This is a genomic window from Streptomyces sp. WG7 (assembly GCF_049975785.1).
GTDB lineage: Bacteria > Actinomycetota > Actinomycetes > Streptomycetales > Streptomycetaceae > Streptomyces.
Genome location: NZ_JBNGGE010000010.1, coordinates 171,723 through 212,450, shown reverse-complemented (window position 1 = coordinate 212,450; position 40,728 = coordinate 171,723). Strand labels below are relative to the sequence as shown.

The 40,728-nt window shown below is 72.1% G+C and carries 27 protein-coding genes (1 of these 27 cut by a window edge); 7 read left to right on the top strand and 20 right to left on the bottom strand.

All coding sequences use genetic code 11. The features are described 5' to 3' along the window. Positions 1-540: 540 nt before the first annotated feature. Complete coding sequence (locus tag ACP4J0_RS14000) at positions 541-1,695, top strand: WD40/YVTN/BNR-like repeat-containing protein (RefSeq protein ID WP_426598987.1); 1,155 nt, start codon at positions 541-543, stop codon at positions 1,693-1,695. A gap of 306 nt (positions 1,696-2,001) precedes the next feature. On the opposite strand, the gene aztD is transcribed toward ACP4J0_RS14000, so the two are convergent. The 4 genes from aztD to aztB all read right to left on the bottom strand — a co-directional run bounded on the left by aztD (position 2,002) and on the right by aztB (position 6,385). After that, positions 2,002-3,210 carry a zinc metallochaperone AztD gene (aztD, locus tag ACP4J0_RS13995; protein ID WP_426598986.1) on the bottom strand — a complete coding sequence of 403 codons (1,209 nt, stop codon included), beginning with the start codon at positions 3,208-3,210 and terminating at the stop codon, positions 2,002-2,004. An 86-nt stretch (positions 3,211-3,296) separates the two neighbouring features. Continuing rightward, entirely contained in the window at positions 3,297-4,274 is a 978-nt protein-coding gene (gene aztC, locus ACP4J0_RS13990) for a zinc ABC transporter substrate-binding protein AztC (RefSeq protein WP_426598985.1), read from the bottom strand. After that, the gene (locus ACP4J0_RS13985) at positions 4,271-5,509 is read right to left on the bottom strand and encodes a hypothetical protein (protein ID WP_426598984.1); all 1,239 of its coding nucleotides are present in this window, start codon (positions 5,507-5,509) and stop codon (positions 4,271-4,273) included. Before ACP4J0_RS13985 ends, aztC begins: the two co-directional genes overlap by 4 nt. Positions 5,510-5,530: 21 nt before the next feature. After that, complete coding sequence (aztB, locus tag ACP4J0_RS13980; RefSeq protein ID WP_426598983.1) at positions 5,531-6,385, bottom strand: zinc ABC transporter permease AztB; 855 nt, start codon at positions 6,383-6,385, stop codon at positions 5,531-5,533. 16 nt (positions 6,386-6,401) lie between these two features. Between aztB and aztA the strand changes: the two genes are divergently transcribed. The 4 genes from aztA (at position 6,402) to ACP4J0_RS13960 (ending at position 9,239) form a co-directional block, all read left to right on the top strand. Further along, positions 6,402-7,145 carry a zinc ABC transporter ATP-binding protein AztA gene (aztA, locus tag ACP4J0_RS13975; RefSeq protein ID WP_426598982.1) on the top strand — a complete coding sequence of 248 codons (744 nt, stop codon included), beginning with the start codon at positions 6,402-6,404 and terminating at the stop codon, positions 7,143-7,145. Positions 7,146-7,392: 247 nt separating this feature from the next. After that, positions 7,393-7,563: a 50S ribosomal protein L32 gene (gene rpmF / locus ACP4J0_RS13970; RefSeq protein ID WP_426598981.1), complete on the top strand. Its 171-nt coding sequence runs from the start codon at positions 7,393-7,395 to the stop codon at positions 7,561-7,563. A gap of 4 nt (positions 7,564-7,567) precedes the next feature. Beyond that, entirely contained in the window at positions 7,568-8,737 is a 1,170-nt protein-coding gene (locus ACP4J0_RS13965; RefSeq protein WP_426598980.1) for a GTP-binding protein, read from the top strand. A 70-nt stretch (positions 8,738-8,807) separates the two neighbouring features. Beyond that, entirely contained in the window at positions 8,808-9,239 is a 432-nt protein-coding gene (locus tag ACP4J0_RS13960; protein WP_426598979.1) for a Fur family transcriptional regulator, read from the top strand. Positions 9,240-9,434: 195 nt separating this feature from the next. On the opposite strand, the gene vanX is transcribed toward ACP4J0_RS13960, so the two are convergent. From vanX to ACP4J0_RS13945, 3 genes are read right to left on the bottom strand one after another with little or no spacing between them, the layout of a single operon-like run. Next, on the bottom strand, positions 9,435-10,121 hold the full coding sequence (gene vanX / locus ACP4J0_RS13955) for a D-Ala-D-Ala dipeptidase VanX (RefSeq protein WP_426598978.1): 687 nt from the start codon (positions 10,119-10,121) through the stop codon (positions 9,435-9,437). Further along, positions 10,118-11,170, bottom strand: coding sequence for a D-alanine--(R)-lactate ligase (gene vanA, locus ACP4J0_RS13950; RefSeq protein ID WP_426598977.1), 1,053 nt, complete (start codon positions 11,168-11,170; stop codon positions 10,118-10,120). The genes vanX and vanA overlap by 4 nt, the downstream gene beginning before the upstream one ends. Next, positions 11,163-12,140 carry a D-isomer specific 2-hydroxyacid dehydrogenase family protein gene (locus ACP4J0_RS13945; protein WP_426598976.1) on the bottom strand — a complete coding sequence of 326 codons (978 nt, stop codon included), beginning with the start codon at positions 12,138-12,140 and terminating at the stop codon, positions 11,163-11,165. The genes vanA and ACP4J0_RS13945 overlap by 8 nt, the downstream gene beginning before the upstream one ends. 106 nt (positions 12,141-12,246) lie before the next feature. Here ACP4J0_RS13945 and ACP4J0_RS13940 point away from each other — a divergent pair, with 106 nt between their 5' ends. Then, on the top strand, positions 12,247-13,590 hold the full coding sequence (locus ACP4J0_RS13940) for a UDP-N-acetylmuramoyl-tripeptide--D-alanyl-D-alanine ligase (protein WP_426598975.1): 1,344 nt from the start codon (positions 12,247-12,249) through the stop codon (positions 13,588-13,590). Positions 13,591-13,596: 6 nt separating this feature from the next. Here the strand turns inward: ACP4J0_RS13940 and ACP4J0_RS13935 are convergent, their stop codons facing one another. The 9 genes from ACP4J0_RS13935 to ACP4J0_RS13895 all read right to left on the bottom strand — a co-directional run bounded on the left by ACP4J0_RS13935 (position 13,597) and on the right by ACP4J0_RS13895 (position 25,415). Next, positions 13,597-14,787, bottom strand: a complete 1,191-nt coding sequence (locus tag ACP4J0_RS13935; protein ID WP_426598974.1) for a lipid II:glycine glycyltransferase FemX — start codon at positions 14,785-14,787, stop codon at positions 13,597-13,599. A gap of 116 nt (positions 14,788-14,903) precedes the next feature. Next, complete coding sequence (locus ACP4J0_RS13930) at positions 14,904-15,893, bottom strand: endonuclease/exonuclease/phosphatase family protein (RefSeq protein ID WP_426598993.1); 990 nt, start codon at positions 15,891-15,893, stop codon at positions 14,904-14,906. A 115-nt stretch (positions 15,894-16,008) separates the two neighbouring features. Then, the gene (locus tag ACP4J0_RS13925; protein ID WP_426598973.1) at positions 16,009-17,145 is read right to left on the bottom strand and encodes a sensor histidine kinase; all 1,137 of its coding nucleotides are present in this window, start codon (positions 17,143-17,145) and stop codon (positions 16,009-16,011) included. Next, positions 17,138-17,833 (bottom strand): response regulator transcription factor, encoded by a 696-nt coding sequence (locus tag ACP4J0_RS13920; RefSeq protein WP_426598972.1) that lies wholly within the window; start codon positions 17,831-17,833, stop codon positions 17,138-17,140. The genes ACP4J0_RS13925 and ACP4J0_RS13920 overlap by 8 nt, the downstream gene beginning before the upstream one ends. A gap of 197 nt (positions 17,834-18,030) precedes the next feature. Then, positions 18,031-19,794 (bottom strand): ABC transporter ATP-binding protein, encoded by a 1,764-nt coding sequence (locus tag ACP4J0_RS13915; protein ID WP_426598971.1) that lies wholly within the window; start codon positions 19,792-19,794, stop codon positions 18,031-18,033. Continuing rightward, positions 19,791-21,626, bottom strand: a complete 1,836-nt coding sequence (locus ACP4J0_RS13910) for an ABC transporter ATP-binding protein (protein WP_426598970.1) — start codon at positions 21,624-21,626, stop codon at positions 19,791-19,793. Before ACP4J0_RS13910 ends, ACP4J0_RS13915 begins: the two co-directional genes overlap by 4 nt. A 485-nt stretch (positions 21,627-22,111) precedes the next feature. Beyond that, positions 22,112-23,491 (bottom strand): salicylate synthase, encoded by a 1,380-nt coding sequence (locus ACP4J0_RS13905; RefSeq protein ID WP_426598969.1) that lies wholly within the window; start codon positions 23,489-23,491, stop codon positions 22,112-22,114. 384 nt (positions 23,492-23,875) lie between these two features. Then, positions 23,876-24,607 (bottom strand): class I SAM-dependent methyltransferase, encoded by a 732-nt coding sequence (locus ACP4J0_RS13900; RefSeq protein ID WP_426598968.1) that lies wholly within the window; start codon positions 24,605-24,607, stop codon positions 23,876-23,878. 22 nt (positions 24,608-24,629) lie between these two features. Continuing rightward, positions 24,630-25,415 (bottom strand): thioesterase II family protein, encoded by a 786-nt coding sequence (locus tag ACP4J0_RS13895; protein WP_426598967.1) that lies wholly within the window; start codon positions 25,413-25,415, stop codon positions 24,630-24,632. 194 nt (positions 25,416-25,609) lie between these two features. Between ACP4J0_RS13895 and ACP4J0_RS13890 the strand changes: the two genes are divergently transcribed. Continuing rightward, positions 25,610-26,836, top strand: a complete 1,227-nt coding sequence (locus ACP4J0_RS13890) for a cytochrome P450 (RefSeq protein ID WP_426598966.1) — start codon at positions 25,610-25,612, stop codon at positions 26,834-26,836. On the opposite strand, the gene ACP4J0_RS13885 is transcribed toward ACP4J0_RS13890, so the two are convergent. The 4 genes in view from ACP4J0_RS13885 to ACP4J0_RS13870 are tightly spaced (each overlapping or abutting the next) and all read right to left on the bottom strand, a layout consistent with a single transcriptional unit that may run on beyond the window. Then, on the bottom strand, positions 26,826-28,841 hold the full coding sequence (locus ACP4J0_RS13885; RefSeq protein WP_426598965.1) for a Gfo/Idh/MocA family oxidoreductase: 2,016 nt from the start codon (positions 28,839-28,841) through the stop codon (positions 26,826-26,828). The genes ACP4J0_RS13890 and ACP4J0_RS13885 overlap by 11 nt on opposite strands. After that, positions 28,838-29,977, bottom strand: a complete 1,140-nt coding sequence (locus ACP4J0_RS13880; protein ID WP_426598964.1) for a saccharopine dehydrogenase NADP-binding domain-containing protein — start codon at positions 29,975-29,977, stop codon at positions 28,838-28,840. The genes ACP4J0_RS13885 and ACP4J0_RS13880 overlap by 4 nt, the downstream gene beginning before the upstream one ends. Next, a complete protein-coding gene (locus tag ACP4J0_RS13875; RefSeq protein ID WP_426598963.1) occupies positions 29,974-35,445 on the bottom strand; it encodes an amino acid adenylation domain-containing protein in 5,472 nt (1,823 codons plus the stop codon). The genes ACP4J0_RS13880 and ACP4J0_RS13875 overlap by 4 nt, the downstream gene beginning before the upstream one ends. Continuing rightward, positions 35,442-40,728 carry the 3' portion of an amino acid adenylation domain-containing protein gene (locus ACP4J0_RS13870; protein ID WP_426598962.1) on the bottom strand. It continues 1,376 nt past the right edge of the window, so 5,287 of the gene's 6,663 nt are visible here — the last part of the coding sequence; its start codon lies off the right edge, out of view — the gene reads right to left on this strand; its stop codon occupies positions 35,442-35,444. The genes ACP4J0_RS13875 and ACP4J0_RS13870 overlap by 4 nt, the downstream gene beginning before the upstream one ends.

Below are 40,728 nucleotides of genomic sequence, written 5' to 3'. Positions count from 1 at the left end.
GGGCGGGTCCGGGGGGGCCCCGCGGGGGGGGGGTTTGGTGGCGCCCGCGGGGGGGGGGGTTGGGGTGGGCCGGGGGGGCGGGGGGGGGTGGCCGGGCCCCCCGGCCACCCGGCCACCCGGCCGAGCGCGGCGGGCAGCGGATGGCGCGGGGCGGCGGGGCGGCGGGGCGGCGGGACGCAGTCGGACGCCTGCGCCAGGTTCGGCGAGGCGCAGGGCGGTCAACCGGGTGCGCGGGCCGGCGCGTTCGGCGGGACCGCGCCCCGTCGCCTGATCACGACCATCCGACGGCCCTCCCCCTCCGGGCCTCCCTCCCGGCCCGGCACACCGCCGACCGTCGTCGCCGCCTTCCGCGCGCCCCGCTCCCGGCGGCGACCGGGGGCACGCCTTCGGCACGCTGCCGGCCGGAGCCGGCTCCGACTCCGACGGCGTCCCGGCGCGGGCGCTGCCCGGCGAGGGCCGAGCGGCTTGCGCGGGGACCTCTCTCCGGATCCGACACCACGTCCTGACCTGCGGCGACACCCTTTCCAGAGGTGACTGTCAGTGCCGGGGTGCAGACTGGCCCGTGTCCGAGACAAAGGCGTCGACGACGACGCCGCGGAGGTGATCGGCATGACCGAGGTACTGCTCGCCGTGGGCACCCGCAAGGGCCTGTTCATCGGGCGCCGGCGGGGTGGCACCTGGGAGTTCGACGAAAGTCCCTACTTCAACGCACAGGCCGTCTACTCGGTCGCCCTCGACACCCGCCGCGACACCCCGCGGCTGCTGGCCGGCGGCGACAGCGCGCACTGGGGCCCGTCGGTGTTCCACTCCGACGACCTGGGCCGCACCTGGACCGAACCGGCGCAGCCGGCCGTCAAGTTCCCCAAGGAGACCGGCGCTTCGCTGGAGCGGGTGTGGCAGCTGCACCCGGCCGCCGCGGAGCCGGACGTGGTCTACGCGGGCACCGAACCGGCCGCGCTGTACCGCTCGGAGGACCGCGGCGAGAGCTTCGAGCTGGTCCGCTCCCTGTGGGAGCACCCCACGCGGTCCCAGTGGGTACCGGGAGGCGGCGGCGAGGGGCTGCACACCGTGCTCACCGACAAGCGGGACCCGCGGTCGGTGACGGTCGCCGTCTCGGCCGCCGGTGTGTTCCGCACGGCCGACGGCGGTGCGAGCTGGGCGCCGTCCAACTCCGGCGTCTCCGCGGTCTTCCTGCCGGACCCGGACCCGGAGTTCGGCCAGTGCGTGCACAAGGTCGCACGGGACGCCGCGGCACCGGACCGGCTGTATCTGCAGAACCACTGGGGTGTGTACCGCAGCGACGACGCGGGCGGGCACTGGACGGACATCGGTGAGGGCCTGCCGTCCACGTTCGGCTTCGCGATGGCCGCCCATCCGCACCGCGGCGACACGGCGTACGTCTTCCCGATCAACGCCGACGCGGACCGGGTCCCGGCGGACCGCCGCTGCCGGGTGTTCCGCACGGCGGACGCGGGGCGGAGCTGGGAGCCGCTCACGGCGGGACTGCCCCAGGAGGACCACTACGGCACGGTGCTGCGCGACGCGCTGTGCACCGACGAGGCGGAGCAGGCGGGCGTGTACTTCGGCAACCGCAACGGCGAGGTGTTCGCGTCGGCCGACGACGGGGACAGCTGGCGGCAGCTGGCCGCGCACCTGCCGGACGTGCTGTGCGTGCGGGCCGCGGTCGTCGGATGAGCCCGCCCGGGGCCGCGCCCTCGGCCACCGCTCGACCGGCGCCACCCGTACGGCACCGGGGTCACCCGCGGAGCCACGGCCCTGCGTGAAGCCGTCGAAGCGGGCGGGCGGAGGCGCGGGGGGACGGCTTCGGCCCGGCTTGATGCCCGCCGCCGCGCCGCAGGCTGCCGGCGAAGCCGGTCCGGCACCCGGACACCCCGTTCCCGGTCGCGGCGGCCGCTGCGTGCGGTCCGGCCGTGAAAGAGGTACGTGGCGTACGCTCCGCCCCCGCCGCCCTTCCGGTCGCGGTGGGGGCAGAGCGCGCGGTCAGTGTCCCGCGACGACTCCCGACAGCTCGTTGGTGCTCTCCGGCAGGGTGACGGAGGTGACCTTCTTGCCGGTCTCCAGGTCGATGGCGTGCAGGGCCTTCTTGCCGGGATCGGACACGTAGGCGGTGTGGTCACGGACGAACAGGGTGGGCCGGGCCTGCTGCCAGTCCAGCGGCTCCTGCCACTCGCCCACCGCGGGGATCTTCTTCGCGATCTCCCCGCTGTTCTGGTCGATCACGTGGATGGCGCCGTCGGTGCCGAGGACGAGAGCCTCGCCCTGCGGGCCACGGGCCAGCGAACGGAACGAGTAGCTGGTGCCCAGGTCGACCAGGCGCAGCTTCTTCTTCTCGGTGTCGATGAGGGAGACGCGGGTGGGCCGCTCCAGCTCGGCCTCGGGGTCGGTCTTGTAGTCGCCCAGGAGGACCGGGGAGGCGTCGCTGCCGGCCTGGTTGCCGATGCGGCCGTAGTCGTCGGGGGCGTCGATCTTGGTGAAGTCGCCGTCCTTGTAGATCAGGACACCGTCCTCGCAGCCGAGGGCGACGGCCTCGTTCCGGGCGGCCGCCTCACCGTGGACGCCGGGGCACTTCTCGTTCCGCGCGATCTCCTTGTTGTTCTTGTCCAGCACCAGCGCGCCGGTCCGCTTCTCCTCGGTGCCCAGGGTGCTGAGGAGCTCGCCGTTGGCCAGTTCGATGGCGACGCCGTGGTGTGCCTCGGCGGATGTGTAGGTGCGTCCTTCCGGCTTCTCGCCACCGCTCAGGTCCGCGGGGTCGAAGACGTTGACCTCTCCGGTGCCGTCGGTGAAGAGCACGGTCCTGCCCGCATGACGTACGACGTGGCCGGGCTTGGCCCCCTTGTACTCGATGTCGGTGAGGGCCTGCTCGGCGGCGTCCAGCACGCGGAAGCCGGTGTCGGTGGAGACGATGACGTGGGCGTCGTCCCCGGCCGGGTTGACTCGGTTGAAGCCGGGCAGCTCGATCGTCCTGGTGAGCTTGAGGCTCTCGCCGTCCAGGATGTACAGGCCGCCGTCGAAGGTGGCGACCAGCGGGTTCTTGACCGCGGCGGCGGGCGTGGCGCTCGCGGTGCTCGCGGTGCCCTCGGCCTTCGCGTCGGAAGCGGAGTCCTCTCCTCCGCAGGCTGTCAGCACAGTGGCCACCGCGAGGGCGAGTGCCGTCCCGGTGAGGGCTCTGTCGCGTATCGACTTGTTCATCGGTGCGTTCCTTTCCGTGCCGCGCGGTGGCGGCAGTGGCGTGTGACGGTTTCGGCCCGTCTGCCGGTGCTTCGGGGTTCGGGGGGTCAGTCGCCGGTCAGGCCGTCGGTCATGGCGGTGGTGTTGGCGCGCATCATCCGCAGGTAGGTGTCGGCGCCCTCGCCCTCGGCGGTCAGCGACTCCGAGTAGAGCTTGACGACCTGGACCCGGCCGTCCAGTTCCGTGCGCAGGACCTCGGCGAGCCGTGTCGGCTGGGAGGAGTCGGCGAACACGGTGCGTACGCCGGCCTCTTCCATCGCCTCGGTGAGCGAGCGCAGGTCGGCGGAGCTGGGCGAGGCCAGTGTGGTGCCGCTGGGGATGACCGCGCCGATCACGCGGAAGCCGAAGCGGTCGGCGAGGTAGCCGAAGACGTGGTGATTGGTCACCAGGGCGCGCCGGTCCTCGGGGATGCGGTCGAAGGACTTCTCCATCCAGGTGGTGAGGTCCGCGAGTTCCTCGCCGTAGCGGTCGGCATGGGCGCGTATCGCGCCGTCGTCCACACCGTCGACGTGCTCGATCACCTGCCGGGCTATCAGGTCGGTGGCCTTGCGCACCCGGTCGGGATCGGTCCAGAAGTGCGGGTCGGGTTGCCCTTCCCCCTCCTCCGGGCCACCGTCGTCGGCCGTACGGAAGCCGAGCGGGTCGACCGCGTCGCCGACCTCGAAGGTGGCGACGCCGGACTCGCGGGCGGCGTCCACGTGCCGCAGGACGTTCTCCTCCAGCCCCAGGCCGTTGTAGACCACGAGGTCGGCGCGCTCCAGTTCGGCGGCCTGGGCCGCCGACAGGCCGAAGGAGTGCGGGTCGGCGTTGGGCTTCATCAGGACGGTGACGTCGGCTTCGTCGCCGACGATCTCCCTGGTGATGTCGCCGAGGATGTTGGTGGTGACCACGATGCGGGGCTGGTCCCCGGTGGTGGTGCAGGCGGCGGCGGCCGCCGCCGTGACCAGGGCGAGCAGGCCCGCGATCAGACTGCGCAGACGCGCCACGCCCACGCGCACGCGCCGCCTTGTCGCACTCCGGCTCATCGTCCGGTCTCCGCCATGAGGACCGGCTCGATGTCCAGGTCGAAGGAGCGCGCGATGCGCAGGCCGTCGTTGTAGTCGATCTCGAACACCTTCTTGCCCTCGGGGTCGTTGACGTAGGCGCGGCTGCGGTCGACTTCGATCACGGGGGCGGTGCCGTCGGCGCCGGCCCGCCGCACTTCTTTGGTCAGGAGCGGCTCGGTCCGCGCGATCTGCTTCCCGGTGGCGATGTCGTAGCCGTGCAGCGAGCCGTCGGTCTCCAGGACGAGCAGCGGGGAGCCCTCTCCGGCGGTGTTGGCGGCCACGACGGGCCCGGTGTCCACCCGGGTCCAGGTCCGCTCGGTGACGTCCAGGACCCATACGGCGTCGTCCCCGGCCGGTGCGGTGAGGGTGTCGCTGCCGGGTCGCTGCCGGAAGGAGGTGGCTCGCTCCTCCGCCGGCACGTCCTCGCCGTGGGGGATCTTCTCCGCGCTGAAGGCGCCGTCCTTCTCGCGGACGAGCAGGGCGCCGTCGGCGCAGCCCAGGACCACGCCGCGCCGGGTGACGGCGTCGCCTCGCGGCTCCTCGCACTCCACGTCCGGGGAGGCGACGCGCTTGCCGTCGCGGTCGAGTACGACGAGCTTCGTGCTGCCGCCCTCGTCCGTGAAGCCGAGCAGGTGCTCCTCGTACGGCACGACGGCGCCGGTGTAGGTGCCCGCCGGCGTCCGGGAGGACACGATCCTGCCCTTCTCCAGCTTGCCGCGGTCGTAGAGGACGGTCCGCCCGTCCTCGTCGGTCACCGCGGTCACGGCGGCATCGCTGCGCACCTGTGCCTCGCGGCCCGCGGGGAGTTCGCCCACATCGCGTATCGCCGCGCTGTAGTAGTGGACGTGGTCCCCGTGGTCCACCATCCAGGTGCCGCTGTCGAGTACGTGTGTGCCGCCGGAGGTGTGGAGGTAGCCGAACCGTCCGTCCGTGCCGAGCCGGACGGCGCCTGCCACCCGGGCCGTCTTGTGCACCTTGCCGGTGATGAGGTCGAGGACCCGGCTGTTTCCGCTGTCGGGGTCGTTGAGGAGCAGCCGGGACTGCTGTTCGGCGGCTTCCTGCGCTCCCTCGACGTACCCGTGCGGAGTGGGGGACGGGGAACCGGCCGCGGTCGGGGAGTCGTTGTCCTTCTCCCGCGCGCAGCTCGTGGTGAGCAGCGCGGTGAGGACCAGTGCGGCCGAAGCCCATGGGGTGACGTGTCTGCGGACGGTCATGGCGATCGCCTCAGGCTTCTTTCAGTCGGTTTCGAGGGCGGGTGCGGCGGCGAGGCGCGTACGTCGGTGACGCAGACCGGACGCCAGGTGGGAGAGGAAGAACAGGCTGACCGCGAGGGCCGAGACGGTCGCTCCGGCGGCGGTGCCCAGGTGCCAGGACAGCAGCAGGCCGCCGAACGTGGCGGCGGCGCCGAGGAGCGCGGCGAGCACCATGACCCCGCGGACGCTGCGCGCCCACGGCAGGGCCGTGGCCGGCGGAGCGATGAGCAGGCCGAGGACGAGCAGCGTTCCCACGATGTGGAACGAGGCCACGATGGCCAGACCGAGCAGACCGAGCAGCACGGCGTGGGCCAGGCGCGGCCGCAGCCCCAGGGTCTGGGCCTTGCGTGAGTCGAACGCCAGGGCCAGGAAGGCGCGGTGCCCGAGTACCGAGACCACCAACGCCGCGAACAGCGCCGCCGCGAGCAGGAAGAGGTCCTGTCGGCGGACGGCGAGGACGTCACCGAACAGGAAGCCGGTCAGGTCCACCGCGAAGGACTGCGAGCGCGACACGATGATCACCCCGAGCGACAGCATGCCGACGAAGAGCAGCCCGATGCCGGTGTCCTGGGACAGCCTCGGGGTACGTCCGAGCACGGTGACGCCCGCCGTCATGACGACGGCGCTGACCACCGCGCCCACCATCAGGTTTCCGCCGAACAGCGAGGCCAGCGCGACCCCCGGCAGCAGGCCGTGGGACATGGCGTCGCCGAGGAAGGCCATCCCCCGCAGAACCACCCAGGTGCCCGCCAGCGCGCAGATCGCGGACACGAGCATCCCGCCCCACAGGGCTCGCTGAACGAAAGTCACCTCGAACGGGGCCGTCAACCATTCCATACCGAGGGACACTACAATGAAAATCATGTTCAATAAACCCCACCCCTCGGCCGCCCCACCCCGAGAGCGGACCCCTCACGTCCGCTTCACCGAGTTGTGCGCGGGCTACCCGGGGCGCCCCGTCCTGCGCCGACTCAGCGCGGAAATAGCCACGTTGACCACCACGGCACTCGTCGGCCCGAACGGCAGCGGCAAGTCGACCCTGCTCGGCGTTCTCGCCGGCGTGATCCGCCCGACATCCGGCGAACTCCACCACGACGGAGAGCTGCCGCCCGCGTTCGTGCCGCAGCGCGGAGCCGTCGGTGACACCCTGCCGCTCACCGTCCGGCAGACCGTGGAGATGGGGCGGTGGGGCGAGCGCGGACCATGGCGCCGGCTCACCCGCCGGGACCACGCGACCGTGGACTCCGCGCTCGACCGGCTCGGCATCGGCGACCTCGCCTCACGCCAACTGGCGGAGCTGTCCGGCGGTCAACGCCAACGCGCCCTGATCGCCCAGGGGTTGGCACAGGAGTCGGACCTGCTGCTGCTCGACGAGCCGACCACGGGGCTGGACCCGGAAGCCAGGGCGCGGATCGGAACACTGCTGACCGCACTCGTCGCCGACGGCGTGACGGTCGTCCAGGCCACGCACGACCTCGAGGCCGCACGCGCGGCGGACAGCTGCCTGCTGCTCCAGGACGGCCGCCTCGCCGGACAGGGACACCCCGATCAGGTCCTCACCACGTCGGCACTGGCCCGGATCTGGCAGCCATTCTGAATCGCCCCCGCAGGAGGACAGGTGGCCCGCACTCGGAACCGGACAACACGGCGGCGGGAACACGCCCTCCCGTTAACAATGAATACCGTTTTCATGTAACGTCGTGGTCTCCGGCATGGTCTCCGGTCTCATTCATCTGCCCGGCCGCTCAGCGTCCGCCGCAGGTCGAGGCGTACCGACCCGACCTCCTGCGGTTTCCGTGGCTGCCGATCGACCGATCACCGTTCTCCCACGAAAGGCCCCCGTCATGGCCGTTCCCAAGCGCAAGATGTCCCGCAGCAACACCCGCCACCGCCGTGCCCAGTGGAAGGCGAGCACGCCACGCCTGGTGGACGTGACGGTGGACGGCGTGACCTACCGGGTTCCACAGCACCTCGTGCCCGCCTACCGGCGCGGGCTGCTGCGCCCGGAGGGCTGAGCGGATGCGGTCCCGACGCCTGCCGGTCACCGTGCTGTCGGGCTTTCTCGGCGCGGGTAAGACGACCCTGCTCAACCACGTCCTCACCAACCGCGAGGGCCTGCGCGTGGCGGTGATCGTCAACGACATGAGCGAGGTCAACATCGACGCCGCGCTGGTACGCGGCGGTGAGGCCGCGCTCTCCCGGACCGAGGAGCGGCTGGTGGAGATGACCAACGGCTGCATCTGCTGCACCCTCAGGGACGACCTGCTGGAGGAGGTCGACCGGCTCGCCCGGGAGGACCGCTTCGACTACCTGCTCATCGAGTCCAGCGGCATCTCCGAGCCGATGCCCGTGGCCGCCACGTTCGCCTTCGCCCGCTACGACGGAGCCGCACTGGACGACGTGGCACGCCTGGACACCATGGTCACCGTGGTCGACGCCGCCAACTTCCTGGCCGAACTGGCGGACGGCGACGATCTCGCCGAGCGCGGGCTCGCCCCCTACGAGGACGACGAGCGCACCGTGAGCGACCTGCTGATCGACCAGGTCGAGTTCGCCGACGTACTCGTGCTCAACAAGCTGGACCTGGTCGACGACGCCGACGCGGATCGGCTGCGCGGGGTGCTGACCCGGCTCAATCCCCAGGCGCGGTTGATCACCTCTGTTCACGGCCGGGTCGCCGCCCGTGATGTCCTGGAGACCGGGCACTTCGACCTGGAACGCGCCCAACAGGCACCGGGCTGGGTGCGGGAGCTGAACGGCGACCACGTCCCGGAGACCGAGGAGTACGGCATCTCCTCCCTCGTCTTCCGGTCGGCCGCGGCCTTCCATCCCGGGCGCCTCTGGGACTTCGTCACCGAGGGCCTGGACAGCGGCGCGTACGGACGCGTCCTGCGCTCCAAGGGCTTCTTCACGCTGGCCGGGCGCGAGGGCGTGACCGGTCTGTGGTCCCAGGCCGGCTCCGTCGCCCGCTTCGAACCCTCCGGTGCGCGGGACAGCGACGTGCCGCACGCGCAGGAGGTGGTCTTCATCGGTGTCGGCCTGCGGGCGGACTCCCTGCGCACCGCCCTCGCCGCCTGCCTCATGGCCGCAGGGGAGCCGGTGCCCTCGGCCGACCCCTTCCCCGCCTGGGACACCGGAGAGGTCTGCGAGCACGAACACGGCCCCTCGTCCCTCGCAGCGGCCGTCTGACCCGACGCGGGGCGGCCCGGCGCGCTCGTCCGCCCCGCCCGGCGGCTCCCACCGTGACGGAGGCACACCCATGTACGGAACGACCCGCGGCGAGTGGCGCTACACCCCGCAACGGGCCGCCGTCCTCTCGGCGTTGACCACCTGCGAGGGCTTCACCTCGGCCCAGGTCCTGCACGCGGCGCTCACGGCGGACGGTGTCGAGATCGGCCTGACCACCGTGTACCGCACGCTCCACCTGCTGGAGGCCGCGGGTCAGGTGGACATGGTGCGCGACGGCGACGGCGAACGCCTCTACCGACCCCGGCCCGCCGACGGACACCGGCACTACCTCCTGTGCCGGGGGTGCGGTCTCAGTCTCGCCGTCGAGTCCGAGGAGGTCGAGCGGTGGGCGGCCGAGGTCGCGCGCACCACCGGCTTCCACGACGTGGAGCACACCCTCGAACTGACCGGCGTGTGCGACAGCTGTCACGTCGGGCCCAACGGCAGTCGGAGGGGGACCTGACGTGCGTGTGCCGCGCCTGGGTGTGAGGCCCGGGCGCGGCACACACACGCGGGGTGGACCCCACGCATCGCGGCCGGAACTCCCCCTTCCTCCGTCCCTCCCGGCCTCCCGCGCCACGGGCGGGACCCGCGAAGGCACCAGCGGCCGGCGTTGGGCTGCTCGGTGCGCACGGTTCTCCCGCCGGCCTGGGCGGTCTCAACCACGGCGGGGGTGCGCAAGAAGTCGAGCTTCCCCTCGGGCATGCCGTCCCGTCGGCATGCCCGACCATGCGATGGGGAAATCGAAATACGTGTCCGGATACGGTTCGCCGATCAGCGTGTAATGCCACCACTCGCGGTCGTATGCGCTGAAACCGCAGGCCTCCATGAGGGTACGGAGGTGCCGGCGGTTTCTCGCTTCGGCCTGCGTGATTCCTTGTGCTCCGTGATGCGAGAGGGAATCCATCAAGTCATGGCCGCCGCCCATGGGGAGGATCTCCTGGGAAGCCAGGTCGTAGAGCGTGAGGTCAACGGTGCTGCCCCGGCTGTGACCCGACTTGACGGCCACATATCCCTGCTCGAACATCTCCGCCCGGCCGATGTTCGGATAGTGCCGCGCCTTCGTGCGGCCGTCCTCCGGCTGCTTGGACCAGCGTACGAAGCAGTCGACGGCGCGCTGCGGGCGATAACCGTCCCAGAGGAGAAGGCCGAAGCCCATGGATTCGGCCTTCTCGCGCGCTCGTTCCAGTCCTTCGCACAGCGCCCTGGTGCCGACGATCCGATTGGCCAGATACCCGTCCACGGGCTTTCCGGTGAAGTTGTCCCAGGTGGCGTACTTGGCGTCCCATCGCATTCCGGTCGTTCCGGACGCAAGTTCGTCCACGAACACGAAGTCGTCCTTCATCGGCTCTTCCTCGTCAAGGGCAAGGACAGGATTCGGTTGAGCACTTCACCGAGCGGTATGCCTGCGGCCGCCATCATGCGGGGATAGCGGCTGTACGAGGTCATGCCGGGGAACGTGTTCACCTCGTTGAGGACCACCGCTCCGTCCTCCTTGAGGAACAGGTCCACCCGCGCAAGGCCACTGCACCCAAAGGCGCGGTATACGGCCATGGCGGTCTCCTGGACGAGCAGGCGCGACTCCGCGCGGATGTCGGCCGGGACGATCGCCGTCGAGTTGTCGGAACCGGTTTCCGGCGCATCCTCCTGATGGATCCGGAAAAAGCCGTGGGAGAGGGCGATCCGGTCCACCTCGCCCGCCACCGGATCGAGTTCGTTCCCCAGGATGGCGCAGCCGATCTCGCTGCCGACGACGGCCTCTTCGATCAGCACCTTCGCGTCATACTGCCGTGCGGTCTCCACCGCGCTCCGCAGTTCTTCTGCCCGGGACACCTTGGTGACGCCGAAGGAAGAGCCCGAACGCGCCGGCTTCACGAAGACCGGATAGGTGAGCAGCCCGGGATCGATGTTCTGGTCTGCCGCGACGATCCAGAAATTCGGCGTGGCGATTCCCGCGCTTGCGGCGACGGTGTAGGCAAGGGATTTGTCCATGCACAGTGCGGAACTCTGCACATCGCAGCCCACATAGGGGATGCCGGAGAGCTCGAGCAGCCCCTGCATCGCACCGTCCTCACCGCGCTTGCCGTGCAGCACGGGCAGCACGACGTCCAGGGGGACCGTCTCGTACCGCCCCTGCGCCTGCCCTTCTTCCTGGACAAGCAGTCCGTGCACGGTGCTGTCCGGCGACAGCACGGCCGGACGGCAGTTTCCTGTCTCCCAGTTCGCGTCGGGGCCGTCGCAGAGCTTCCAGGCACCGTCCTTCGTGATGCCGATATAGAGCGGTTCGTACTTCTCGGCATCGAGGTTCCGGGCGATCTCCCGTGCGGACTTGACGGAGATGGGGTGCTCTTCGGAACGTCCGCCGAATATGATGCCGACCTTCAGCTTATCCATGCTGGTACTCGCTTTCGAATTTCAGGCAGTCGGTGAGGGAGTTTTCGACCATGTCACGCAGGGCGTGGTCCGTGTAGTAGGCGGTGTGCGGGCTGATGAGCACATTCGGCAACTCTTGCAGCCGCAGCAGTGACTTGCTTTTGATGGGCCTGGTTCGGCAGTCGGCGTAGAAGATGCCTTCCTCGCCCTCGACGACATCCAGTGCAGCGCCGCCGAGCCTGCCGCTTTCCAGTGCCGATACAAGGGCCTCGGTGTCGATGAGCGCCCCTCGTCCGGTATTGACGATCAGCGCGCCCCGTTTCATCTGCTCGATACGCTGCCGGTTCAGCAGGTGATGCGTTTCCGGGTTCAGCGGTGCGTGGAGCGTGACCAGGTCGCTCCGCTGCAGCAAATCGTCGAGAGGAACGTATTCGGCGGTGGTTTTGGGACGGTAGTCGTGGGCGAGTATGCGGCAACCGAAAGCACGCAGCCTGTCCATGACCGCAGCGCCGATGCGTCCTGTGCCGATCACGCCGACGGTCAGATCGCGCAGTTCCTTGCCGCGCACGTCGTTCAGCCGGTAATCGTGGACATCCGCGCGCCGGATGATGGATTTCGCGTCGCGTACCGCCATCAGCGTCAGCATCAGCGTGAAGTCGGCCACGCTGTCCGGCGAGTAACTGACGTTCTCCACTGTGATGCCGATGCCGGCCGCGTATTCCACATCGATGTGGTTGCACCCGATGCTCCGCGTGGAGATGTACGTCACGCCGGCTCGGCCAAGCGCGAGAAGAGCGGAGTTGGCGATGGGAGTCTTGTGGCCGACGCTGATGGATCGGCTTCCGGCTGCCAGCTCGATATTCGCTTCGGATACCGGTGCGCCCGTGATGACTGGCGTCACACGGAAGCGAGGCGTCAGCTCTCGGAACAAGACAGACTCATCGGGGCCGCACCCATAGGCGGTGATGCGGGGCGGTTCGCTGTAGGTCATACGTACAGTCAAGGCGTCGTGGCGTTGCCGGAACGTATGTGGATTTCGATATGCCGGCGATACACCGCGGCGCATTGACTGGTGGCATGACCTACAAGGAATCAGCGTGATCCCCCTCGGCCTCGGCGAGATCGCCGCGATCGTCGGCGGGACGATCGAGGGCGACGCGTGCGTGACGGTGACCGCGCCGGCCGTACTCGACGGCCGGCAGGCCGAGCCGGGCGGCCTCTTCGTCGCCTTCGCCGGTGAGCACGTCGACGTCCACGCATACGCCGGTCAGGCCGGCCGGGCCGGCGCGGTGGCCGTGCTCGGCTCCCGGCCCACGCTGCTGCCCACCATCGTCGTCGAGGACGCTCGGGCCGCGCTGCAGGTGCTCGCCGCGCACGTCGTGGCCCGGCTGCGCGACGGCCTCACCGTGATCGGGGTGACCGGTTCGCAGGGCAAGACCAGCACCAAGGACCTGCTGGCGGCTGTGTTGTCGAGCGCGGGGCCGACGGTCGCCACGATCGGCTCGCTCAACAACGAACTCGGTGTGCCGCTCACCATGCTGCGCGCGGTCGCGGCCACCCGGTTCCTCGTACTGGAGATGGGAGCCCGCCACATCGGCGACATCGCCGAGCTCACCGGCCTGGTCGCGCCCGACATCGGCGTCGTCCTCAATGTCGGCCAGGCGCACCTCGGCGAGTTCGGGTCGCGCGCGGCCATCGCCGAGACCAAGGGCGAGCTGGTGCGGGAGCTCGCGCCCGGCGGCACCGCCGTGCTCAACGCCGACGATCCCCGCGTGGAAGCGATGCGTGCGCTCACCGACGGCCCCGTGCTGACCTTCGGCCGGGCGGAGCACGCCGACGTGACGATGCTCGGTCTGGATCTCGACGGGCTCGGCCGTCCGTCCTGCACGCTGCGGACCGCCGACGCCCGCGTAACCGTCGCGCTGCCGCACGTGGGCGCCCACCAGGCGCTCAACGCGTCGGCCGCCGCTGCCGCGGGGCTGGCGGCCGGAGTACCCCTCGCCCTGGCCGGGGCGGCGCTGGCCACCGCTTCCCTGTCTCAGGGGCGGATGGAGTTGCGCCTCCTCGCCGGTGGCGCGACGCTGATCAACGACTCCTACAACGCCAACCCCGACTCGACCCGCGCCGCCCTGGACGCGCTGGTGGCGATCGAGGGTGGGCGCCGCATCGCCGTACTCGGCGAGATGCTCGAACTCGGCGACGCCAGTGCGGCCGAGCACCGTGCCATCGGGGAGTACGCCGCCGCCCGCGCCGACGTGGTGGTAGTGGTCGGCGAGGCCGCCCTGTCGATCGCCGACGGAGTGGGGGAGCGTGCGGTGGTGCTCGACGGCAACGGCGCGGCCGTCACCTGGCTGCGCGGCCACCTCACCGCCGACGACGTGGTGCTCGTCAAGGCGTCCCGTGGGGCCCGCCTCGACGAAGTGGTCGCCCGGCTTACGTAGTCGGGCCTACCGCCCGCGGCGCCTCATGTAGAGGTCGAAGGCCCGGTAGACCATCGGCCGCAGCGGCAGGTCCCACTCGCCCGCGTATCTCACCGCCTGGCCACCCGTGCCGGCCTTGAACCGGATCAGCCCGACGTGCGGGTCGTCGGCGTCGAGGGTGGGGGTGATGCCGCGCAGGTCGTAGACGTCGCAGCCGGCCGCGAGCGAGTCGCGGATCATCGCCCACTGGCAGGCGTTGGAGCCGCGCATCTCGCGCTTGTCGGTGGAGGAGGCGCCGTATGAGTACACCGCGTGGGCACCGACGCGGACCAGGATCGTGGCGGCGACCAAGTCGTCCTGGTGGCGGGCCAGGTAGAGCCTGATCCGCTCGGGATCCTCCGCGCTCAGCGCGGCGAACATGGTCTCGAAGTAGCCCAGCGGCCGGGGCGTGAAGCGGTCCCGCTCGGCGGTGTGGACGTAGAGGTCGTGGAACGCCTCCAGGCCCGCGCCGACCGTGTCGACCGTGACCTCGACTCCTTCCTTGGCCGCCTTCCTGATGTTGCGGCGCCACTGCTGGTTCATGCCCTTGAGGAGCTGGTGCTCGGTCCTGCCGGCCAGCGGAAGCTCGTACTTGAACTGCGGATGCCCGACCCCGAAGCCGTCCTGAGGGCTCTGCGGCAGCCAACCCGCCCCCCTGAGCCGGCCGGCCACCTGGGCGCCGACCGGGTCGGACCGTTGGCCGGGCACCTCGGTGAGCCGCTTGGTGCCCGGGTCGGCGACACCCTCCTTGACCTGGACGGCGCTCCAGGTGTCCGTGCGCACCGGCGGGCCGAGCCGGATCGCGAACGCGCCGTGCGCCTTGAGATGAGCCGCCAGCGGGTCGAGCCACACGCCGAGATCGCCGGTCCAGTCGATGAGCGGGCCCTCGGGCAGATAGGCCAGCGTGAACCGTTCGAGCTTCGGCACCGGGCGATGCAGGACGGGCCCGGCGCCGACCAGTTGTCCGCCGTCGAACCAGCCGAGGGACTCGCTGCGCCACTCGGTCTTCACACGGCCCCAGGCCGGCGTCTGCAGGAAGCTGGCCGACCGCTGGGACCGTACGAACGCCAAGTGCTCGGTGGTGCTGATCGGCCAGACGGTCAAAGGCCCGCCCGAGGCGCCTGCCCCCGGGTACCGCCGGGTTCCGGCTGCTGTGTGTACGGGTTCGCTGTAGGACATGCCGTCAGTCAAGGCGATGCGGTGTTGCGGGGGCGTATGCGGTTTTCGATACGCCGGCGGTATGTTCCGGGATTTCCGGACCAGCCTGTTGCGGCACGTCCCGTACCGGGCTGCCGTCACCAGCCGACGCGGACCGCCACCGGCCGGTGGTCGCTCCCGGTAGCCGGCAGCACCCACGAACTCCGCGGCTCCACGCCCCGGGTGAGGATCTGGTCGATCCGTACCATCGGGAACTTCGCCGGCCAGCTGAAGCCGAAGCCGTTCCCGGCCGCGTCCTGGGCCGAGTGCAGCCGCGAGGTGAGGCCGTCGAGCTTACGGTCGTCCGTGGTGCCGTTCATGTCGCCGAGCAGCACCACCCGCCTGTTCTGCTCGGCGGCGACGGCTTCGGCGAGCGCCTCGGCGTTCCTGTCCCGGCTCGCCGTCCAGAAGCCTTGCCCGGGATTCACGCGAACGGATCCCAGATGAGCCACATACACGGCCAGCGGCCCGTGGTCGGTGGCCACCGTGGCACGCAGCGCCCGGTTGTCGGCCAGCTTGACGTCGGCCGGCTTGGAGTCCCCCAGCGGCCCGACGTCCTGCGCGATGTCGACCGGCCGGACATCCGACAGCGGCCGCTTGCTCCACAGCCCGACCGTGCCCTGCACCGAGTGGTACGGGTACGCCTTCGCCAGCTCCTTCTCGTACACCGGCTTCGCCCGTGCGGTGATCTCCTCCAGGGCCAGCAGGTCCGCGCCGGCGGCGGCCAGGTCGCGGGCGGTGCCGGCGGGGTCGGGGTTGTCGGCGTCGACGTTGTGGCTGACCGCGGTGAGGTCACCGCCCGCGTGTGACTTGTCGACGAGCAGCCCGCCGAAGAGGCTCACCCATGTCACGACCGGCAGCAGCAGTGCGACGACCGCGGAGGCGGACCGACGCCACAGCGCCCCGGCGAGCAGCACCGGGACGAACACGCCGAACCACGGCAGGGCGGTCTCCACCAGACTGCCGATGTTCCCGATCCGGTTCGGTATCCGCGCATGCAGCAGCAGGAGCAGGCCGAGCAGCAGCGCCGACGCCGCGAGCACCCGGCCGCGCTGCCACGGCCCCGGCCGGGACAGGCTGCCGATCACCCGGTGGACGACCGGGCGCTTCACGGTGGTCTCCGCGGTTTCGGCGGTTTCGGCGGTCTCGGCCCGCCCGTCCGCTTCGGCCTGCCGCCGCTCGTCCGCAACGTCGTGTCTTGCTTCACTCACTGATCAAGTTCCTGACCTGCTTGGCTGAATGGGGTGCCGGGGCGGGCAGTTGAACGGCGATTCGCAGGCCGCCGTCGGCACGCGGGGTGAGGGCGAGGGATCCGTCGTGTACGTGGACGATCCGCTGGACGATGGCCAGGCCGAGGCCGACGCCGGCGTGGTCGGTGTGGACGCGTTCGGTGCCGCGCTGAAACGGTTCGGTCAGGGTCGAGACCAACTCCGGGGAGAGCTTCTCGCCGCTGTTCTCGACAGTGAGTACCGCGCTCCCGGAGCGGACGCCGGTGCGGACCCACACCGAACCGCGTTCGGGCAGGTTGTGCACGATGGCGTTGTGCACGAGGTTCGTCGTCATCTGCAGCAGCAGCGCCGGCGACCCGGAAGCCGTGGCGACGTCACCGGAGGTGTCGATGGTGACCCCGCGCTTCTCGGCGAGCGGGAGCAGTGTCTCGGCGGCCTCTTCCACGAGCAGGGACAGGTCGACCGGCTCCCGGGTGAAGGCCTGCTTGTCGGCGCGGCTGAGCACGAGCAGCGCCTCGGTGAGGCCGATCGCCCGGGCGTTGACGACGCGGAGGCGCTCGACGAGCTCGTCGATGTCGCGGTGCGGATCGTTGCGCGCCACGTCGAGGAGAGCCTGCGTGGTCGCCAGCGGCGTGCGCAGTTCATGCGAGGCGTTGGCGGCGAATCTCTGCTGCTCGGCGACGTGTGCTTCGAGCCGCTCCAGCATGGTGTCGAAGGCATCGGCGAGTTCGCGGAACTCGTCCCCGCGGCCCGGCAGCCGGATGCGGTGGGAGAGCGAGCCGTTGGTGGCCATGCGGGTGGCGTCCGTGACACGGGTCAGCGGAGCGAGCATGCGGCCGGCGAGGATCCACCCGCCCACGAGGCCGAACACCAGCAGGAATGTCAGTACTGCGGCCGCCCTCGGAGCGAAGACGTCCAGAAGAGCGGACCGGACGGGGAAAACACCGCTACTGGGCCTGTCGTCGGGGTTGTAGAGCACCGCACGGTCGGGGACGTATCGCAGGAGGAACACCCACACCGCCCCCATCAGCAGGGCACCGGCCAGCATGAGGAATCCGGCGTAGCTGAGGGTGAGCTTGACGCGCACGCTCACACCGGGCTGCCTATCCACGGCTCTGCCCCTCGTGCCCGGTGCCGGGTGCGGTGTCGATGCGGTAGCCGACGCCTGGCACGGTGGCGATGATCCAGGGTTCGCCGAGCCGTTTGCGCAGGGCCGAGACGGTGATCCGTACGGCGTTGGTGAACGGGTCGGCGTTCTCGTCCCAGGCCCGCTCCAGCAGTTCCTCGGCGCTGACGACACCGCCTTCGGCGGCGACGAGGACCTCGAGTACGGCGAACTGCTTCCTCGTCAGCGCGACATGGCGGCCGTCGCGGTGGACCTCCCGGCGGAACGGGTCGAGCCGCAGACCTGCGATCTCCCGCACGGGCGGCCTGCTGTGCGCACGCCTGCGGTCGAGTGCCCTGAGCCGGAGGACGAGTTCCTGAAGTTCGAACGGCTTCGTGAGGTAGTCGTCGGCGCCGAGCTCGAACCCGGTGGCCTTGTCGTCGAGACGGTCGGCAGCGGTGAGCATGAGGACCGGCATGCCACTGCCGGAGGCGACGATGCTCTTGGCGACCTCGTCACCGCTGGGCCCGGGAATGTCCCGGTCGAGGACGGCGATGTCGTACGTGTTGATGCTCAGCAGCTCCAGCGCGGTGTCGCCGTCACCTGCGATGTCCGCCGCGATGGCTTCCAGGCGCAGGCCATCGCGGATGGCCTGCGCCATATAGGGCTCGTCCTCGACGATCAGCACACGCATACTTCGAGGCTACGGGTCCGGACATATCGTCGCCGTATCGAAAACCGCGTACGGACGGCACCATGCCGCGGCCTTGACCGCGGGGACGACGCCGCTGGCAGTCGCCGGCCGGCCGCAGACACGCACCGGACGGCCGGCCCGGCGCACGGGCAGGACGGCGTACCGTCCCACGTGCCGGTGACCGGCGACGGCGCCGGTCACCGGGTCGCCTCCTCGGCGTCCACCGCCGCCTGGGGTACCAGGCGCCAGCCGCGGCTGCGGCGGCGCCGCTCCCAGAAGCGGGCGTACAGGCCGTCGGCGGCGAGGAGTTCCGCGTGGGTGCCCCGCTCGCTGACGCGGCCCTCGTCCAGGACGAGGATCTGGTCGGCGGCCGTGACGGTGGAAAGCTGGTGGGCGATCACCAGCAGGGTGGAGTCCCGCATCAGGGTGCGCAGGGCCTGCTGGACGTACTTCTCGTTCTCCGGGTCCAGGGCGGCAGTGGCCTCGTCGAGCAGGACGACGGAGGCGCGCTTGAGGACGGCGCGGGCGACGGACACGCGTTGGCGTTCGCCGCCGGACAGGGAGGTGCCGCCCTCGCCGACGCGGGTGGCGAAGCCGTCCGGCAGCCGCTGGACGATCTCGTCCACCCCGGCGATCCGGGCCGCCTCGCGGAGTTCCTCGTCGGTGGCGTCGGGACGGCCGACGCGGATGTTGCCCTCCAAGGTGTCGTCGAACAGGTACACGTCCTGCTGGACGAGGGAGATCTGGGTCATCAGCTGCTCCACCGGCATCTCGCGCACGTCGGTGCCGCCGACGCGGACCGATCCGGCGTCCACGTCGAAGAAGCGGGCGATGAGCCGGGCGAGCGTCGTCTTGCCCGCGCCGGACGGGCCGACCACGGCGGTCATGGTGCGCGGGGGGACGTCGAAGGAGACGTCCCGCAGGACCGGGTCACCGTCGTCGTAGCCGAAGGTGACGTTCTCGAAGGTGATCCCGCCGGAGCGTTCGAGGGCGGCGTGGGGGGCGGTGTCGGGCAGGGGCGGCTCGTCGAGCAGGGCGGCCAGCCTGCCGAGGTCGTTGCCCGCCATGCGCAGCATGCCGCTCATGCCGGCGACCTCGGTCACCGGACCGACGAACCGTGCGGCGAGCGCGAGGAGTGCGACCAGCGCCGCGGGTTCCACGGCGTCGTCCAGGGCCAGGGCCACGCCGGTGGCCACCAGGGCGGCGAAGCACAGCTGGACGGCGAGGCCGCCTGCGAGCAGCCGGGGCATGGTCTCCGCGAGCATCCGCCCGCCCGCCCGGCTGCGTTCTTCCACCGCGGCCTCCAGCGGGGCGTGGCCCGCGTGGTCGCGGCCGAAGGCCCGCAGGGTCTTCTGTGCCCGGGCGAACTCCACCACCCGGTTGCCGGCGAGGACGTCGGCGGCCTCCCGCCGCTCCTCGCTGCGGCCGATCCACGACGCGGACCAGCGGTGGGTGGCGTACAGCAGCGGCGCGCAGCACACCAGGACCGAACCGAGCCGCCAGTCCAGGACGAGCATGGCCAAGGCGACGGTGGCGGGGGTGACGACCCCGCTGACGACAGGGGTGAGCAGGTGGGCGAAGACATTGGTCACGGTGAAGGTGCCGGTGGTCGCCGAGCGCGCGACCCGGCCGACCTTCTCGGAGGTGAACCAGCCCAGCGGCAGCCGCACCAGGTGGTCGCCGAGCCGGTCGTGCAGGGTGGTGAGGGTGACGACGGCCAGCCCGAAGCCCCGCATGGCCTGCTGGTAGCGGGCGACGCAGGTGGCCACGACGAGGACCGCGAGCGTCGCCAGGTGCCGCAGCGCTGCCGGGGTGTCACCGTCGAACACGGCGCGCAGCACGGGCACGAGGAACGCCATGGCGACGCCTTCGAGGACCGCGTACGCGACCAGCCAGGCCAGGTAGCGGCGCAGGGCGCCCCGGTGGTCGGGCCCCAGGACGGTGGCCAGGTGGCGGATCATCGGTCGGTCTCCTCGGTCGGCTCGGCACCGGCCTCGTCGGCGGGGCGGTGGGCCGCCCACATGCGGGCGTAGCGGCCCTCGGCGGCGAGCAGTTCGGTGTGCGTGCCCTGCTCGACGACCCGGCCCGCCTCGAGTACGACGATCCGGTCGGCGCCGGTGATGGTGGACAGGCGGTGGGCGACGACGAGGACGGTACGGCCCCGCACCAGGGTGGACAGCGCGTCCTGGATCTCCGCCTCGGAGTCCGGGTCGGCGTAGGCGGTGGCCTCGTCGAGGACGAGGACGGGCGCGTCGGCGAGGAGGGCGCGGGCGATGGTGAGGCGCTGCGCCTCGCCGCCGGAGAACCGGGCGTCCTCGCCGACGACCGAGTCGTAACCGCGCGGCAGCCGGGTGACACGGTCGTGGACGCGGGCGGCGGTCGCGGCGGCGACGAGATCGTCGTCGGTCGCGTCGGGACGGCCCAGGCGGAGGTTGTCGGCGACCGTGCCGTGCAGCAGCTGTACGTCCTGGAGGACGAACCCGACGTGCCGGTACAGCTCTTCGGGCGCGATGTCGCGGACGTCGGTCCCGCCGATGCGGACCGTGCCGGCGTCCACGTCGTGGAACCTGGGGACGAGGGCGGCGAGGGTGGACTTGCCCGCGCCGGAGCCGCCGACCAGGGCGGTGACGGTGCCGGCGCGGCAGGTCAGGTCGATGCCGTGGAGCACGGGCCGGTCGGGTTCGTAGCCGAAGACGACACCGTCGAGGACGACGTCGTTGCCGTTCGGTCGCCGGGGCCGGTCGGTGACGGGGAGTTCGGGGACGTCGAGCAGCGCGGTGATGCGTCCGGCGGCGGCCACGGCCTTGCGCTGGGCGGCCAGGCCCTGGTTGAGGGTGAGGAGGGTGGTGGGCAGGACCGCGGCGACGAGCACCTCGGCGAGGACGTCGGCCGGTGAGACCCACCCCTCGTGGGTGAACCAGATGCCGCCGGCCAGTCCGACCACGGAGATCACCGGCACGGACAGCGCCATGGAGGTGTACGCGTCCAGTTTCAGGACCGGCCTGACCCAGCCCACGTACTGGTCGCCGTAGGCGTGCACGGCCTCGCGGTAGCCGGCGTGGACCCGGCGGGTGCCGCCGAACACCTTGACGACACCGATGCCGTGCACGAACTCGACGACGGCGGCGCTGACCCGGCCGAAGGCGGTGTCCAGCGCGGCCATCTTCTCGCCGAATCCGCGCATCATGAAGGCGTACGCCGTGAAGTAGACCGGGAGGGTGGCCAACGCCAGCAGGGCGAGCCGCCAGTCGACCCAGAGCAGGTATCCGAGTCCGGCGAGCGGCAGCGCGATCGCGCCGGCCAGTTCGACGTCGTGGTGGGCGACCAGGTGGTGCAGGTCGTCGATGTCCTCCTGGGCGGCCTTGCGGACCTGTCCGGAGGTGGTGGCCGAGTACCAGCCCAGCGGCACCCGGCCGAGTTTGGCGACCGTGCGGCGCCGCAGGTCGGCCTGGAGCCGCACGTCGGCGAGATGGGTGATCCACAGGGCGGCGCCGTGGCAGCTCCAGCCGACGACGAGGGTCACGGCGACGACGACGGCCGCGGTGACCACCCGGTCCCGGTCCGGGGGGCCGTCGGCGAGCAGCGCCCGGCCGATCTCGGCGATGCCGACGAAGGGCACCAGCTTCGTGACGGCTCCGAGCGCGCCCAGCACGATGCCGGCCCGGGTCAACGGGGCGACCGGGCGGCGCAGTTCGCGCAGTGCGCCGGCGGTGCGCCGCCGCTCGTCGCGGTCGTCGGCGGGCGGGGCGTCGGAGCGCCGCTCGGGTGCCGTCGTGGGCTCGGTGGTGGTCATCGGGTGGGTCTCCCTCGGTGTCCAGGTCCGGCCCGGTCCGGCTGTGGTGGGGCCACCCGGTGCTCGGCGACCGGGTGGGGTGGACGTGCGGCGGTGCGACGGCACCGAAGTGACCGCCGGACGCATCGGCCACGGTGGCCTCGCCCGGGGCGGACGTCACCGCGGCGGGTCCACCGTGGCCGGCGGTGAACTGGGCGGCGCTCCCGCGGGGCTCCGCCGCGGTGCGGTGCCGGGTGGGCGGTGCCGCCGGGGCGTCCGGTGGCGCCGGAGCGGAGAGCCGTGCGGGCGGTGCCGCTGGGGTCGGGCCGCCGCGCTGCCGCGCCGGTGCGCAGCGGTACCCCGGCGTGGTCGGCGGACGGCTGCGAGTCAGCTCCGCCCCTGGCGAGGGCGCCGGTGGCAGTGTGCCCCCCAGGGCGTGCCGGACGGCGCCGTCGCGGCCGCGGGCGGCTCCCGTAGCCGCGATGCGCGCGTGCCTCCGCTCCGGTTCACGGTGCCGTCACGGCGCCGGCCACGGGCTCCCTCCCCTCGTCGTCCGACGCCGGTGCCGGTGAGGCGGGCACCAGGTGACCGCTGACCGCCCGGAGCTTCTCCCTCGTCTCCTCCAGCTCCCGTTCCGGGTCGGAGCCCGCCACGATGCCGGCTCCGGCGCGCAGCCAGGTCCGGCCGTCCCGGCGCAGGACGGTGCGCAGCACCAGGGCCGCGTCCAGGGTGCCGTCGGCCTCCAGCCGCACCACCGCGCCGCTGTACAGCCCGCGTTCCCGCTCCTCGGCACGGCGGATCGCCGCGAGGGCGGGCTTCTTGGGTATTCCGGAGGCGGTCACGGCGGGGAACAGGGCGGCGAGCGCGCCCCACCGGTCGTGGCCGGGCGCCAGCCGGCCCCGCAGCCGGGAGGCGAGGTGCTGTACGCTCCCCCGTTCCTCCACGGCCATGAACTCCTCCGTGCGCACCGACTCCGGCAGGCAGACCGTGTTCAGTTCCTCCTGCACCAGGCGTACGGAGACGGCGTGCTCGTACACCTCCTTGGCATCACGGTGGAGATCGGCCCGGCGGGCCGCGTCGGCGTCGGCATCGCCGGTCAGCGCTCGGGTGCCGGCCAGCGGCTGGGCCGTGACGAGGCCGTCGGCGTCGACCCGGGCCACGATCTCGGGGCTGAAGCCGGCGGCCTCCCACCCACCGTGCCGCAGCAGGAAGGAGCGGGCCGGGAGATGGCTGCGCCGCCCCGCCACATAGGTGGCGGGGAGGTCGAGTTCGGCCCGCACGGACACGGTGCGGGAGACGATGGCCTTGTCCAACTCCCCGGCGCGGATGGCGCGTACGACGTCGGCGACGGCCGTGCGGTACCGGTCGGCGTGCTCCTCCAGGTCGACGGCGATCCGCCGCCCCGCGGGCTCGGTGGCCGAGGCGGTGCGCAGCCGCCTCTCCAGTTCGTCCAGGGCGTCCGGTCCGCCGGCCCGCAGTACGGCCGCGGACGGCGTCAGCTCCATCTCCCGTTCCGGGACGACGAACCGGGCGAGGATTCCGTCGCCGGCCGCGCCGTCCCCGTGGAGGACGTGGGCGAGCTCGAAGGAGATCCAGCCGTGCGCCGATCCGACACCCTCGGTCCGGGTCCGCAGAAGTTCCCCGACGGTGGCCAGTGGGTGTGCGCCGGCGGGCAGTTCCACCGGCTCGATGTCCGGACCGTGCAGCCGGACGGATGCCGCGTCCACCTCGATCACGACGGACTCGCCTTCGCTCCATGTGACGGAGCCGCCCTGCTCGTAGAGGAGATGGGGGGCGTCGGTGCCCGCGGACAGCGCGGCCGCGACGGCGACGGGATCGCCGGTGAAGGTGAGTTTGCGCTCGGGGAAGGAGTCCCGATGGGTCACGAGAGGTCTCGCTTTCCGGTCGGCAGCGGGTACTGGCCGCTGTAGCGGTGCGGGCCACGCCCCACGAGGGTGCGGCGGCACCGTCTCGTGCGGCGGGGAGGGGGTAACTGGCCGGGAGGGTGCGCGGGTCGGAAGGACCAGTGATGTGGGTCCGCCGCACACCCGGGCCCCGCCGCCCTCGGCGTCCGCCTCTCCCTGAAGGGCGGGGGCCCGACAGGTGGAGACGGCGGGATGGCCGTGTGCCGCGCGGTATCGGGCGGGACGACGCCGGAACCGGAGTGGTGCGGACCGACGAGGGTGGGCCGAGCAGGACCCATGAAAACGTTAATGAAAACGATTGTCAAGACTGTCAGGGCAAGGCGGCCCGCTCGGGCCGGCGCCCCGTCACCGGATCAGCTTGCCGATCTCCGGCGACCCCGGGACGCCCCCGGCGCTCACCAGGCTGCTGCTCATTCCGGCCTCCTGCGCGAGCTGCTCGAGACTGAGGTTCTCCCAGTCGTAGGTGTCGGAGGTGCTGCGTACCAGTTCGCCTCGGCGGAAGACCTTCCAGGACGTCCGCCAGCGCATCACCTCGCCCCCGACGGGTTCGGCTTCCGTCCACCACTCGTAGGTCTGCTCGCCGATCGTCTCGCGCAGCATCCTGAAGGGCGGCACGTGACGGGCGGTGCCGACCCCCATCAGTTCCACGATGATCGGGCCGCCGTCGGGGAGCCTGTCGCGCAGGTTCCGCCACAGATCGGCGCGTTCGGCCTTGGTGAGGTGGCCCACCACTCCGAAGATCACCACCGCGCTGACGGTGTCGGGCAGGGTGAGCCGCTGGGCGGGCTCCGCGACGACCGTCACCCGGTTCCGCAGGTCCTCGTCCGCGAACACCCGGCTCGTCAGCATCGCCCGCATCGGAACGGACGGCTCCGCGGCGATGATCCGGACGGCCGGCAGGGCCCGGGCGATGGCGGCCGTGATCCGGCCGGTGCCCGCCCCGATCTCGACGACGGGGCCGCGGGTGGTGTCGACCCCCGCCAGCGCGGCGGCCAGGGGCCCCGCACTCGTCCGTACGTGGCGTGCGGCCACCATCTCGTAGAACTCCGCGGAGGCGGTGTAGTAGTCCGCGACCATGACAGTGACGTCCTTTCAGGTCTCAGGGGGTGCTGGGCCAGGTGCGCACGGGGCGCTGGAAGCCGACCCCCAGGTCCCGGCCGATGGCCTCGGCCAGCAGGGCGCGCCGGGGAACGAGGAAGAAGTGGCCACCGTCGAACGCCGTGGTGGTCAGGGGGTGCGATGTGGTGCTCGACCACGTCTCGGCGTCCCGCGCGCCGCACTCGGGGTCCTCGGAACCGAAGAAGACGCTGACCGGGCAGTCCAACGGCTCGGCGGAGGACGGCCGGTACGTCTCGATCAGCCGGTAGTCGCTGCGGACGTACCCCAGGATGGCGGCCCGCAGCTCCGGGTCCGCGAGCACCTCGCGGGGCGTCGCGCCGTAGCGTGCCAGTTCGTCGGCCAGCGCGCCGTCGCCCCGGCGGTGGATGTCGCCCGCCACCGCGTGATGAGGGGATGCCCGGCCGGCGACCAGCAGCCGGACCGGCGCCCGGAAGCCCCGGCGCCGCAGTTCCTGAGCCACCTCGTAGGCGACCGCGCTGCCCATGCTGTGCCCGAAGAGGGCGTACGGCCCGTCGAGCAGCGGGCCGAGGGCGTCGGCGACCTCGCGGACGAGGACGTCCATCGAGTCGACCGGACTGTCGGTGAACCGGTCCTCCCGGCCGGGGTACTGCACGGTCACGTGCTCGATCCCCTCCGGCAGCAGGCTCTGCCAGGGACGGAACGAGGAAGCCGCGCCGCCCGCGTGCGGGAAGCACACGAGACGCATTTCCGCTTCCGGTCGGACCATCGGCCTGCGCAGCCAGGGCCCGAGAGTCGACTGATGCACCAATCTCTCCTACCGCGAGTTGCAGAAGGCAGCCGCACTGCCGTCGCTCCGGTCAGTCCATCATCAATTTCCGGTCTCGTCCAGCTCACCCCGAACGCTGCGCGAGCGAATACGCTACTTTTCCATAGCAATCCAAGGAAGCAATGGCTAGCCTAGCGATATCTCCGTATCGCCACACGAAGGATTCGACAGCCATGACTGACACCGAAGCGACCGAAGCCGCTTCCGACGCCTTTCCCATGGTCCGCGGATGCCCGTTCTCTCCGCCGGAGAAATACGCGGAGCTCCGCAAGCAGGGACCGGCGACCCGGGTGACCCTGCCGACCGGCCGCCGGGCCTGGGTCGTGACGGGCTACCAGGAGGTCCGCGCGGCACTGGCCGACCCCCGGGTCAGCGCCGACATCCGCCACCCGAACTTCCCCGCACTCGTCGAGGGCGAGCAGGAGGTGGGGGCCCGGACCAGGCCGTTCATCAGGATGGACCCGCCCGAGCACACGCGGTTCCGCCGGATGCTGCTCGCCGAGATGACCGTCCGCAAGGCGCGCCGCATGCGCCGGGACATCCAGCGCATCGTCGACGAGCGCATCGACGAACTGCTCGCCGGCGGCCCCCCGGTCGACCTGGTCACCCACTTCGCCCACACCGTGTCCAGCACCGTCATGTGCGAACTCATCGGAGTGCGACGCACCGATCCGTGGTTCCGGCGCGTCACGGGGACCCTGGGTTCCCAGGTCTTCGGTGGCGGCACCAGCACCGCGCAGGGCGCGGCCGAGGGCATCGGCGCCCTGTCCTCCGTGATCGACGGGATCATCGCGGACCGCGCGAGGGACCTCGGGGACGACCTGCTCAGCAGGCTGATAACCGAGCGGCTGCACACCGGCGAGGTGAGCCGTGAGGAACTCGTCACCACCATCGCCATCCTCGTGGTGGCCGGCTGGGAGACCACGACGAACCAGATCGCGCTGAGCGTGCTGGCGCTGCTGGAGAATCCGGAACTGATCGCGGAGCTGCGCGCGGACCACACCAAATTCCCGGCCGCCGTCGAAGAACTCCTCCGAGTCCTTTCGGTTGGCGACTCAATCGCGCTGCGCACCGCCACCGAGGACATCCGACTCGGCGAGCATGTGATCCCGAAGGGCGATGGAATCATTCCTCTATTGGCTTCAGCAAATCATGATGAAAGTGTCTTCGAAGCGCCCGAGAAGATTGATTTCGAGCGGCAAGGAAAACAGCATGTCGCGTTCAGCTACGGCATTCATCAATGCGTCGGCCAGAATGTCGCCCGGCTGGAACTGGTAACCGCGATCAGCACCCTCCTGGACCGGATTCCCACGCTTCGCTCAGCGGCTCCCCTGCACACGGTCCGGTTCCGGCACGAAGGCATCGCCTTCGGGCCGGAACAGGTACTCGTCAGCTGGTGACCACCGGCCGTTCCGCACCGCGCAGCACGCCCAGGTGCGGAACGGCCGCTCCGTGGGGCGGCGGCGGGGTCTCGAGTGCCAGCCCCGCCTCCTCGGCGATCTGGGTCAGGGTCACCGTGTGCCAGTGGTAGGCGTCCCGTACCTCCCGCACCAACTCCGTGCCGTCGAAGACACGCCAGGTCGTCTCCAGCCGCATCAACTGCTCACCGGCGGGCTCGCCGGCCATCCACCACTCGTAGCGCAGCCCGCCGAGACTTGCCTGGCGCAGCCGGGTCGCCGGCATCGACACCGGGGTGTACAGGCCCATGAGTTCCACGACGAGCGGTGCGCCCGGCGCGAGCCGGTCGGCCAGGTCCCGCAGCAGCGCACGACGCCCGGGGGGATCCAGGTGTCCGAGCATCCCGCAGGCGACCGCGCCGCAGATCCGGTCGGGCAGCACCAGGTCGTTCGCGGCGGCGGGCAGCACCGTCACCCGCTGCCCGATCCCGGGGTCGTCCGCGAGCCTGCTGGTGAGGACCGCGCGCATGCCCGCGGAGGGCTCGGCCGCGACGATCCGGCAGTCCGGGTACGCGGCGGCTATCTGACGGGTCACCAGGCCGCTGCCCGCCCCGATGTCGAGCAGCGGGCCGGCTTTCGGGTCGATGCCCGCGAGCGAGGCGACCACCGCGGGGCCGGTGCGGTCCGTGTGTTCCCGGGCCCCGAGGTCGAAGAACTCGGCGGGCCGGGTGTACCCGGTGCCGGGGGCATCACCCTCGGCACCGGTCGGCTCCGGCACGGCGGGCGCGGGTGACGTGCCGCCCTGGGCGGGCCGGCGCCCACGACGCTTCCCCGAGCCCGAGCCCGAGCCGGTGCCGGTGCCGGTGCCGGTGCCCGTACCGGTGCCGGAACCGGTCAGGTCGGCCACGGCCAGCGGAGTGGGTGCGGGCGGGCGGATCAGTTCCGGCGGTCCGAGGCCGGCCATCAGGTCCCGCCAGACCCGGAAGACGGCCAGGTCGTGCTGCGCGGTACGCAGGACGTCCGCGCCCTCTCGGATCGCGTCGCGCAACTGACCGAGCGCATCGCCCACCGCCGACGGCCACAGGCGGGAGAAGACCTCGTCGAAGCTGTGCGGCTCCTGCGACGCGTCACCGACGACGGAACTCGTCGGCAGCCTCAGCCACTCCGCGCCGGGCCCGGACCGGAAGACCAGCCGGTGCCCGTCGTCGCGCGGCGAGTGCATCCGAGGATGCCAGAGGACCGGTCCGTGGGTGTCCGCGAGCGTCAGCACACCGCCCTCGGTGGCGAGGGCCACGCGATGCCAGAACAGCGCGTGGTTGTCCCGGTCCCCCGGGTGGATCTCGTTCTGTACGCGCAGCGTGAGGGGCACCCCGGCCAGGGCGCCGTGCAGCGTCCGCACCGGTGCCCGCCCGTCGGACGTGGCGAGCACGTCGCTTCCGACGGCCGCGACGTCCCCGAGCTGCCACGGGCGCAGCCCGCCGAGCGCCCTGCCCAGGATGTCGATCAGCGGGGCCAGTACGTGCACCGGGGAGGCCGCGTCGACGTACAGCACCCGCTGCTTGTCGCGCAGCCGGCGTGCCGCCTCGAGGAAGACGCGCACCGGCTCCACGTGCACGTAGTGGGTGTTGACCCGGTACTGCAGGCCCCGTTTCCTGGCGATGCGCAGGGTCTCCGACAGCTCGTCCGGATGCAGCGGGTGCTCCTGGAGCACGTGCACGCCCCGGTGCAGGAGCGCCTGGCTCAGTTCGGTCCCGGAACCTCCCATCACGGCCGAGGGAACGACGACGCAGGCCACGTCGGTGTCGTCCGGCAGCTCGTCGGTGCCGGCGTAGCAGGGCACGCCGAGCGTCTCGGCGAGGGCCCGGGAGTGGCCGCTGCCCCCGCTTCCCCTGGCGAGGATGCCGGTCAGCTCGAAGTCCGGGTGCTCGCGTACGGCATCGACGTAGAACCTGCCGAAGTTGGTGCCGGCCACCACCGTCCGCAGCGGCCGGTCGGGGGACGCGGTCACAGTTCACCGTCCTCGAACGCGTCGCCCGCCCGCGCACCGCCGCGGCCGTCGCCCTCGTAGACCGAGAAGTCCGCCGCCCCGGTGCGGGTCAGTGCGTCGATGGCTTCGGCGGGCTCCAGGACGTCCCCCGCGAAGTGCAGACCGGGGCGGACACGCCCGGCGTCGAGGGCACGGACGGTGTGGGCCGCGACGGCTCCGGTCAGCCGGTAGCTGTCGTCCGTGCGCACGACGGCGGTCCGGCTCCGGTCCGGTCCGGACAGGGTGAGGACCAGGCGGTAGTAGGGCTCGGCGCCCGCCAGGTCGATCTCGCCCGCCCGGATGATGCGCTGGATCAGCTCCTCCCGCTGCCGGGGCGTGTCGACGGGCAGGGTCGGGAGCGCGGTGAACAGGGCCCGCACCTGGCTGCCCGGGAAGACGTTGTACCACTCGGCCTCGGCCAGCCCGGCGGCCCGCGCGCCGCGTTCCCACTCCGCGGTCAGCAGCGGCTGCACGGCGACGCGTTGCGGGAAGTGCGGCACCTCCGCGTCCTCGTCCACGCGCAACGCGCGCGGGACCCGCCGGCCGTTGCGCCAGGCCGCCAGGGGATGCCCGTAGGGCTCGCCGTCGGCGCCGCCGACATCCAGGGAGAGCAGGATGTCGGCGGCGACGGTCGCGGTGGCGCGTTCCAGCCCGCCGGCGTAGGCGACCAGGCGCGTCGCGGGCGACGCGTCCTGACCGGCCAGTTCCGTCAGTCGCCGGTGGACCAGGAGGGAGAGGCCGGGCACGGTGCCGGCCGACAGGACGACGGTGCGGCCGGCCGGCACGGCGCCGGCGGCCGTCAGCGCCTCGCGCACCGGGTCGTCGCCGAGGACGTCGACGTAGTCGGCGCCCGCCGCGAGGGCGGCCCTGGCCACCGAGTCCTTCAGCAGGTAGCTGGGCCCGGCGCAGTTCACGACCACGCGGCATCCGGCACAGAACTCGGCGAGCGAGGCGGCGTCCAGCGCGTCCACCGCGCGGATCTCCGCCTCCGACCGGTCGCCGGCACCGATCGCCTCGGGCCTGCGTGCGCCGAGGCGCAAGGGGCCGTCACCCGATCGGGCCAGTGCCGCCGCGGCGTGGCGCCCCACCGCTCCGGACGCTCCCAGGACGCCGATCACGCTTCCATCCCTTCGACGATGTCACGCAGGTGACCGAAGACGGTCGGCACGTTGTCACCGGTCATGCAGGTGAAGTGCTCGCCCGGGATCTCGCGGCTCTCCAGCTCGCCCAGACAGATCTTCGCCCAGTGGTCGGTGATGGTGTCCGCACTGCCGGGGAAGGGGTACGCGCCGTTGTGCCGGAGGAAGGAGATGTCTCCCGCGTACGGTTCGGCCCGGTGCCTGCTCAGCGCGTAGGTGCTCTGCTGGTAGGTCCGCAGGGCACGCAGCAGTCCCTCGGGCTGGTAGGTGCCCTCCAGAGCGGGAGGCAGCGCCTCGCACATCCGGGTGACGCGGCCCATGCGCGGCAGTGACTCGAGCTTCGCGAACGCCTCCGCTACGTCCGCGTACTCGCCGTCGAGGTCGGCCAGCGCCCCGTCGACGATCGCGTCGGGCGAGCGCTCGAGTACGGCGCCGACCGCGGCGCCCACCCGGTCCGAGTCCGCCGGGAACCCGATGTGCGCGAGGTCCATGCCCATCATCAGGGCGAAGGAGTACTCCGAGAGCAGCTCGTCGTCGATCCGGAAGGTCGGGCTGTGGCTGCTGATGACGGTCAGGCTGCGTACCTCCGCGCCGGCCTCCGCCAGCCCGCGCGCCACCTCCGTCGCGATGACGCCGCCCACGCAGTAGCCGACGACGTCGAAGGACGTGTGTCCGGCATCGAGCAGGGCGCGTGCGTACCGGGCGGCGAGCCGGTCGATCAGCCCGTTCGGGTCGGCGTTGAGGAACGTGTCCAGCTCGGGGATCTCCAGGCCGACCAGTCCGTTGCGGCCGTCCGTCTTCCCGCGGATCTCGGTGATGAGCGGCCGGTAGGGAAGGAGCGTGCCCGTGCCGGCGTGCACCAGTACGGTCACCGGCCGGGACGGCGGTGCCTCGGTCAGCGTGACGACCGGGGAGGCCTCGGCCCCCTCGGTCTGCTGCTCCGCCGAGACGTCACGGAGGTAGGCGGCCAGTCCGGCGACCGTGGGCCGGCGCAGCAGGTGGCGGAGGACGACCTCCCACTCCAGGTCCCACTCCAGGCCGTCCAGGCCGTCGAGGCCGTCCCTGAGCCTGCCGACGATGCGTGCCACGAGCAGGGAGTCCCCGCCGAGGTCGAACAGGTCGTCGTCGCGGCCGACCTCGTCCAGCTGCAACAACTCGGCCCACAGGGCCGCGATGGCGCGTTCCAGTTCGTCCCGGGGCCGGCTCGAGGTGGGCGCTTCGGCCTGCCGGTCGGTCTGCGCGGCCCAGGTCTCGAGCCTGCCGCGGTCCAGTTTGCCGTTCGCGGTCTTCGGCAGCCGGTCGAGGATCTGCCACCGGGTCGGCACCGAGTACTCGGGCAGCAGCTCCGCGCAGCCGCTGCTCAGCTCCGGCACCGAGATCGGCGCCCGCGTGGGCTTGGGCCGCGCGAAGTACAGCCGTTGGCCGTATGCGGCGGCCTCCTCCGGTGCGGCGGGGAACTCGGCGGCGATGCGGCCGTCCTGGTCGCCGAGGAGGGCGGTCCACTGTTCCGCGGTCAGGAAGGACTGCTCGCCCGCCGCACGGACGTCGGCGAACGGCCCCGCGTGCTCGGGGAGGAACTCGGTGGAGATCCGCAGGGCGTGGTCGTCGTCTCCGGCGTTCTGCAGCAGGACGAGCCATCCGCCCGCCGTGACCAGTGACCTCAGCCGGGCCAGGGCCGCCTCGACGTCCGGGACGTTGTCCAGCACTCCGACGCAGACCAGTACATCCACGGAGTGGGGCAGGAAACCCTGCTCGTGGGGGTCTTCCGCCGGGTCGAAGGCGGCGCACCGGACCCGCGGATCGTCGGCGAAACGCTGTTCGACCGGGGAGCGGTGGCGAGGGGAGGAGTCGGTGGCCAGGTAGTCGAAGTCGGCGTCCTGCAGGGCGGGTACGAGTTCGGTGACGGCGCCGCCGCCGCGCAGGCCGACCTCCATCAGACGCAGGGGTGTGCCCTTCGGGTGGTCACGGACGATCTCCGTGACGCCGGCCACCAGCACCCGGTGCAGGGCGTGGGCCGCCGGGTTGTCCTTGTAGGCGGCGTCGAGCGCGTCGGCCGAGGTGCCGGAGAACGGCAGGTCCGCCGGTTCGGCCCGACCGGTGAGCAGGGACGGCAGGGTGCCCGCGCAGTCGCGGACGACGGCGAACAGTTCGGGGCTCCAGGCCGCCTCGCGTTCGAGTGCGGCCGCCTCCTCCCATGCCCGCTCGGTGGCGCCGGGGGCGGGAACGGACAGGTCCCGGTAGCCGCCGGTGTCCTCCGTGAGCCTGCCTGCCGCCACCAGACCCCGCAGCCAGCGGCGGACCAGGCGGTGGTGGGCCGGGGCGACGTCCAGGGCCTCGCAGACCTGGGCCGCCGTGCGGGGCGCCTGCCCGGCGAAGGCGGGGGCGAGCGTCTCGCACATGGCGGACAGGGCCGCGGTGTTCAGTGCCGTGCGGAAGGCCGTGAGCGCGGGCAGGTCGACGCCCGCGGCCGCGTCCTGCCCGGCCCGCTCGAGGACGTCCCGGAGCGAGGCCGGCACCGGCAGGGGTTCGCCGAGGTGGGCGGGCTCGACGAAGGCGGCGAGGGTACGGGGGGTTGTCGCCCGGCCGGCGTCGCCGCGACCGCCCGCGACGACCACGGCCGCCGCGCCGACGGAGGGGAGGGATTCGACGGCAGCCTGGATCTCACCGAGCTCGATCCGGTAGCCGCGGATCTTCACCTGGGTGTCCACCCGGCCCTGGAACTCGATGACTCCGTCCCGGTGGTAGCGCCCGAGATCGCCGGTGCGGTAGAGCCGCTCGCCGGTGACCGGGTGCTGGACGAAGGCCGCCGCGGTGCGCTCCGCGTCGCCGAAGTACCCCTGGGCCAGGCCGGTTCCGCCGATGTACAGGTCGCCGGTCACCAGGTCGGGGCGGGGCCGCAGGGCCGAGTCGAGGACGTGGAAGGTCTGGTTGGCCAGTGGCTTGCCGTACGGGATGCTGCGCCAGGAGGGGTCGGTCTCGGAGACCGGATGGTGGATGGACCAGATGGACGCCTCGGTGGCACCGCCCAGGCTGTGGACCTCGGCCGCGGGGGCCCAGCGCCGGATCGCCGCCGGGAGGCCGACGGGGATCCAGTCCCCGGAGAGCATCATGAGCCGGAGGGAGGGCAGCGGCGGATCGTCGGCCCGCAGGTAGTCGTGGAGCATCTGGAGCTGTCCGGGCACCGAGTTCCAGACGGTGACGTTCTCCCGCCCGACCGTCTCGGCCCAGCTGGACGGGTCGCCCCGGCGTTCGGGGTGGGGCATGACCACGGTCGCGCCCACGGACAGCGGGCCGAAGAGGTCGTAGACGGACAGGTCGAAGCCGAGTTGGGCGAGGGCGAAGACCCGGTCGTCCTCCGTGACCGCGAACCGGCGGTTGATGTCGGTGATGGTGTTCAGCGCGGCGGCGTGGCTGATCATCACGCCCTTCGGCGCGCCCGTCGAACCCGAGGTGTAGATGACGTAGGCGAGGGAGTCGGGGTCGGCCTGGGCCGCGGCCGCGGGGGTGTCGCTGTCGGGCAGCGCGTCCACCGCGATGACCGGGATGCCGTCCGGCCGGTCGCCGTCGTCGGTGAGCCAGGACTGCGTGAGCACGGCCCGTGCCTTGGCGTCGGCCAGGATGGTCTCGCGTCGCCGGGGCGGCTGCGTGGTGTCCAGCGGCAGGTAGGCGGCACCGGCCATCAGTGTGCCGAGTACGCCCGCCGCCTGCTCCCAGCCCTTGTCCATCGTGATCGCCACGATCTGCCCCGGGGTGACGTCCGCCGCCGCCAGGGCCCGGGCGACGCCGGCGGCCCGCGCGACCAGCTCCCGGTAGGTGACCTGACGGTCCTGGTCGACGACGGCCACGCGGTCCGGGGTGCGGCGTGCGGTGGCGAGTACGGCCTCGTGCAGCAGGGCACGGGGTACCGGCGCGCCGGTGTCGTTCACGCGGGCCCGTACGGCGCGGGTGGGTTCGGGGAGATCGATCTCCGCGGGTTCGGACCAGCTGTCGGGGTCCTCGGCGAGGCGGTGCATGAGAGCGGCGAAGGCGTCGAACAGCTCGTCGGCGGTCCCCGCCGCGAGGACGCCTTCCCGTACGTCCCAGCTCAGTGCGAGGCCGTCGCCGCGCTCCATCACCTGGCAGTCGATCCAGACCTGCGGTGTCTGCGTCTGGGCGTGCCGGACCACGGCGTCCGGCTGCCTCATGGTGGCGGAGCCGAGGGTGCTCGTGAACACGACCGGCATGAGGAGCGTCTGCGCCTCGCGGAGCCGGGCCATCTCGGTCAGCACCTGGCTGCCCGTGAACAGCGAGTGGGCCAGGTCCTCCAGCAGGTTCGTGCTCAGGGTGCGGACGCGTTCGACGAAGGTCTGCCGCGCTCGCAGGTCCACGGCGAGGAGTTCGACGGAGGTGAAGTCGCCCACCAGCCGGTCGACGTCCTCGTGCAGGGGGAGCCGGGTGAAGGTGGGGAGGTTGAGCATGAACTCGGGGTTGCGGCTCCACCGGCCGATCACTTCGGCGAAGGCCGTCAGGGCCGCGGCGGACAGGGGGATCTGCCGCGCCGCCGCGTTGGCCTCGAACGCCTTGCGCTGCTCGGCGCTCATCACGGTCTCGTACCGGCGGAAGGGGCCGGGGGCCGAGGAGTCGGCCGCCAAGGGCAGCTCGGGGGCGGCGGGCAGGTCGGGGAGGCGTCGCAGCCAGTAGTCGCGGTGCCGGTTGTACTCGCTGGTGAGCGTCTGCCGGCGCCGCGCCAGCACGTAGTCACGGAACCGGGCGTTCAGCGGCGCCAGTCGGCGGCCGTGGTACACGTCCTCCAGTTCGGCGAGGACGAGCAGGAGGCTGGCGTAGTCCACGATGAGCTGGTCGATGGAGAGGTGCAGCAGCAGCGCGTCGTCGCACCGGGTCATCCGCAGTTCGAAGAGCGGCGGCCGGTCGGTCGGTGGCACGCGTGCGGCCAGCTCGTCGCGGATCTCCCTCACCCGGAGGTCCACGTCCTCCTCCGGGGCTCCCCTCATGTCCTGCACGGGGATGGCCGTTTCGGGGATGGTGGGCAGCACCTCCTGGGAGCCGTCCGGGTGCACGACGGCGCGCAGCATGTCGTGCCGTCGCACGATGGCCCACCAGGCGTCGTCGAGCGCGTCGGGGTCGGTCTCGGCGGGGTAGGCGAGTTCGGTGTAGACGTGGCAGGCGACGCCGCCGTAGCCGTAGGCGCTGCCGCGGCCGACCAGGTAGGCGGCCTGGATGTCGGTCAGCGGGAACGGCTGGTGTGCGGCGTCGGGTTCGGGAGTCAGGCGGGTGGCTTCCGTCCGTTCGGTCAGGTGGGCGAGCACGTCGTCCCGCCGTGAACGCAGCAGCGCGCGCCGCTCCTCGGTGAGCGCGCCCTGGGGGGCGCGGAAGCGCAGCTTGCCGTCCTCCTCCCAGAGCCGGATGCCGTGCCGTTCCAGCTCCGCGACGATGTCCTGCGCTTTCATATCTCTCCACTCTCTTCGAACAGGGCAGTGGCCTGCATGCTTTCGATCCGCGCCGCCAGGTCCGCCAGGGTGGACGCCGCCAGGAAGGCGCGCACGGGTACGTCCGTGCCGAAGGCCTCGTTGACGGCTCCGACCAGGCGCAGCGCTGTGAGACTGTCGCCGCCTTCGCTGAAGAAGTTGGCGTTGCGGTCGGGTACTTCGGCGCCGAGGAGGTCCGACCAGAGGGCCGCGATACGGAGCTCGACCTCGCTCTTCGGCGGACCTCCGGCCTCGTTCTCCGAGGCCACGGAGACGGCGAGGGCGGTCCGGTCGATGTCTCCGTCGTCGGTGACGGGCACCTGGTCGAGCGTGTCGACGAACGTGTAGCGGCCGGGTGTGGCGTGCGCCGGCAGGAGCTTCTCCAGGTGCTCGGGGATGCCCGTCGGCCGGTCGCCGACCGGGACGATCACCGCGTGCAGCCTGCGGTCGTCGGTCTCTCCGGTGACGAGGACCACCGCGCGGGCGACTCCGGGGTGTGTTTCGAGGGCTGTCTCGACGTCGTCCGGTTCGACGCGTCGGCCGCCGATCCTGGTCGGGCGCCCGGAGCGTCCGATCAGGTCGAGTGTTCCGTCCGGTCGGTGGCGCGCCTGCCTTCCGGTGCGGTACCAGCGTGTCCCGTCCCGTTCGACGACTCGGCCGGCGGGTGCGTGTCCGGGCCGCTCGATGAACCCCGGGTCGCTGATCCACAGTTCGCCGCCGACCCAGTCCGGGCGGTCCCGCCCGGCGGCGTCGACCACGCGGTGCCGCAGGCCGGCCGGCGGCAGGCCCGCCGGCATGGGCGTGCCATCGGCGGAGTCCTCCGTGGAGGGCTCGTACGCGAGGGACCACAGGGCCGTTCCGGGCACGGTGCTGAGCGAGACGAAGCGGCATTCCCGGCTCGCCGACGCGCGCAGTCTGCGCGGCAGGTCGTGGCCCGCTCGGCCGCCCGAGACCATGGTCAGGCGGAGCCGGTCGGGGAGGCGGGGGCCGGCCTCCGCCGTGGACCCGGCTCCGGCCTCGGCCTCGGCCTCGGTGAGGAGCCGGTCCAGCAGGTGCGGTGTGCCGTTCCACACCGTGACGCCGTGTCGGGCCGAGAGCCGCGCCAGCGCGGCGGGGTCGGCACGGTCGGCGGGGCCGGGCAGCACGAGTGTCGCGCCGGCGCCGAGCAGGCCGAGGACGTCGAAGACCGAGCGCACCGTGTGCGGTTCGGACAGTGCGATTCCGCGGTCCTCCTCCCCCACCGAGTACCGCGCCCGGATGTCTGCCAGCGTCCCCCGTACCGCCGCGTGGCTGAAGGCCAGGGGGCCGTGCTCGGTCAGGCGGACGTAGGCGGGGGTGCGGGGGTCACCGCGGAAGGGTTCGGCCGCGGCGGCCGGCGCCATGACGTCGGCGAAGGTGGTCGTCCGCACTCCGCCGGTGCCCGCGCCGGGGGTGTCGGTGACGAGGAGGACCGCCCCGGCCGCCTCGCAGTGCTCGGCCGCGTCGGCGCCGGGCCCTGGGGGCAGCGGCAGGTAGGCCGCGCCCGCGGCCAGGATCCCGAGGGCCGCGACGATCTGGTCGGCTCCGCCGGGCAGCAGGAGCGCCACCGTGTCGCCGGGGCGGACGCCGTGGTGGGCCAGCCCTCCCGCCATCAGGGTGGCGCGCCGCGCGAGCCGGCCGTAGGTGAGGGTGCTGCCGTCCGGCATGAGGAGTGCCGTGCGGTCGGGGTCGGTCGCGGCCCGGCCGAGCACGTCCTCGTGCAGGAGGCCGTCGGTGGCGGGGGCGGGGGCGCCGGTGATCCGTTCCCGTGCTGCCTTCTGCTCGGCGGGCAACGCGGCGGGCAGCGGGCCGTGTTCCCAGGGCTCGTCGGCCAGCCGGTCGAGCATGCGGCAGTAGGAGTCGAACATGGCGTCCAGTACGCCGGGGCGGAACAGTTCCTCGATGGCGTCCCAGCTCACCAGGATGCCGCCCGCGGATTCCGTGACCTGGTTGTCGAGCATGACCTGTGGTGTCTGCGTGATGCCGAAGACCTTGGCCGGGAAGGCTCCGCTCAGGTCCTTGGTCTCCCGGTCTCCGACGCCCACGGTGCTGCTGAAGACCACGGGCATGGCGGCCTCCACCGTGCCCGTGCGCCGGGCGAGCTCCTGCATGAGCCAGATCGCGGACGCTTCCCTGTGGTCCAGGTCCTCGCCCATGACCCGCTGGAGCCGGTGTGCGGCTTCGAGCCAGCTCTCGCCGGGCCGGGGCTTGTGGCCGATGAGCGACACCGAGGTGAAGTCGCCGACCAGGCGGTTGATGTGGGGGTGTACCGGCAGCCTGTTGAACAGGGTCAGGTTGACGGTGACACCGTCCTGGTCGCTCCAGGCCGCCAGGACCTCCACGTAGCAGATCAGCAGGACCACGGAGGGCGTCAGCCCCTGCTGCCGGGCCCGCTCCCTCAGCGTCTCCCACCGGTCGGCCGCCAGTGGCCGGCTGCGGCGGGTGAACCAGGGCCGGGCCACCGCGGCCGGGTCGCCGGCGAGTGGCAGCTCGGGGGCGGGCGGCAGGTCGTCCAGCCTGCGCAGCCAGTACGCGCGGGCCTTGTCGACGGCGTCCTTCTCCGGTACGACGTCGAGCACGTAGTCCCGGAAGGAGACGTCGATGGCGGGCAGTTCGGTGTCCGGGTCGGCGTGGAGCGCGTCCAGTTCGGCGTAGAGAGCCATGATCGAGGCTCCGTCGAGGACGATGTAGTCGAGTCCGACGGCCAGCCGGGTCCGGGTTCGGCCCTCGCTGGGGTAGCGCACGGCCCGGATGTCGAACAGGGGCCACCGGGTGATGTCCAGGCGACGGTGGGAGGACTCGGTGCGCAGGCTGTCCAGCGCGGCGGGTGCCTCGTGCTCGGTGCCGACCTCGGTGACCGGGATGGTGAAGCGGGGCACGTCGCGCAGGATCCGCTGCCGGCCCTCGTCGTCGAAGACCGCTCGCAGCATCTCGTGCCGCTGGATCAGTGTCCGCCAGGCGCGTTCGACGCGGGCCAGGTCGACGTCGACGCCGTCGAACTCGCTGTAGTGGTAGGTGCCCACGCCCCCGAGCGGCAACCGGTCGTCGCGTCCGATCCAGAAGGCGCGCTGCACGTCGGTGGGGGGAAACGGGTCGTGCCGGTGGGCGATGTCGCCGGGGCCGAGGGTCCTGGCGCGGTGTTCCTGCCGGGTGAGGGTCGCGGCGTAGTCGGCCAGTCGGGGGCGGGTGAAGAGCTGGGCGACGCGGGCCCCGCCGACGTCGCGTCCGCGCAGTGCGGCGATCACCCGGGTGGCGAGCAGGGAGTCCCCGCCGAGTGCGAAGAAGTCGTCGTCGCGTCCGACGGCGGAGGCGCCGAGGAGTTCGGACCAGACCTGGGCGAGGGTGGTTTCCGCCCAGCCCCGGGGCGGCTCACCGCCTCGGGGTCCGGGGGCCGGTGCTTCCGTTCCCACCAGCCTCGCCGCTTTCCTGCGGTCGGGCTTCCCGTTGGCGGTCAGGGGAAGGGCGTCGACGACCTCGATGCGAGAGGGGACCATGTACGCGGGAAGCAGCGCCGCGAGAGTGTTCCGCAGGTCGGTCCCGGTGGGCTTCGCCGTCGGGGTGCCCGCGGCGACGAGGGCCAGTTGCGGGGGCCGGCCGGTCACCAGGGCCACGCTGCCGGAGACGTCGGACCGGCCGGCGGCCGCGGCTTCCACTTCGCCGAGTTCGATGCGGTGGCCGCGCAGCTTGACCTGGTGGTCCACCCGCCCGAGGAACTCCAGTACGCCGTCGGAGCGGTACCGGGCCCGGTCCCCGGTGCGGTACCAGCGCCTGCCCTCGTACCGGACGAACTTCTCGGCGGTGCGGTCGGGGTCGCCGCGGTAGCCGTCGGCCAGGCCGGCGCCGCTCATCCACAGCTCTCCCGGAACCCAGTCCGGGCAGTCCCTGCCCCGTGCGTCGACCACCCGGGCCCGCATGTTGGGCAGCGGGACTCCCCAGGGGACGGAGGCCCAGTCCGGGCCGACCTCGTCGACCTCGAAGACGGTCGAGTGCACCGCGGCTTCGGTCATGCCGCCCAGTGCGACGAACCGCGCCTCGGGTACCAGGGCACGGAGTCGTCCGGGCAGGTCCATGCCCACCCAGTCACCACCGAGCAGCACGAGCCGCAGCGTGTCGCCCAGTCCCTGGGGGTCGGCCTCGGCGGCGGTGAGGGTCATGTCGAGGAGGGCGGGGACGCAGTTGACGAGGGTGACCCGGTGCTCACGCATCAGTCTGATCCAGTGCTGCGGGTCGCGCTGGGCCGCCTCGTCGACCAGGACGACCGAGCCGCCCGCCGACAGCGGCCCGAACAGGTCGTAGACCGCCATGTCGAAGTCGAGTTCGGCCAGGGCGAGTCCCCGGTCGGATGCCCGTACCCCGAAGCGCGCGTTGATCGCGGCGAGGGTGTTCATCGCGGCGCCGTGGGAGACGTCCACGCCCTTGGGGACCCCCGTGGACCCGGAGGTGAAGATCGTGTAGGCGACCGACGAGACGGGCTGGTCCAGCACGGGAGCCGCGGGCCGCAGGGCGTCGGCCGCGTCGAGGGCGAGCACGCGGGGCGCGGTGCCGTCGGCCGGGGCGGGAAGTTCCGGTGTGCCGGACGCATCGGTGAGCACCGCCACCGCCTTGGCGGCCTCCAGGACGCGGGCCGCGCGATGGGCGGGCTGGTGCACACCGACGGGGACGTAGGTGGCGCCGGCCCCGAGCACGCCGAGTACGGCCGCGACCTGACCGGCGCCCCGGGTGAGGCGCACCGCGACCGAATCACCTTGCCGTACACCGGCGTCGGTGAGCAGCGCGGTGACGCGTCCCGCCCGGTCCCGCAGCTCCCGGTACGTGACGGAGCGGCCTGTTTCGTCGATCAGCGCCACCCGTCCGGGCTGTGCGGCCGCGGCCCGGTGGAACCCCTCGTGCAGTCGCACGGCCACCTCGGGGGCGTCGGTGTCGTTGACGCGCTCCCGGACACGTGACTGTTCGGCGGGGAGTTGGGGCCCTACGGTGCGGGCCCACGCGTCCTCGTCGTCCAGCAGGGTCTCGATCAGGTTCCGGTAGGCGTCGAAGGCCGCGGCGGGCACACCGGGCGCGAACAGGTCCTCCCTGACGTCCCAGTTGAGCAGGAGACCGCCGTCCAGCTCGGTCACCTGCGCGTCCAGCCACACCTGGGGTCCCTGGGAGATGATCCAGCACGGCTCGCCGAAGGTGCGCCGCACGGCGCTGTCGTAGACCTCTCCGAGGCCGAGGGCGCTGGTGTACACGACGGGTGCGAGGACG

Bases quoted from the DNA above. Each gene is read 5' to 3' on its own strand.
- ACP4J0_RS13890 (WP_426598966.1), top strand. From the start codon at position 25,610: ATGACTGACACCGAAGCGACCGAAGCCGCTTCCGACGCCTTTCCCATG.
- vanX (WP_426598978.1), bottom strand. From the start codon at position 10,121: ATGAAGGACGACTTCGTGTTCGTGGACGAACTTGCGTCCGGAACGACC.
- rpmF (WP_426598981.1), top strand. From the start codon at position 7,393: ATGGCCGTTCCCAAGCGCAAGATGTCCCGCAGCAACACCCGCCACCGC.
- ACP4J0_RS13985 (WP_426598984.1), bottom strand. From the start codon at position 5,509: ATGACCGTCCGCAGACACGTCACCCCATGGGCTTCGGCCGCACTGGTC.
- ACP4J0_RS13910 (WP_426598970.1), bottom strand. From the start codon at position 21,626: ATGACCACCACCGAGCCCACGACGGCACCCGAGCGGCGCTCCGACGCC.
- aztC (WP_426598985.1), bottom strand. From the start codon at position 4,274: ATGAGCCGGAGTGCGACAAGGCGGCGCGTGCGCGTGGGCGTGGCGCGT.
- aztB (WP_426598983.1), bottom strand. From the start codon at position 6,385: ATGGAATGGTTGACGGCCCCGTTCGAGGTGACTTTCGTTCAGCGAGCC.
- ACP4J0_RS13965 (WP_426598980.1), top strand. From the start codon at position 7,568: ATGCGGTCCCGACGCCTGCCGGTCACCGTGCTGTCGGGCTTTCTCGGC.
- aztD (WP_426598986.1), bottom strand. From the start codon at position 3,210: ATGAACAAGTCGATACGCGACAGAGCCCTCACCGGGACGGCACTCGCC.
- ACP4J0_RS13920 (WP_426598972.1), bottom strand. From the start codon at position 17,833: ATGCGTGTGCTGATCGTCGAGGACGAGCCCTATATGGCGCAGGCCATC.
- vanA (WP_426598977.1), bottom strand. From the start codon at position 11,170: ATGGATAAGCTGAAGGTCGGCATCATATTCGGCGGACGTTCCGAAGAG.
- ACP4J0_RS13900 (WP_426598968.1), bottom strand. From the start codon at position 24,607: ATGGTCGCGGACTACTACACCGCCTCCGCGGAGTTCTACGAGATGGTG.
- ACP4J0_RS13935 (WP_426598974.1), bottom strand. From the start codon at position 14,787: ATGTCCTACAGCGAACCCGTACACACAGCAGCCGGAACCCGGCGGTAC.
- ACP4J0_RS13875 (WP_426598963.1), bottom strand. From the start codon at position 35,445: ATGAAAGCGCAGGACATCGTCGCGGAGCTGGAACGGCACGGCATCCGG.
- aztA (WP_426598982.1), top strand. From the start codon at position 6,402: ATGAAAATCATGTTCAATAAACCCCACCCCTCGGCCGCCCCACCCCGA.
- ACP4J0_RS13945 (WP_426598976.1), bottom strand. From the start codon at position 12,140: ATGACCTACAGCGAACCGCCCCGCATCACCGCCTATGGGTGCGGCCCC.
- ACP4J0_RS13915 (WP_426598971.1), bottom strand. From the start codon at position 19,794: ATGATCCGCCACCTGGCCACCGTCCTGGGGCCCGACCACCGGGGCGCC.
- ACP4J0_RS13960 (WP_426598979.1), top strand. From the start codon at position 8,808: ATGTACGGAACGACCCGCGGCGAGTGGCGCTACACCCCGCAACGGGCC.